Consider the following 57,671-nt stretch of genomic DNA (forward strand, 5'->3'; position numbering starts at 1 on the left):
AACTTAATTCCCACATATCTTTCGGACGCTCTCGCCAAGAAAATGCCTCCGTTATTTTATTGAATAATATTTTTTCATATATAACTTCATATTTTTCCTGTTCAGGTGCTATTACCTTTTTCATCTTCGAAGCTCCTTTTTTAATTTATCACCAATTTTATAACATCTTTTTATTTCACTATCTATCTGATTGATCTTCACCAAAATATTTGGACTGGCTATACTAATTAGTACCCGTTTTATCAGGTTATTGTTACGATAAACAAAAAAACAAAAGAAATCACCCATGACAAATCGCATTTCAAGAAGAAAAAAACGCCGTTTTACTTACCAATTAAAAAAAAACAGATGGTGATTCTATATCAACATGCTAAAAAATAAACGAATATTGTTGCTGAGTATTGCATCACTAAATCCGCATTAAATAAGTGGATAAAGCAATATCAAACCACTGCCTATTGTTTAAACTCTGCACTAAATTTTTTGATACATAATATGTTCTCCTATGATTTGTACTATTTTAGGGGGATATTTAAACCTACTTCACTACCATTTTTCTTAGGCTTTTTCATTCATTTTGTATCTACCTATTTTTTACTCATTCGCTTAGTTCAAAAATAGGCAAATACATAAATTTATTTATAGCGTCATTTTTCTCGTTGCTTAGCAAGGTCAATAAGTTTGTCTAGGCTAATTAAAGAATTCATTACATTATTTTGACAAACACTTTCATCATTTTGATAGATATCTTCATCATCTTGATATGTATCTTCTCTTGTAATCCATATTAGCCAAGCTTTAACTGCTAAATATTCTTCAATGGTTAATGTTGCCCAGCGTTTAAATAGATAGCTGTCAGACAGTATTTTTTCAAAATCCATAATCCAAAATACAACTATATTTATAAAACCTTTAATCCTTGCTTTTTTATCCCCTATCGCTCTTGCTTTAGCTAAAGCCTCAGCTCTGGCCATAGCTCTTGCTTTAGCTCTTACTTTAGCTCTGGTTCTACCTAAAGCTATATCTATAGCTTTAGCTTTAGCCTCAGCTTCAGCCTCAGCTCTAACTATAGCTTCATCTTCAGCTATAGCTATATCCATAGCTTTCGCTGAAGTAATAAGTAACCCAGGTAAATAATAAGCATAGGCTGATGGAGTAAATACATATAAAGCATCATCATAGTTTACGTATATATCAAGAGTGATATCTTGCCAATTCTTACCCAAAAATTGTTTTAGCGCTATTTCATCATCAGGCATTATTATTGTTGCAGTTTCAAAACTTAATTCCCACATATCTTTCGGACGCTCTCGCCAAGAAAATGCCTCCGTTATTTTATTGAATAATATTTTTTCATATATAACTTCATATTTTTCCTGTTCAGGTGCTATTACCTTTTTCATCTTCGAAGCTCCTTTTTTAATTTATCACCAATTTTATAACATCTTTTTATTTCACTATCTATCTGATTGATCTTCACCAAAATATTTGGACTGGCTATACTAATTAGTACCCGTTTTATCAGGTTATTGTTACGATAAACAAAAAAACAAAAGAAATCACCCATGACAAATCGCATTTCAAGAAGAAAAAAACGCCGTTTTACTTACCAATTAAAAAAAAACAGATGGTGATTCTATATCAACATGCTAAAAAATAAACGAATATTGTTGCTGAGTATTGCATCACTAAATCCGCATTAAATAAGTGGATAAAGCAATATCAAACCACTGCCTATTGTTTAAACTCTGCACTAAATTTTTTGATACATAATATGTTCTCCTATGATTTGTACTATTTTAGGGGGATATTTAAACCTACTTCACTACCATTTTTCTTAGGCTTTTTCATTCATTTTGTATCTACCTATTTTTTACTCATTCGCTTAGTTCAAAAATAGGCAAATACATAAATTTATTTATAGCGTCATTTTTCTCGTTGCTTAGCAAGGTCAATAAGTTTGTCTAGGCTAATTAAAGAATTCATTACATTATTTTGACAAACACTTTCATCATTTTGATAGATATCTTCATCATCTTGATATGTATCTTCTCTTGTAATCCATATTAGCCAAGCTTTAACTGCTAAATATTCTTCAATGGTTAATGTTGCCCAGCGTTTAAATAGATAGCTGTCAGACAGTATTTTTTCAAAATCCATAATCCAAAATACAACTATATTTATAAAACCTTTAATCCTTGCTTTTTTATCCCCTATCGCTCTTGCTTTAGCTAAAGCCTCAGCTCTGGCCATAGCTCTTGCTTTAGCTCTTACTTTAGCTCTGGTTCTACCTAAAGCTATATCTATAGCTTTAGCTTTAGCCTCAGCTTCAGCCTCAGCTCTAACTATAGCTTCATCTTCAGCTATAGCTATATCCATAGCTTTCGCTGAAGTAATAAGTAACCCAGGTAAATAATAAGCATAGGCTGATGGAGTAAATACATATAAAGCATCATCATAGTTTACGTATATATCAAGAGTGATATCTTGCCAATTCTTACCCAAAAATTGTTTTAGCGCTATTTCATCATCAGGCATTATTATTGTTGCAGTTTCAAAACTTAATTCCCACATATCTTTCGGACGCTCTCGCCAAGAAAATGCCTCCGTTATTTTATTGAATAATATTTTTTCATATATAACTTCATATTTTTCCTGTTCAGGTGCTATTACCTTTTTCATCTTCGAAGCTCCTTTTTTAATTTATCACCAATTTTATAACATCTTTTTATTTCACTATCTATCTGATTGATCTTCACCAAAATATTTGGACTGGCTATACTAATTAGTACCCGTTTTATCAGGTTATTGTTACGATAAACAAAAAAACAAAAGAAATCACCCATGACAAATCGCATTTCAAGAAGAAAAAAACGCCGTTTTACTTACCAATTAAAAAAAAACAGATGGTGATTCTATATCAACATGCTAAAAAATAAACGAATATTGTTGCTGAGTATTGCATCACTAAATCCGCATTAAATAAGTGGATAAAGCAATATCAAACCACTGCCTATTGTTTAAACTCTGCACTAAATTTTTTGATACATAATATGTTCTCCTATGATTTGTACTATTTTAGGGGGATATTTAAACTTACTTCACTACCATTTTTCTTAGGCTTTTTTCATTCATTTTGTATCTACCTATTTTTTACTCATTCGCTTAGTTCAAAAATAGGCAAATACATAAATTTATTTACAGCGCCATTTTTCTCGTTGCTTAGCAAGGTCAATAAGTTTGTCTAGGCTAATTAAAGAATTCATTACATTATTTTGACAAACACTTTCATCATTTTGATAGATATCTTCAGCATCTTGATATGTATCTTCTCTTGTAATCCATATTAGCCAAGCTTTAACTGCTAAATATTCTTCAATGGTTAATGTAGCCCAGCGTTTAAATAAATAGCTATTAGACAGTATTTTTTCAAAATCCCTAATCCAAAATACGGTTTTATTTATAATAAAACCTTTAAACCTTGCTTTTTGTTTCCCTATAGCTAAAGCATTAGCTTCAGCTCTAACTATAGCTTCATCTTCAGCTATATCCATAGCTTTAGCTGAAGTAATGAGTAACTCAGGTAAATAATATGCATATGCCTGATGGAGTAAATAAAAATAAAGCATCCTAATTCCCGCATCTCTTTCGGACGCTCTCGCCAAGAAAATGCCTCTGTTATTTTATTGAATAATATTTTTCCTGTTCAGGTGCTATTACCTTTTGAATCTTTGAATAAAATCTTCACGAAGCTCCTTTTTTAGACGTTCTTTTATTAATCTATTACGAGTGGTATAACAATTTTTTATTTCGCTATGCATCTGTTCTAATTGCCGAACATGATCTGGATCACCACCGTTATAACAAAAATCATGGTGTCTTTTTCTAGCTGCATAAGCTTTTTTCTTGATCTCTATTGCATCTTCAATTTGTTCTATTGTGTATTTTTCACCGTTGCATTCATGCTGTGCACTCAATTCTTTCAACTCATGGTAATAAGTATTTAATTCTGCATCTGGATCACAACGTGGGTCTGGATTTCTTGGGACAGTGATTTTTTTCTTGCTTTCAGTAGAGGTAGACACTGATGGACAGAAAGCATGATCATTATTTGATGAACCATAGTTATATTCCTCTAACAATTTAATGCTATTTGATACTCCATAAGCTATACTGCCTCCCACAACTGCAACACATTGTGGGTTTGCCAAACATGCCCTTATGCCACCCAAAATGGGATAGACTATTGGAAATTTCCCTAAGGGATCTCGATATAAAAGCGGATTGCCACTGGCATAACTAAAGGTATTTATTCCGCCATTTAAGCCTATCGGATCGCTTTGGATATAACGCCCTATTTTAGGATTATAGTCCCTAAAATAATTATAAGAAAGTCCCGTTTCTTGATCATAATATTGCCCAGGAAAACGTAAATTTAAAGTAATTTGGTTATTAGGATCTAATACCGCATTACCAAAAGCGTCACTGTGCATTTTCCATGTTTGCTGACCTTGATTGTTAATGGCCAGTTGTGGCGTACCTAAATGATCCGTAATGAGATAATGGTAAGACGCAGTTTGTAGCGTCTGGTTAGCTGCAGTTAAACTTGCCTGCCACAATGGGCTTGTTCCCCATTCGGTATCAGGTACCCAACCATAGGCAACCGTCATCTGACCACGATGGTCTAATTCAGCAATCAGACCTTCATTTGTATAAATAAAATAGGTGATATCACCATTAATGGTTTTACTGATACGACGACCAAAAGGATCATATTGATAAGTCGCCAGTTCAGTTGTTTCATCGTTAACGCTGATAAGGCGCTCTGCTGCATTGTAGTGATAGCTTAATTTTTTATCTGCACTAACTTCAGTGGCTAACTGACCATTAGGCGTATAAGTCAAGGTGGTTTGACTAGCGCCTTCGCCCCATTTGATTAGCTGATTAAATTTATTATATTGCCACTCGCCTAATTGTTGCGCACTACCGATGCGATTACCAATAGCATCGTAGCTATAAGACTCTACAGTGAGTCCATTCTTTTGTAGTTCAATATTAGGTTTAGCAAGAATAAGCCGATCTAATAAGTCATATTGGTAATTGTTTTCCCCGTTTTCTGTTGCGATACGAGTTATATTACCCACCTTATCATAGCTATATTGACGATTTAATAATGTTTTGCGATTCGCCGTTAACCCTATCAGTAAAGGGCGCTGTAATGAATCATACTGCTTAGTTTGCGTTGCATTAGGATAAGTCACTTTAGATGGCATAAACCAGTGGTAATCACTCCACTTAATCACTTCGCCATTAGCCAGTGTTGCCTGTTTTAGTTGGTTTTTATCATATCCATAGGTTATTTTAGTATTATCAGGATAGCTAATGGAAGCTAAATTCCCCTCTTGATCATAAGCGTATTGCAAAGTCTTAGTAATACTATCTGCACCTGTGCCATAAGTAATCGTTTCTTGAGTTACTCGACCAAGTTTATCGTGCTGATAAACAAAGTGGGAATGGGTGTCACCAGTTTGTAGTATATCAATTAATTGATTAGCCTGATTATAGCTATAAGCGACAACCTGACTTGAAGTTGTTTGACCTTTTTCAATATATCTTTGTTTTATCAGATTTCCTGCCGCATCGTATTGGTATTGAATACGGTTGCCATTTGCTTGTTTTTTCTCGATTAATAGATTTGCTTGGTTATAGCTATACTCAACCTCATTTCCTAATGCCTTGGTTTCTTTAATAAGATTATTATTTTTGTCATATTCAAATCTGTATTGGTTATCATTTGCATCGGTGACTTGCGTTATGTTGCCTAATAAATCTGACAGATAACGGGTTTCATGACCTAAAGCATCTATAGATTTTACTATTTCCCCTAGAGCATTATATTCTGTTTGTGAGACCCGATTCGCTGCATCAATAACACTGATCATTAATCCTAATTGATCATAAATACGATGATTGGTTAATGTAGTATCCTTATCTAATTGCTGATTAATCTCAGTGACTTTATCTAAAGCATTATAATTATATGTCTCAGTAAAGGTTGGATAAATAACTTTAGCTAATAAACCCGCTAAATTAGAACCTTTTTCACCATATTCATAAGTTAAGATATTCCCTGCAACATCTACTTCCTGTATGAGTTTATCATCGGTATTATACGTTTGTTGAGTGACTAACCCCGTTGGGCTAATGGTTTTGATTAGGCGATATAAGTTATCATACTGGTAAGTAGTGGTTTGATTGAGCGCATCAACGACTTTTGTTTCATAACCGTTCTGATTAAAACTGTAACTATATTGGGTTTTATTACCCAACGCATCGACGACTTTGATTAATCGCCCCATTCTATCGTTCGACAAAGATACATTATGATTAAGTGGATCAATAGATTCCGTAAGATAACCCGCTAAATTGTAGTTAAACTGCCATAGTTGTTGTAGTGGGTTTTTTACTGTTTTTACTTGTCCCTGAATATTATAAGTGTATTGTGATTGATAGCCATTACCATCAGTATATGTTGCTATATTGCCATAGCGGTCATAAGTTTGTTGCAATTTAATCGCTTTATCACCACCACTAATAGTCGTGACAATTTGTTGACCATAATTGTCATAATTAAAGCTTATAATACGTTGTTCGGGTTTACCTGCCGCATATACAACTTCGATAGGATGACCAAAAGCATCGTACTGAAAGTTAATTACATCGCCTTTAGTATTCGTGATTTTTATTGGTTTATTGGCTTTATTGTATTCATAAAGCTCTGTGGCACCATTAGGGTAAGTGATTTTTATTGGATAGTCGGATTGATTATATTGCGTGGTTATTGTTAATCCACGTTGATTAGTATACTTAACCGAATGATTAGCTTTATCGCGTTGATAGGATTCAGTAATACTATCATTTACTGTTTTGGTAATAACACGACCTTTGGCATCAAATACAGTAACTGTTTTTTTGCCTACTGGATCATTAACAGTAATGGTATATTGCTTATTAACGCGATTATATTGACTATTAAAAATTGTTATAGCACCAGTTTTGTCGGTAATTTTACCTACTTGGGCCAATTTTGTATCGCGATTATCAGAACCAGTTGTCACAACTGTTTTTTTTGAAATAACCCCTCCGTCTTTACCACTCATCATAGCGGTTATCGGTGCAGGAGTTGATACGGTGTAATCAATTTTAGTTACACCACCATCTGGATCAGTTTTTTGGTTTAGTTGTCCATTTGCATCGTACCCATAATGCCATACATGACCAAGAACATCCGTGGCCTTGACCAGTTTATTTCCAGACCATTCATAACTTACAGTTCGCCCTTCACGATCACTAACTTTGATAAGACGTTCTTGATTGTCATAAATAAAACTATATACCTGTTCATCAAAATGATCTTTGATAGCAATACGGCGTCCTTCGTTGTCTAAGATAAAACTAACTTTTACATTATTAATATCACCATATTCTAAAACTCGACCTTTATCATCAAAATTAATCCAATTTCCCTGTTGATCGAACCAATGCCACCCACTATCTGTTTTCTTAATAGATATGTGTTTATAGGTGTATAATTGTTCCTTACCAGTACGTTGATACATGGTACCTGCACGATCAATGGTTTTAACACTATCATCTAATGGATCAAGAACAAAACGTAAATTAGCCCAAGCCGGATTTATATACCAACGACCATTAATCCAAGTTCGATTAAGTTTAACTTCACCACCAAGTACTTTGACCCTTAGGTCAATCGTACTTTCAGTATATTCTGTATTTGGTAATTTAACACTAGCGTCACTTGTACCAGATATTTTTTGTATATCACCATTATAAAGTTGTGCATACGCTATTTTAGATGATGAGGCAATCATTATTGTCATCACCATAAAGATTGCTATATACTTGTTTATATTTTTAATTATCATGTTGCGATCCTTTGTGTTGTTTGACACACTAATTTTCATTTTTTAAATTACCTAGCACCGCTTGCCGTACCGGCACTCGCACAACTAGCTTCTGGAGCACAACCTGGTGCTATTGGCATGGCTAAAGGAGAGCCTAAAGCGCTACCTGAATTAGTACCTGAACCCCAGTCCCAATTAAAATCTGCTAATGAACATTGCCCTACATATTGATAAAAATAACCACCGCTATTACCTTTAGATATGTCGCCATTAGCGCATATACTGTCATGTAGCTCTAAATAAGGCGCTAAATAACAGCTACTAGCCGCATTTTTACTTTTAAATAACATTGTTTCAACCGTTGCTTCTGGTTTAACACTTTGAGTTTGGTTCGGATCAAGGGCGGTGACTCGATAAGCAATAACTCTTTTTTCCTTAGGCAGGAGACTATTAGGTATTTCTCCAAAAAATTCATACTTAAATTTATTATCAGTTTTCGGTAAATTTAATACCACATTTTTAGCCTCTATCAGACCATAGTTAGTGATAGTGAGCTCACCCACTTTTTCCTCACCAATTTGTAAGCCCGCTAAATTAATAGACATAGGTTCTATCAAAACAACAGGTGCTGGTACCAAAGTATTGAAAGTTGCATTTAACTCAATATCATAAACATCTTTAATTTCTGTTTCTGTTGTACCAAATTCAATATTGATGTTTTGGTACTCTAAAAAGATATGTTCATTAATAGTAGTATTAGGGCGAATAACAATGCGACCTGACACATCCGTATGGTTTGGTGCACTCACACGATAGCGATAAACTCCTGTAGGGAGGTTTTCTAACAAGGCGATCCCTTGTTCATTAGAGATAATGCTATATTGTTGAGTAAGCACAGCTTCATTTTGCAACTTAATCGTCGCACCTTTTACGCCTGCAATAGGATTACCTTGTTTATCCAATGTTGCTGTATAGATATCAGCAATATCAAATTGTGCAATACCTAGACCGCTTTGTGTCACTGAAATACTGACGGGAATTGATCCTAATATATTGTTATTCTCTGCTATTTTAAGATTAAAACGATAAACACCATCACTTACCTTGTTATTTGGTTGAGCAACAATTTGTAAAGGTAGTTGTTCATCAACAGCAATTGATTCAATTGTTTTATCAGTAGCAATAAATATCCAGTTTGGCGCTGGATTACCACTTTCATCAAGAAGTTCAATTTGAACATTTTCTGCTTTAGCCAATCCTTTATTGCCTAAATGAATATTGGTACTCAACATTGTTCCCTGTTGCACACCCGTTTGAATATAATTTGGAACCGCATAAAGGGTCGGCATTGCTTGTCCTAATTGATAATCAATTTTCAATTTACCTCGTATTAAATCATTTGATTCATCAGCTAAAGCGACAAGATAAATACTTCCTTTTTCGGTTGCTGTATCATCAGCAATGAAATTAATCATGGTCAATTCAGTTTCACCACTATTTATATCAATTGGTTCAGATTTTATTTGTATCCCTTTTGGCAAAATACCATCTGGCTGATTATCTGCAGTTAATACCCAACGTAAATTTTTAGCAGTAATACTCGCTTTAGCTACCATATTTATAGGCATTGCAACGTTACGTGCCGCTTTTAGATGATAATTTTGATAATTAAAGGCGATACGATTAATTTCAAAACTAGCTTGTGAAGTCATAATTAATTCATCAGGATGAATAATGGCTACTTGATATATACCTGCATCGTTTTCTTGAGGCATAAAAGTATAAGAGAAATTTCCTTTATCATCAGTTGCAATGGCAATTTTCCGCTCAAAACCATTAACTTTTAATACTAACTTAACTGGTGCATTAGCAACCACAGTATTATCCTTCCGATAAATCGCCTGTCCTGTAATTGTAATAGGCTGTAGTCCATAGCTAACTTTTGGATTGATATTGGTAACTTTCCCTGTATAAGCTGTCGGCGGTGGTGCAGGAGGTTCCATTTTAACCATTACCTCACGTTCAATTGTAACAACTTTACCACTGGTATTAATCGCTTTAACGGTTAATTTATGTTTACCATTATTTTGTTGTGTTAATGGCCAATGAACTTGATAAGGAGATTTGGTTAATGTTGAAAATAATTGGTCATCAAGGTAAACTTCAACTTTATCAATTCCTAATTCATCTGTTGCAGATATCTGGATATCCATAGGGGCAAAAATCACTTGATTATCTGCTGGTGTTATAATGGTTGCCTTTGGTGTCGGTAGTTTAAAACTAACTGAAACAGGTTTACTGTGTTCACTTATACCAAAATCATTATTAAGTACCGCCGTTAATTGATAATTCCCCTCGGCTTTAAGATCAACAACTTGATAAAAATAACCATTTTTATCAACTGTAACTGGATCATTAACCATTCTCCCATTCAAATATAGCTGCACTTTTCCAGCTTCCTCAGCTTTACCTTGAACCTTTAAATTTGATATTTTAACCGTGGAATTAGAGACTGGTTGAATTAATATTGGCGCTGTAACACCGATAGCGAAAGGCTCTGTATAACCTGATTCATTACCAGCTTTATCAGTTACATTTAAGCGCGCATATAATACTTCATTATCTTTAACTGGCAAATTCGAAATTTGGTAGCTATTTGCATCAATTTGGATATCTTGATCAATGAGAGGTGTATCAAAGCGCTGGTTAGTTGCTATTTGTAAATGTCCAGATTTAACGCCACTTAAATTATCATAAGTTGAAAAAATCACTTTCACTGTATCACTATTAATACGATTAAATTGTTTGAGCTTAACCACTGGTTTTATCGTATCAATAGTCACTAAAGTTGAAAGAGGAGACCACATTTCCCATGTTCCACCATTATTAATACTTCCTCTAATACGTGCTCGATAAGATTGACCATTTTGCAAATCATTAACAAATGTAAATTGACCTACATCGCCAACAACTTCTCTATACACTGTATTACCAGATGGATCTTGAATATCAATTTCATAACTATTGAGTGGACTAATTTTTTGCCATGACCAGCTTGGCGCTTGATGGCTATAACGGTTAACTGGTATTGGTGCATCTGACGTTAATCCTGAAATGTCAAAAAAATTATAAGATGCATTTTGATCAACAATATATTTACTAAAATCACTATTTGGTGTAAATAAAATCGCTTGTTCTGGTTTAATAACATTTGCAGTGTCACAACCTATTTGTGTATAGTTTGAAGTTGTGCCTTGGATACCTATTGTAGCACTGCTACCTTTGCTACGTTCGCCTATCAAATAACGATATTGATACTTAATTTGATTAGAGTTTTCATAAAGAATAGCCTGAAATGTTCCCATGGGAAGATTACTACCAAAGTAATACTGGTTAGTCCATTGAACAATTAACCTCCTATTAGGTGCCTCACCCTGAGTTTCATACTGAATAGTCCCTGTCGGCTGGCCTGCAACATTGGTTCTTAAATCATCCCAAAACACATACAGTGTATCATTATAAGAAGGAAGACAAGAATTAATGAAGGAGCTAGTTGGGTTAGTAAATTGAATCAAACCATTAGTTGTGACATAAAATTTATCAAAATTGCTACCATAATAGTTAAAGCTAAATCCTATTGGAAAAGGACCTGCATATTGATCGTCACCATATAATCCAGTATTTGTAGCAGCATAACTAGAATGATAAACAAATATAGACAAAACAAAGAAAAGGATTGCATATTTATTTTTTTGTTTTATTGATTGTCTTTTTGAGGGCTTTATATTTAATTTTAAAGATAGATTTTTCCATCGTTTATAAACTTTCATTTTTTGCTCCATTAGAGTTAAAATTTATTATTAAATTATAGCGTTAGCCTACAAGGCTTAGACAAACTCTTGCCTGCATTATTAATCAAGTTTGCCTGTTGCTTCACATATTGTTGATAACCAGCTAAACCGCCTTCTAACCAAACAACTTCGCTTGACTCAGGAAACGTTAATTTGCGTTTTAATAATTTAGTGATATGTTCATTAGGGGGGATTAATACATATTGTATAAAGGTATCATTGTTAATAATTTTATTTTTAAAAAAATGTTTTATAGCTAGATTAGATTCTTCTGATAAATTAAAATTTCTAATAGGTTTTTCAGGTAATGTATTAATATCTTGTGGCATTAAACCAATTGTAATGATCTGCCAGTTAATAGTTTTACTACCTAATAGAAATTCTTCAGGGGTTATTGTATTTGATAACTGTAGGTTTTGTTCTTTTAGCTTGGACCACGTTCTAATCCCCCCTAATAAAGCAAAAAGATGCTTATAACCTTTTTGCCTTAGCGTATTGATTGTTCGATTAATCGTTTGTTGTTCAAAACCTGTTCCAACTAATACTACTGTTTTATCATAAAGAAAATCCTTTTTTTCTAAATGATTAAGCGGGATAGTTAAAATACCTAATTGATTATCTGAGTTAAATAAGTTCGATCTAACATCTATCCATACTACATCATCTGATAAATTACGCGCCTGTTCAATGGTTAACCAAAACGTCTTATCTAATGATTCTTTATGTTGATTAATAGGCAAATGAGTAAAAAGATCTCTATAATTTTGGATATCTTCTTGACAATTATTAATTTCATTTGCAGAAATCTGACAACAAAAAGACAAAACAGTACAAGAAAATAATAATCTATATAGCAAATTAGAATGACAAACTGACATTTTTAAAATTCTTTTCAAGTTATTTAAATAAGTTTTAACACAATTAATTTTTATTTATTATTAAGATAGAATATAAATCTGGATATTTGTTATAAAACAAGCGACATAAGCACAACCTATATAAGTATATGTTTTACTTATATAGGTTAAGATTGATAGGGATGATCAAATAATTTTTATAATGGTGTTACATATACTTTGATATTTCCATCCTTAGTAGCAGACATATAGAAATTACCTGTAAATTCATTATTTTTTCCAAGAATACCTGATTTAAACGGAATGAATATATCGGATTTAAAGCTATAATCTCTACTTACTTCTGCTTTACAAACCTTACTTTCCAAATCAAAATTTGCCTTTCCTGGGCAATAACGACTAGTCATTGCAACGCCAGAAAACTTAACCAAATAAGACTTATCCGCTTGGAAATTATAATTTTTAGGTAATAATTCATTTAATGAATATCGAAAACCTTTTATAATTGAGGTCGTGTTGGTTAATGAATTTTCCATATCAAGAGGCACTACGATCACTTTTATCGTTTCTGTTTGTTTGGCTAGTAGATAGATATTTCCTGTGAAGTGACTATCTCCATGAAGGATACCTGACTTAGAAGGGATAAAAATATCTGTCTTAAAAGCATCTTTCTCAAAAGTATAATTCCTATTTAAATCCGTTTTGCATTTTTTAGAATTTTCATCAAAATTATTCTTTCCTGAGCAAATACGAGAAGCTATGTTACCAATAAATTCGATCATATAAGACTTATTGGCTTCAAAATAATAGTTTTCTGGTAATAATTCATTAAGTGAATATTTGGCACCTTTTGTTACTAAAAACGTGTCTACTATTGCTTTTGTTTCGTTTATATCACTCTCATATAAGGTATAACTTCCTGTACTATTAGTATCAAATAAATGAATATAATAAGACCAAGATAAATCATCGTTACGAATTTTGGATTGCCAAATATTTTCTGCAGGTAATACCTTGCCATCAGAACGAATTACCTTATTCATCTTTTGATTGCCGAAACTTGGATCAGCTATTTTTACATAAACTTGTCCTTCCGTTTTTGGAAAAACGAGTTTTGTTTCTTTACCAACTGTAGTGAGTGTGGCATTAAGTGATTGATCTGATAGATCTGTGTTGAATCCTTCGGATTCATATACACGAATTACATCACCATCTAATGCTAAAAAGTCTGTAATATTATCTCTATCGGGTAAATCTACTTTTACATTATGAATCAAAGTATGCGTATTTACTGTTTTTAATAAAGATGTTACTGAGCCACCTAACGTATCAGCATGGGTAAAAGTCGCATCAAACTCCACAAATTTACCATGCAAGCTAGTCATCATATCCCAACGCCCAACTTTAGATGAGTGCCCAGCAATATCACCAAAATCTAATAATAAACTTTTGTTGACCGCATGATCCCCCATATAGCTACCTAAAATATTGAAGTCAATCAATAAATTTTGTTTATTTTCAACAATTTTAGGTTGTGCAGAATCGATGACAGTTTTATAAGAAGTACCATGACCTTCATTCTTAACACGTACACCTAATGTAAAAGGAATAGAGGGTTCAATTTCAGGCGTAAAGGGATCATCCCCATAAACTTCGCTTGGTATAAAATAATCTAATGTTAATAACGGCTGAGGTTTAATTACAACATAATCAGGTGGAACTTCTACGCTTACTTCTTGTCCATTCAATGTATAAGTAACTTTAGCTCCAATATAATATAATGTATCATCAGATTGCGCCGCACCATATGCAGGAACAATTAACCAATGAGCTTCAGCTTTAGTCTTTGCTTTTATCTCACCATCACCATTAATACTATTAATGCCAGATAATGAGTTAATGCGATAAAAAAACTTTGCATCGTTATCATTAGCATTTTGAGTTGTCGCTACTTGTTGATTATTTCTATCAGTAAAGAGCAATTCTATACGTATATTTTTTAGTATCGAATCCTCTAGGCCATTATTAATTATCATTCGAGCATCAAATGCTTGCCGTTCAAATGATAATTTTTGTTCTATAACTATTTTTACTTCTGCACATATCGCATCTTGCGCAAATACTAACTTGCTAGAAGTAACGCTACAGAAGAAAAAAAGTATCCATATAAAGTACCAATAATATTTTTGTCTGCATTTTAAAAGTATGTTCATTTATAATTGACCTTTTATAATATTTTTATTCTGAATGAATCCATTTATAAGCGAATAAAATAACTTTTCCTATTTTTTATAGATTGATCTTTGAGAATCGTTTAATAAAGCTCAAGGCTTTATTTTTTATATCTATAAGCAATTAGTGTAGATAATTAAGTAAATTAATAAACTATTACTACTAATTAACTACTGTCTAATTCTGAATCAAAATACATTGCTAGTTCACAATTTGTTATCCCTATTATCAAATGCCAATGTTTTTTTCATTAATATAAAATTAATCATTAAGCATATAGATAATCAAGAAAGATAATCTTATTTTGGTATGAAAAATAACAATTATAATAATTAATAAGAAATGAAATTTGTAATAAGTTCTCTTGTTAGTATTTAGATGAAACATTCTTTATTTGCTTTTAAACAAAAGAATTTATAATTTTTAATGTATTATCTTTTGACACTAAAACTAATTTAGATCTAAAAAACTAAATTCAGCTTACTTCATATCGATTTAGAGGGATTTGCTTATAATAGTGAAATAATGCAACAACGCTAGTAATGTCAGAATTGGCGTAATGTCGTTTGTCAATAAAGGCATTCCAGATAATTGCACTGTTTATACACAAAAAAAACAAATACAATTACCCAGAGCGGTTAATTATTACAGTGGCTTTTCTGGCCAATTGGTGTCTGGCGCCGTATCAACATCAATGCGATTGAGTAAAGCTCGGTATTTTTTCCAATCCGCGTATAACGCCTTTTCTTCATCAGTTGCAATATCAGTATCAATTGCATCTTGTAGATAATCAATTTGCATAGTAGCTTCGCTTAATAGCTGTTTTTTCTGTGCTGTTGCAACATTTACATGGTGCTGATGCTGTTTATTTTCATCTAATATCCATGCTTCACCGTTCCAAGAATCAAACTCAGAATTTGGTTTTAACAGTGTGTAATCTGTAGGAATGTCGCCAATTTCTGTTACTGTTGATTCTACGCCTGTTGTAGTTGAGTAGATTTTTTTGCCTCGGTAATCATTAAGGTAAACCCATTTGTTGTCTTGACGAACAATCGCTTTATCTTCTTTCACCGATTTCGGTGCATCTATGCATGAGTTAGCCGGCACACCGACGCCAACTTGTAAATACTGATAACTGGCATTTTTGTATTCGCCAGTTAGCACGTCAAAATTGTAAATAACTGCATAACCTGCCTTCACTGTTAATCCATTATTATCTAAAATAGCTACTTCTGGTTGTAATTGATATTTCATTGTAAATCCTCTTATTTGTTATTCAGCTTTAACTATATACATAAATGCGATGTTTCTAGGTCTGTTTTCATTAGCAACGGGAACATAACGAGATGCGTCGAATATTATTTTTTGATGAGAGCCGCCCGACCAGCTCCCTGTTTGGTATGCCCCAGAAGAGTTCATGCTAGTAGAGAACGCGCCAGTTCCGATCCCGTCGTGCTGTGCGCCCGTGATAAAAGTTTCTAACTGTCCCCAAATATTGCGAATAGCGTCATTCTGCCAACTCAAAATACCGCGACCAGGATCAACGCCGTGACCGTTATCCCATCCGCGTATAAACTCACCCCGCAAGTCTGGTAAACGTCCGTCTGGATACGCAGCAGCTAACCTCGGAAATTGATTTACATTGAATTGAGCACCATTACATTCAAACCAACCGACCGGCGGACGATCTTGTGGCCACGGCTGTGGGATGCCGACAGGTACTGAATTCAACCGAACATAATCATCTAAACCGACCACGCGATCACAACCGATATACCCATCAACGCCTCCATCGGGTGTAATTAGCCACGCAAATTTATTTGTTAAATGATTATAAACGCCGCAAACACCGTCGTTTCTCATCACTATGTGATAGCTATGATTCGGCGAAAATACAATAGATTCGTTATTATTCGATGTAAATTTATCAGTTACATTTGATAAGTTGTTATGATTTTCAGTTGCTAAATCGTTAACTTTTTTTACAGCCAACGGTGTTGCTGCTTCTGTTTCTGATGTGCTGTTAGTTGATGAGTTAAGCTTTACGCTACCTTTTTCGACAAATTCCTTAATGGCTGTAGCGAGTTGATCGTGCTTTGATTTATCAAGCTTAATACCTGCTGACTCAATCGCATTAGCAATTTCTTCTTGAATAGCATCACAATAAAGATAGTCTAATTGCGTTGCTGGTGTGCCAGTTTGTGGGTTACCACGGGTAAAGCCATTTTTTCCTTGCCCAAATTTATCTTTTTGGGCGGTGGCTGTATCAATTCTATGCATTTGTTACTCCGTATTTAAAAATTACATAAGTGTGTGATGGGCATAATTTATTAATTATGCATTCGATTTGTTTATCACCCCACTTTCTCAAAGATGAATCACATTCATCGTTACAAGTCATTTCTGTGATTTGATAATTGTGAGGGATATTTACTATCCAGTAAAAACGCCACTCCTCATCATATAGATAATCGTCACATGTTGATTCACAAGTAAATATATCATTGTTGTAGTTTGTAATAGTGGCATCTGTATAGCCGTTGGCTTTTAAGACTTGTAGAAAAAATGCTTTACTTATGCCGCCGACCAAATTTATTTTTGAATCCAAACGGTTACGCCGAGTAGTTAACGTTTGAACCTCCGACGGGTAACAACTATCGGGTAATCCACATATTTGCTCATATCTATCTATCAGCTCTGTCGTCGTCTTGGGGTTAACCTCTTGCATTAAATCATCTAATCTAGCGTGAGTTTTTGATAATGTTAATGCCAGTGATAGCAGTATTGGCTCTGATTTATTCCACGCAGGGCCATAGGGCAATAAGTGCCCTACCATATTTCGGTATTGTTTGTCTAAATCCATTCAATCCCTCCAAAAGCAGCCACTTGATTTTTTTCTATAAAAATATCTTTGTCGGGATAAACTAATTCATGGGCATATTCACCAAATGATGCGCTTATCACTTCGCTAATACGCGACCTAAATAACGTTGTTTGTGGATTGCCTTCTCTTAATAAAAATGACTTCAATTCGGCTTCTATTTGATAGCGAATTTCTGGATTATCAGGGGTGACCATAATTTTAAAATTAATGGGTTTGGGTGCAGGAGAAAAAACGAGCAGCATGGCGCCAGCAACCGGTGCGAGTGGTTCAATATGTTTTTTTATATTTTCAATAGTTGTACTATCTAAAATTGGGTTAACCGGATCGCTATTTGCCACCATTACGCCAACGCTACCCGCCCCCGCCCAATGGCGGTAACACCAAGCTCGTGTAACACCATGAACCTCTTTTGCCCACTGTACATAATCTTGATCGGCTCCGCTTTGAGGCGTGTAATACCATCTGGCTATAACACGTTTTCTGAAAGATTCTAAATCTTCAATATCGGCACCTGATTCTATTGAATCGGCAAAACATGTTGATGATAGACCTGTAACAGGGGTAATCAGTGACATTTTAGTGCCATCATCACAATTGCCTTTTTTGCCTACCTCATCACAAATAACAGGCACTCTTAAAACGTTATTTGTAGATGTTATTGTTTCAGTAACTGTATACAGGCTCTGATCTATCTGGCGCCTGATTTTTTGACCTTTTGTGATAGTTATTCCATCAGATATTTCATCAAATCGAACATAGCCAGCTGCTGGAATTGGCTGTTTTCTATAGCAACGCTTCATATTGCCATGTCGAATTAACCAATTTTCGTCTGCTTGATCGGGTAAAATATTTTTAGCCATGTTTTCAATGTAGCCTAATAATACATGGGTAGCCCCTGCTATCACTCGTCCATAAACTTCTGGATCATTGCGCCGTAATGAAATTAATTCATCATCGACGGCTAGGCGCGCATATAAATCATTGCGTATTGTTGTGATTAAATCGGGTAAGGTTGGTCTTGAAAATCCACTAGACATTAATATCACTCCATAAGTTGTCAAACTTGAATTCTTCACTGCTGCCATCGTTTTTATAAATATTGATGGTTGCCACTAAAACGGTTAAATCGGTTCGCTTTACTGAAACATCAATACGTGATGCCAGCCCGTCATCAATCATCCACTGCACCGCCTCTTTTATATAAATTTTTGCAAAATTGGCAGTTTGATTGGTTAATTTTGAGCGAGACAATAAATAAAGGCGTGATCCAATTTTGTCATTTGCTATACTAGGGTATGAATCGCCCCACCAACCAAAGGGGTGTTTTGAATCATCACTGGTGTTTTTGCGTCGCCATGTGAATAGCGAAATGATTAAGGCTCGGTACAGTGGTTTTGTATGTGATGACATTGACATCAGTTTGTCATTAATGTTTATAAACATGTTACTAACTCACAGAATAAGGAATAAAAAATGAAAAAATTATCTTTATTAGCTTTGGTTTTATTAGCAAGTTCAGCAAGTACGGAGTAAAAAGAACTGCCATAAACCGCTAAACAGTTTGATAAAGGCATAAAAAAATACTTCAAAACATTTCCACAGTGCGCAGAAATAAAAATAGATGAGTTGCTTTTATTCAATGATGGTGCAAATGGTTATCAAGAATTTCAATTAGGTAATCTCACGTTTGCCGTCATGTTAAACATTGACGAAAAAGATAAGCTCACTAATATTCAAATAATATCATCTGGTAATGCTAAAAATGAGCAAGCACGACAAGGTATGTTATGCTCAACTTATGCAGTAATGAGGATGTTACAACCTAAACTAGCATCTAAAAACGACGCATTAAAACAGGCGGGTCACCTGTGGGTGCTAGCAAAAGGTGCCCTGTTTGAAATGGCGTATTATTTTGACAATAATAAAGGCGCAATTTGCCCTATTTGAATTAAACGTTTATACAAACTAACCCATTTTTTGATTTGGGTTGTGTGTTACGGTACTTGTTTCATTATGTGTATGTCCATTATAAATGGTTCTGATGTTTGAAATAGTGCTGGTTTTATCTGCTATTTCTCCAGATGATTTGAATAATGGCGTATTAAATTGTGTTCCTGATGATGCGCTAACAACTAAATTTTTAGTATTTAGTTCAATTGCATCATCAGCGTTAACAATAAATTTTTTAGTTTTTACGTTAATCTCGTTATTACGGTTAAAAATAATAGCGTCACCCTCGTCTGTGTAAATGGCAACCTCGCCTTTTTTGAGCGATGTAATACGATAACGTCGGTCACCTGTGGTTAAAATCACACCATGCGATTTATCACCATCTAAGAATAATGCAACAGCTTCTGCGCCATCTAATGGCCTTGATGTGAACCCATACGGCTCGATATGCTCAATATCACTTTTTTGTTCACCGCCCGACATTTTGATTTGTAACGTTTGGCATTTGCTGTTGCTATCACTAAATGTTATATAGCCACGAGAAACTAGGTTCATTATTTTATTTAAAACTTTACGCATTAGAATACCTCACCATCTGGTTACTTACCTTTTTTCTTCTTGTCAGGCAAATAGGCTTCAACTGGACCTATTTTTAATTCGCATAACGTTCCACGACTGCTTAAGCTATATTTAACTTCAGCAATAACCAGTTTTTCATTATCGTAACCCAGCAGCGGATCATTAACGACAACCATTTGATTGGGTTTCCATAACGTTCCGTCCCCCTGACGCCAACCTTGTACGGTGTAAGTGACTTCTCTGGTTTTGCTTGCTCTCAGCACTTTTTCCATTTCACAGCGTTCTTGGCAAGTACCGTTATTCGAGTCGCCAGACTGCTTTATGATTAATGGACGATAACGAACAATTTCCTCATCTTTAGATGTGGCGCTAACGGATGCTAGCGTTGCTTCACCAAAGTTTTCATCATCACCGATGCTTTGCCCTGAGACAAAATAATCGGAATATCGATCCTCGATACTATTTCCAGTATCCGCCGACAAAATATTAGCTCCTAAAACCAAGGCTGTTTTTGCCTCATCGAAACCGATATCACCAATCACTACTTGCCCTTGCTCATCATCAAATACAATAATTTGTTGCATACCCATTATTTTACTAATGACATCAAAAACAGTGTCCCCTTGATCCGCTTGAATGCTAATAGCACCAACATCATTACCTTGGTTGATAACGTTTAGCTTAAACGGTTTAACTAAATCTTGAATAACTTGAATAGTTGAACTACCGCTATATTGTTTGGGTACTGCACTACAATCAATACAATCAGCGGTTTTACTTCTGCCAACAATGCCCATTGATAGTGATCCCGCATCATATCGAATGGGCAATGCTTCAACGTACCCCGTTAAAACCACGTCATCATCAATATACACTTCAACTAAATCACCATTTTTAACATCAATTTTTGCTTCTGAAGCATCGCCTGATGATGGCCATTGTCGAGTAATAGTGACATTAAAATCACGGGCTAGTCGTTCAATACCCGCCGAAATACTTACATCAGTCCAACCGCCAAAGTATTTGTGATTAATTTTTAACAACACTTTATTATCGCTCATGGTTTGGGTACTCTCAGTTCTTTAACGGGCACAAAACCAGGATGAAGGACGTTGTTGCGAATTGATATATCATCATAACGTGTCGCATTGTTATAGAGATAGTGCGCTAAAACTAAATCGGGCAATACGTCCTTAGGCATATAAACAATGGTTTTTTCTATTTTGATTAAGCGTGCATTGATATCTTGGTTAACTGCAGCTTTTAATTTTACTAGTGCAATGTACAAACCATCATGCTCGGTTCTTGACAGTTCTTTATCAAACGATTCATTAATAGCATCTTTGATATCCAGCAAATCATCAAATGAAATGGTATTACTTTTTTCAACTGTTGATGATGTTGATATGGTTGAGATTGTTATGTTAGCCTGTGAATTGTTTATGTTCCCATTTGGCAAAGTATCCCCTCTGCTGAAATAATTCTCTTTTTTCCCTTTTGTTGATTCTAACGCCACAGGCGCAAAAGCTTGTTTTCTTTTATCTTCAACTTGCTTCGGCAATGACGCAATTATTCGTGATGCTTCTGTCAGTGCGGTTACGCGAATCGCGGTATTGATTAAATTTTGATTTTTCTTTCTTTTTTGGGTCGATTTGCTATCTGTTGACCAAATGGCGCTAGGCAAAACGCTTTTTATAAATAATACGCCGTTAAACACCTTTACTCTGGCTACCAAATCATTTACAGAATTGGAAAATGTTGTTGCGCTTTGCCAAACATTTTTGATTGAATTAATAATGGATGAACCCCTAGCACCAAGAATGGGTGATAAATCACCATTTAGGATTTTAATCACATCATTAACATAGGGAGTTATCGCATTATAAGCATCAGCTATGTCATTTAAAATTGACACGGTTTCATCAAGAATATTACTCAAGACAAAATCGGGCGCGTCGATTAAATCAAAATCTTCAAATGCATCTAGTAGTGCTTGATCTACATTATCTGCATTTTCATCAACCACATCATCTGTTGCGATAGATGAATCGGGGAAGATTAATTCCCCCGCCTCAACAAAAGAGAATGAAATAACACTCATTCGACCGTTTTCAACCGAGTTACTAACGGTTGCCGTGCCGGTAATGTTAACATTCAATTCACCAAATATGGGGTGCATGAGTGTACCTGCACCTTCTTTCTCGATGGCTTCTACCAGTTTTTCAGCTTGTTCTTTGTGGTCGTCACCAATAACAAACGCATCAATTTTATTTTTACGCGCAGAACGACCTAGATCTTCCGTATAAGGAACATCTCGGAACGGATATTCATGGGTTTCATTACGCCGACCAAATTCAGCTGATGTGCCACTCACTTGGAATGGCACTCCTCGAAAACTTGCTGGTAATAAATCATTTAGCCAATTCATGAAGTTCATCAATAGACTCCTAATGCATATGGATTCCAACCCACATCGGCTTTAGTATCAAAACCCGATGCCTGTTTAGTTTGTTTTACGATAGTCCCTTGCGGGGCATTTTCAAACTTCACAACCAATTCACCATTACTATTTCGATTTGCATTATTATTTGAAAAGTTATTAATTGGCATTTGAGGCGTTTGATAATTGGAGCATGTAACCATTGGTTTGGTCATTTCTTTCGGTAAACTCGCTGTATCAGCCGTAACTTTTACTTTCTTTTCATTGTCACCGAAAAGAAAGCCCCAAGCATCTAGTAGCGGTTGGATGCCAGACTTAACGTTATCCCATAGGTTTTTAAAGAAATTCTGAACACTTTCCCATGCCGTTGGTATAACTTCACCCGCATTTTTAAAGGGTTCAATGAATATATCAAAAATCAGCATTACATATGGCTCAATAGACGCCCACAATCCGCTAAAAAACTCATTCACCCTCTGCCAGCCATTTATGATGCTTTCACCACCTGCTTTAAATTCTGCTATAAAATAATCAATAATAGGCATAACGTAAGGTTTTATCACCCCCCATAGCCATTGAAAGAACTTAACTATATCATCCCAGTATGTGATGATTAATGTTGCAGCAATAGCTATACCTGTCATGATTAGCCCAATTGGATTCATGGCCATGACCGTGAAAAGCGCAATTGAAGTAACTCGAACAATTTTAAATGCATTGGATAATGCTATCTGTGCGAAAGCAAATAATTTCGTCGCTAAAGTAATGCTTTTTAAAATTCCTGTATAAGCCACCGTCACTATTTTAAGCGCTATTGAGGAATTTCGAACCGTTTTAAATGCATTAGATAATGCTACCTGCGCGAAAGTAAATAATTTTGTCGCTAAAGTAATGCTTTTTAAAACGCCTGTATGAGCCAATGTCACTATTCTAAGTGCTATTGAGGAATTTCGAACCTTTTTAAATGCATTAGATAATGCTATCTTCGAGAAAGTAAATAATTTTGTTGCTAAAGTAATGCTTTTTAAAACACCTGTATGAGCCAATGTCACTATTTTAAGTGCTATTGAGGAATTTCGAACCTTTTTAAATGCATTAGATAATTTTAATTGAATAGCCGCATGAGACTTTGTTACCCATTTATTAGCTTTAAGTACACCGTTGTAAATATCGATCCCGGTTGTTAGCACACCAACAATAGTATTCACACCTGCACATGCAACACGAAGACCAATTAACCCCACAATCGCCATCGCAGCCATTTTCACGAGTTCAGGATTTTCTTGAATAAAATGCCCGAATGAAACGATTAACGGTTGCATTTGGTTTAATAGTTCGATAAATGTTGGTAATAATGCCTCACCAATTGATAAACTGATATTATTAAGACCATTATTAAAAATTTGTAATTTTTGGGCTACGTTATTTAATCTTAATTCATACTGTTCCTGCATCAAACCAGCGTATTGCGATGCATCCTCAACACGCTTAAAATTAGTTTTTAATAGTTCCAGATTATCAACTAATGGTGAAATTGCAGCAATACTTTCTTTACCAAACAAATCTGCTAGTAACGCAGATTGCCTATCTTTTGGTACTTTACCTAGCGATTCAAGTACTGATGTAATCGCTCCTTCGGCATCTTTCTGCATGATGTTAGCTATTTCAGTTGATGTGAAGCCTAACTGTTGTAATGCCTCTTGTTGTTTCTCAGTCGCAGCCTCACCTGATGCCAGCATCGACATAAAGTTTTTTATACCCGTAGCTGCTTGATCGGTATTTGTACCAACGGAAATAATTGTTGAACTTAATGCAACTAACTTGTCAGTACTGCTACCAGAAATATTATCCAGCGAGCCAATTTCTGTAACTACATTTGTAACTACATCTGAAATATCTTTGGCTTTTGCATTTTGCGGGTTGCTCAACAATTTAATTTTATCAGATAATTCAACAACCTCGTTTTGAGTTAGCTTTAAAGCTGTTCGCCATGTTGCCATTGTGCTACTCGCTTCTTCCGCAGAGCTATCAAATGCTATACCCATTTTTACAGCATCTTCGGCAAATTGCTTTAAATCTTCTTTTGGGATACCTGCTTGTCCGCCTGCTGCAACAATTGCGCCGATATCTTTAGCTGCCATTGGTAACGTTAGTGACATTTCACGAATATCTTGCCCCATTTGTTTGAATTGCTCAGGCGTATCAAAGTCAACAACCTTTTTGATGTCAGCCATAACTTCTTCATACGCTATTGCATCTTTCACACCTTTAACAAACGGCGCAGAAATATTAAGGCCAGTTACAGCACCTTTTAGATCAAATTTGGCAAACTTTGAGTTTTGCACACTTTTTTGAAATTTTTCAAGTTTGCCTTTTATATTATTTAATTTTGGCGGTAGCTTATCGATATATTCCTTTGCAGCTTTTAAATTAAAGCTAGTCATAATGTTGATTCCTTGCTATTTTCTATGCGGTTTGCTTGTTCACAGAGTTCAAAGACTTCGGATAGTGAACGTTCTTCAATGATGTAGAAAGGAGAAAGTTGCCAGTACTTGGCAACTTCAAAACAAAGGTTTACAAGATATTCAATGGTGATGATTGGGCTTGCTCCGCTTCCAATGGCGTCTCTGCCTCCTTTACTTGATCCTTTGGGCCAAAGAACATCATAATTTCTCCCGTAATCATTAGAAAATCATAGGGTGTAAGTTGTTCCACCGAGCTTGGTGTAACATTACCTAATGCCACGATGTAATCAGCCACTTTTTTAGGATCGCCAATCATTTGGCTATCAAATGGGAATCCCAATTTTTTGATATCTTTGACGGTAGGCTCTTTTAATTCCAGCACATGTAATTCATTGCCATGTGCCATGATCGGCTGTGATAGTTTAATTTCTTTCATTATTGATAAAATCCTTCTTCACCGTGAAATTCGATTTCTGCTGTACCGTCTTCGGCATTGTGATTAACTTCACCTTCTACCCAAGCATTAGATAAAACGTAAACCTTACCGTTGGCAAGTTCTGCGGTAACTGTCATTGAATCGCTAGACATTAACTTGTCGATTGGAAAATCACTCGGTACTTTAAATGTCCCTTTAATGTACGGAGCTCGGAATGTTTCTTTATAGTGAACGCTATTATCTAATCCCAAAATACTTTCTTTTACATTAGTATTCATTGGGACTTCAATACCGCCTGTTAATGATAGTTGGTTGGCATCAACTTTAATATAAGTTGTTCCTGCAATACGTCGTTGTGTCATTAGTTTTTCTCCTCTGGATATTGCAATCTAAACTGTGCTAACACAGCAAAAACGCGTAATTGATTAACGAGATCAGGTGGGAATAACACATCTAATCGATTAGGATCGTTGACATTTCGTTCAACAATTAAGTTCTTTTTGAACACATCAAAGTTTTCAACTAAACCTAATAATTCTAATTGTCGATATGTTGCATTAATTTCCGCTTTAGCGACGGAAGGGGTGATAATTGCCTGCCCTGCACCAAATCGCGTGCCGTCATTTGCTAGTTTATGCCGTGGGTATTTAGATGTGATCACACTGCGTAATTTACGTAATACATACGCTAGCGTATGCAAGGTTTCACTATCTAAATAGCTATTATCAGCAATGCCGTAGCTATTACGTTGATAGGTTGTGATATCACGTTGTATTAATAAATTTCCGCTAGAAACATAAGCTGTAGCAATACCATGGCTTAGCAAAGATTGTTGTTCTGTTAGTGTAAACTGATCACTATCTGGTGCGGGTAACGCGCCGTTTAATAAGCCCGTTTGTGTTGGTCGAGCAGGATCGTTACGAATAAAAATTGCATTCCGCGCTGTTCGCATTGCAATTAATTCATCAATACCTGTCTGAATGTTTTTTTCATAGCCTGCAACGGTAATATGTTGGTAATTTAATTTATCACCAAATTCGACAAGCTCGGATAAATCACCTTTTTTAGCAGTATAAGCATGTCCATACAATTGGCGCGCATAACTCCAACGCCCTACTGTGTCATCCATTTCTTGGTTGAATGTTGCGAGTGATGCTAAGTCATTAAATGGAAAGGCGATAAAATCAAGGAGTTTGTCCCCCATCGCGGCAATAACCGGCGTTAAATCTGGAGTACCTGTTCCGCCATGCATTTGCGTGATGGCAATATTTAATCCGTCAGGTGTTTCTTCTCCGCCGATTGTGCCGTAATAGTTAAAGCATAGCGGGATATCATTGCCATTCAATCCTTTGTTTTTGGCTGTTAACGTGATAGTGCTATTGCTAATAGTTGCTGTAACAGGTAAATTGGAATTGGTATTAATTGCATTATTTAGTGCATTGGCAATATTGTCCGCAGTATCCGAAATCGTTACGCGCGATTGAATTTTGCAGTTACCAATATATAAACTTAATGTCCCTGTTTCTTCTGCGGTGCCTGATATTTGAATAGTACCTGTTGCGTTTGAGCCAGATGCAGGTTCGTCAACAGCAATCACCCATAACTCACCAAAATTATCGGTGTTTCGATAGGATTCAACCATTCTAGATAATTGGCTACCTTGTCCTGCGAGTTTTTTAGCTTGATCTGCAGACGGCATAATAATGAGCTTATTACGTTCAATACTGCTATCAGCTAATGGATAAGCAATAATTAATGAAGCACCGCTATCTTGAATTGTATTAGCCGCAGACGAATCCACTTCCGCATAAAATAATGGAACTTTTATATTGTTAGGAATATTGTTAAAACTAATTGTCATTTTTAGTTACCCTTTTTTTGTTTTAATTTGATGTTGGTTGTTTCTTCAACATCATTATTTGCCAGTCGTCTAGCCCAGTATTGGTTAAACTCAACATGACGACCGCCTTTAGGTAAATAATCCCCGTTATCTGGGTCATATACCTGTTTGTTATTGATAGGTTTAATTATCATTATTGCCCTCATAGATATTATTATTTTGAAAATTCACCGTTACCCCCGAATCTAGTTCATTAATCGTTCCTGATAGAGTATCGAAGTTGCCAATGTTTAACGGGTTATACTGCGGAGGTTTGATGGCATTTGGGTCGTTTGGATCGAATTGCCAATCAGGATCGGGAATTGGATTATCAATAGCATTTAAATCAAAGTGTTGACGAGTATTATCAAAACCAACTTCGCGCACTGCACTAAAATTGAATTGATAAAAAAGTCTTCCCTGATCTAAATCCAGTAAACCGCCACCATCATATTGAATTGGATTATGCGATGAAGAAGGTTCAAGACCGAGTAAAGCTCGCCAAAGTTCGGTTTTTATGTTTTCGACAATGTCATATGCTTCGTGTTGACCTTGTTCATCTAATGGTTTTAATACAACAATAACCCCAAAACTTTCTGTCACATTTTGCCAATAATCTGTTTGTGACTTGTTGTCTTGTGCTCTATCATCAAGCGGAACAACATAAGCGGCAGGTAATTTTAAAAGTGCCGTATCTTTAATAGCTGAAAACGCAGCAGCACCGCCAACCCGACCTGCAAAGCTAGGGCTAAAATGGCGTAATGTGTGAACGATATGTGATAATTTCATTGTTTAACCTGCTTCATTGAGTTGACTAGATCTGTAGTTAACGTGTTTTTACGCCATGATGATTCTTTCTTTAATGTACCAATCATGAAATTTTTAAACGGAGTAATCCTTTATGGAAGCCTGATTTGCTATAACAATAACTAGCAATATCAAGCATTACGATGTCGAGACAAATGGTGGAGATAATTTTTCGCTCGGTTAATTGCAGCTTTTAGCTATCTATATTGAATAAATTGTTTTATCAGCATTATCTAGCTGTAGGTAGTTCATATCTTTTTATATAAAACGCATAACACAAAAAATTTCGTTTTAGATATGTTAAGCATGCTTTATGCCAATGTGTATAGTTGCATCCGTTTATCATATCTACTGTTTATTTGCACATAAACTCTGTATTATTCTTGGGTGCAATCTCTTTACAATAGTATTCTCGCCAACCATCAATCATGGCTTTGTTGTAGCTGATTGCGCTAGTGAGATGGTAATAATCTTGTTGAGAAGCTCTTGCAAGTCGTAAGGCTTTGCTAGCAGTACTGCTGGCGGTGACACTATCTCGTTTGACGGATTCGACTTTGACGCGCAACTCGATAAAACCATTATCGATATCATGACGTAAAACCGCTGTTTTAGCTTGTCCATTTTTTATCGCCTCAATAATGTTTGATTCTATTTTGTTACTTCATTGTTATCTTGTAGCTATTTTTCGTACTTTTCTTCAACTTTATTTGCTCTCACCACTGCAAGCTTTTCATCTTGCCGACATTTGCAGGCGAAATAACAAACAAATAGCAACATACTAATCAATGATATATTTACTTTTGATATTTTTAACATGATGAACCACTCAACAATAACGAGACAAATAAAAACCAACCCTCAGCCGTTGACACCTTTGATAGCCATTATCGATGCGATGATAAAACATAAGATAGACATAACGCCTTCTCCTTTTCTCGCCTGATTACTAAGCCTTTTAGAGCCTTACCACCTGCTTTATTCCACCTTGGGAATTCATTACAAGCCGCCTTATAATCACCGTTGTTCAGATGCTTATACATTGTTGATGTTCGCATTTTTGTACATCCAACGTTAAAGGTAATTGAGGTCACAGCGTCAAAAACAGACTGGGGAAGATGAAAGCCTTTAGCATAGCGATTAACACATTGTTCAGCCGTTTTTATGTCATCGACCCAACGCTTTGCTATCTCATCATCAGTATAAATTTTTTGCTCAATATGATTACCCGTTGAACCAATGCCCACCGTTAATATGTTAGCCGGACAATAATAAGGCTCTCGTACGCAGGATTCAGCGTTACCGATTATTTCAAGACCCGATTGACTTGTTCTTATGTCATCTGAGTAGTTGGTAATAACAATACCGATTATTACCGAAACACTACAAATCGCACTCTTCGCTATTTTTGTGGTATTTCGCATAGTATTGCTCTCTCAAGTTTTTTTTATGATAAAAATCTCGGCGCTTATACAACCAATTAATAATAAATGTCGCTATTGATAAGATAATACCTACAATAATGGCAATATCATTTAAGCTAAGTGCGCCTAAAAGCGTGCATATAGCGCCCCAGAAATAAGATATCGGTGATGAGTATCTTTCCATGTTAAAATATCTTTATGTGAGTTAATAAGGTGACAGCGTACTAGCTATATTGAGTTGTGTGCGTGTCTAGCTTTGCTGTCGATTCTTTGAAAGCCCCCGAGCGTATCTATAAATCAATTTGTTGTCTTGAATTATAGAAAGTGGCGTAGGGGTAACTTTGGATATAAAAAACCGTAATTAAGCGGTGAATGTAAAATATCTCGTGGGCTAATCAGTTGCACAATATAACTCGAATTCTTGTTCTTGATATTTTTCAGCCAATTGACAAAATAAATTTAATATTCTTCTTTCTTTACTTTTCTTATGAGCATGTGGTCTTAATATTGCTAACAGCGCAAATCTCTTAGGATTAAAATCTGAAATAACATAAACAAGAAAAATATCCTTATTAGGCTCTTTAGTGGCGTTGCATCTATAATATTGAGGCTGGTTCTTTGGGAATCGGTTTGGAGGCAACTTTAAATGAATATGTTGAACATTTAGCTCATAGAGCCTGTTTGGTTGCCTATACGGAACATCACGTCCAAAAATATCAGGCACTTTTGTTCGATTACTTTCTATATATTCTTTAAAAACACTAATTAATTGATTTTCAAAATTAGGGAATTCTATAAATGTATCAGCAAATAAATATCTGGCTTCCTCTAAAATTATAACATCAACCATGATTACTAAGCCTTGTTTTTGATTTCGCTTAATAATTTATTAGTTGTATTGTTTGCTAACGATAAAATATGAGTTGTATTTATTCCACTATTATAATAAGTTGGAACCACATCAAGTGAATCCCTTATTTGCATTATTCTTGTAATTTTATTTTTCAAAGACAATATTAAGCGAAGTGAATCTTTAATATCCATCTTTGTAATTAAATTATTATTTATAAATGTAAAAGCTGAGGACTCCACAGAAACTAAATTTTTTAGCATTGCAGAAAAGTCATAATTTTTTATAAAATCACAGGAAAAATCATCAGTTATTTCATATAAAATATTTTCTGAATCTTTCAATGCTTTAACCAAGTCAATATTAAAATAATTGATTACTTTATTTTTTAAATTTATCATTTTAATATCTTCGTGGTTAATTTCACTTTTTGTTTGATACTGAGAGGACAAAGCCATAGCTCCAGACGCAGCTGAATTCAAAGAGACTAAACTCGTAGATAACAATACCGCAACTGCTACTTTACTCTTCATTATTATATTGCCACAATTAGAATTGATGAAAAAATCCTTAGGAATAACGGAAAAATTATATTCAACTTAAAGTAGCAATACAACAACTATTTATCTTTTGACAGATAAACCACAAAAATACATATAAGACTTCATTAATTTTATTCGGTAATAAATCTATAAAAAATTAAAATTAGTTAGATAAAGATTGTTGACCTTTAGTGTAAGTTAACTTACAACAATAAACATCAAGTAAAGGACTTGATAAGGTAAACCCCCGACCTAAGACAAGGGCTTAAGGAGAAGAAAAATGAAAAAGAAAATATTCATTTTAATTCTGCTACTTTTGATAAGCTCGCCAGCATTCTGAAGTAGTTCAAAGGAGAAGGAAACCTCTCCGATAACCTTAAATATAACAATTTAATTTTAAAAAAATCAAGGCGGATAACATGGCATTAACAAGAGTTGAAATTAATCAAAAAAGTGACCAAAAACGAGGAATTAAAGTGAAAGGCTTCAAACTACACGTTGATGATATCGCATTAATTGAACAAGCAAGTAAAAGCTTAGATATTCCTCAAGCCAAGCTTATTGTTGATGCTGTGAAATTTTACCTTGATAACAAAAAAGCCTCTAATTGAGGCTTTTTTTATTACATTGCTCTGTAATAAATTTATTATCATGACCCTGAATTTGTTTAATTTGTTGATTGCGCTTGCATTCCCATTGTTCAGGCGGATACATTTTATTCCACGCTGTCATTAATTTGCGCTCAGAATCCGATAAGTTAATGTTGTATTTATCTGACATATAAAAATGAGTGCGTGCAATTATGCCTCGAATCTCGTCACGTGGTTGAAATTGACGAGCTTTAAAGTCAACTGCAGATTGACATTGTCCATACTGATTAAATTGATTAGTGAATTGCGAGTATCGGTAGTTAGAACGATCACCGTTAACTTCGCCAATTGCAGGTTGTAGATTATGCATGTCACCTTCCATCAGATTAAACGTAGCATCTTTTTTACACGCCTTACGTCCACCATCTCGCCAACATTGTAAATGGCGCCCAAAATTTTCGGCTGGCATGACATGTTCCCATTCTATGCGAGAGGCTCGAGCTTCATTTTTTCTGGGTTTGTAACCACATTTACCAAAATCAACAACGCCCTTTTTATCGTTAAAGCTAAATTCACAAGCGCAATAAAACTCAGTTTGTTTTGGGTTTGATTTATACAATTTAGTTAATTGGTTTTTTGCTGTATTAAAGTTTTGTGTTGAATTAGCAAAAAAAGAAACAAGCACAAGCGATATGATAAACTTTTTCATAAATCCGTTTAAAAAACAACTCCAAAATAAATAAAAATATCGAGCGTTCTAATTAAAAATCATCGCACTCAATTAACTATAAGTACCAAGCAAGAAACTTGAGAAAGTAAACCCTCGATCTAAGTTGGGATAAGGAGAAGAAAAATGAAAATACTAATCATTGTTCTTCTACTCCTTTTAAGTTTTCCAGCTTTTTAGTAGTATCAAAGGCGAGAAGAGCCTCGCTTTTGATCTTAACTATAACAATAAAATCTTAAAAAATCAAGGTAGTTAAGATTGCATTAATTAATGTAAACAAGTGAAAACTTAGATAGTTTGCAAGTTTAATTTATGGTTGATACTGTAAAGCTTTGTCTATGAGGTTTTATCTATAAAGTTTTGTTTAAATAGTAAAAAAGCCTCTAGATGAGGCTTTCTTTTAAATTCAATAATGAGCGATGCTCTTGTAAAGTTAATGATTTATGATATTTTCTTGGATTACCACACATCCAACAAGAACAGGCTACCGGTGTTATTACATGCTTTTTAAGCGATTTTCTAGTATTGCCAGAATGAAAATCATGCTTTCTGTTATCTAAACATCGCTTAGCCTGATGTCGTCTATATGCTCGTGCTCTCATAAAATGACTTACATATGGAAACAAAAAAAGCCCAACTATTTTAGTGGGCTTAAATTCTGCGCGCTCAAAACCGCATCATGTGCATATCATATATTTAAACGTTTAAACAGTCAAGTGTTTTATTGTATATTTCACGCTTTTTTTATTACTATAATTTGTAGCTCCATTTCTAGTGTATGAATAATTTTAGGCATAGAATTAAACTAAGGTAGTTTTGTGGTAAAAACATTAATGTCACCTTTCACCACCACTTAAAAACTTCAATAAAATCAATAGGTTTTCTGAATGACTTTTATCATGCCCGATTTGCCGTTTTTCTGTTATATCATAGCCTTTGTTCCTGATATCGTACACTAAGCTACACCTAAACGTACTTTATATCGCTAATCAGATGTTTTGATATAACTAAATAGCCCGTTTAATTTGGGTCCACGTTTGGTAATAACCTGACATACTTATATTTAACTGGCATGGCATTTGTCCATTTTGGGACGAAGTTCACTCATTACACCTAAAAGCACGGGTATATCCTTGTGTATATAGGGATATGCCAACAAGTAAAAAAACACATTAAAAATTAAATATATTTAATCCTTATTTACACGGGGAACACACTTTCTCCTGAAGATGAACTTGATTCTTGACCAGTTTATCCTTGTGTGTACAGGGAACACGCTCTTTTAATCGCCATTCATATTCTGCAGCTTCGAACGCTTTTTTTGATTTTTCTGTATTGAGCATAGCAGACTCTAAATCTGCAATCGTTTTAGAATGTTTAGTCATTAGTCATCTCCTGGTTTATCCCTGTGTATACAGGGAACACCGCGATATAAAGTTAGTTCCGGCGAAAATCAGCGGTTTATCCCTGTGTATACAGGGAACACGCGCTGCTCTTTCATAATCTGCGCACGGATAGCGGTTTATCCCTGTGTATACAGGGAACACTCTAATTATAACTATTTGTTTTATAAATAAAATAATTAACTAAAATTTTCCACCAATTTTTAAGCGCTTTTGCTAAACCACTTATGCGATGGCCAATTAGATTATATCAGACATAACATTTTGTTTTAAATAAATTTTAATTAACAATCAAAAATACCTCTTTTTATAATCATGGTTATCTACGCCACTTTTGGGAATAATTCAATAATGTGCCCCCGTATAAAACATTCTGCTGCTAATAATATTTTTGTCATTTCTGTTGTTTGCTTACCTAATATTTTTGCTTGCTTACTGCATGAAATGTCACGTAGATAAAAAGAGGTTAATACCGCCCAATATTCAATATTATCCGCTTTGAGCCTTAAAACAGCATTATCAACAATCTGCGCTTCATCTTCTGTTAAATACTGACGGTAATTAAAATCCATTGGTGCGCCGTCAATACCTGCTGACTTAGAGGGGTATTCGGTTCCTATGCGCTTTAAAATGCGTGTGTTTTTCCAGGCGGTTAAAATATCTTTCGTATCTCTCATCATTTTCTCCTTCATTTTTTAATCTTGCTTTATACTCAGCTTTTATCTGTTTGGTTTGTTCTGTCGTGTGTTTTGGGATTCACGATACTCTTTTATTCATCCAATCTTTTTAATACCTATTTTTTTAATCAATTCATCCTCTATTCAATGATATTTCCTGATTTGTGGTTATTATGCGCTAAGCCTTGTTTGTGGACATTTAGCGCATAAAATCGTAGCGATATTTGCTACCGTTTTTTCAAATCTACCGCTTGTTTCAGGTCTACAACATAGTCATACGCTATGTTATCTAACATGTGATAGAACCTAACTTACAGTGATTAATGCTTTGTAGCACAAGCTTTAGCTGTTTTTAGCATCTGTTTAATGTTAGCAATATGCATCAGACTTTTACTTGATGCCCCCTGCTCGGTTTTACATTCAAGCATTGCGAACGTATTTTCTGGTTTTGGTAGATAATAATTAGCGCGATCTTGCGTTAATAGCCCTGTAAAAACCGCATGATTTATAGCGTCAACTCTTTTTTCTTTATCACTGCCTAATGAGACAAAGACTTCAGCAGTACGGCCATGCATCATTGATTTATCAACAAGCCGTTCATAGGTATCAATAAACGTTCTTCTTGCGCCAATTTTGTCGCCATTTTGATAGACAATTTTCGCTTGTGCCCATGCCTTTGCTATTTCACCCGTCCATACAACGGTGTTAGTTTCATCACTAGCCAGTATTGCAATTGCCCATGCTTCATCTGGTGACAGATGATTGCTTGCACCACCCATTAGTTTGATTAAATCCGCAGGCTTCGGCATAAATTGACTTTTTCTTACCCACGCGTTTGCCGCTGCTTTTAATGAATTAATCGGATATTGTCCAAGCGTTGACCAGTAAATATTGACTTTAGTTGTGCTTGCTTGTTGCCCGTAAAGCTCAAGTAATCCGCCAATAACTGCTAAAAAATCATCTGTGATCTTTGCCATTACTAACTCCTCATGCTCTCTAGAACGGCTCTATTTCGTTCAGCAAGGGTCATGAATTTAGGTTTGTTAGATTGGCTAAATTTTTGATATTTACCTGCATTGCGTAACCAGTTATTAAACGCCGCATTCCAATCAATGTATTTTTTGCCGTTAGCCAAACAGTAATCCCTAAATTTCACAAACTCATTATCCAGATTGACGTTTTCATTTATCGCTATATCTCGATGATGTTCGTTCGGTTTAAATTCATCAGGCAACTGACATGCCCGTTTAGGGTTTTGCGGTTTATCCGCAATAATATCTGTAGTATTCTCTGTAGTAGTTTCTGCAGTAATCTTTGTAGTATTCTCTTGATATAACGAACTTGATTTTGTAGTCATCTCGACATCTACATTGTAGAGATCGGGATGACGACTTTTTATTTGTCGTGATGATTGAATTATAGCGTTGGCGAAATCACTCAAAACTTGATTAACTTTTTCGTTATCAATTTTGTAAAACGTTTTGTGCTCTAATCTTTTTTCGGTAACAATTAACACACCTTTTTCACATAGCTTTTTTATTGCCGTTCGTTGCTCGTTATGTGTTAAGCCTGTTTCATCCTCAAGTTCATCACGTGTTTTATACACACCTAAATTGGACGTTGCCTTATCTTGCCAATAAAATAATTGTGAGAATAAAACAGCAGGGCCAACTCCCCCGAGAGGTTTCGCTAAGCGAGGATAATAAGCGTTAGGACGTCCTATTAATTTTAATGTTTCAACAGCATTCATTAATTGACCCTCATTGAGTATTCAGCGTATTTCTTACCGTTTTTCGCTGTAATCATTCGTTTATCAATGCTAAATCCGATTTGTTTTAAATCGTAAATTGGCGCGCCAAGCCTAAAGCAATCATATTTATTTAGCGCTGGTAACGGATTAATCGTTTTGCCACTTTGCAAGTGGTTGAACATTTTTGCGCATTGGCTATGTGTGTTTTCGTTATTTAATGTGTTCATTATCGCCTCTGTCGTCATTGTTCTGTCTAGGTGGAAAAATTTTTGATATATCTGGTTTGATATCACAAGCGGTAACGGCTCCATTAGTTACTTTCTCGATTAAAAGTGCGTTCTCAAGGCTAATTTCAGATAAGCCATGTAACCATTTCCAAACTGAGGTTTGCGTTTTACCACATGCATCAGCTAATTTTTTTTGACTTCCAGTAAGCAAAATAGCTTTCTCAATTGCTTTGTTTTTCATAAACCCTCTTGTTAACAACTTATGTTGTAAAATATTAGCTTGTGTTTTTGCCAGTGTCAACAACTTAAGATGTTTTACTTTATACAACTTTGGTTGTATTTTGTTTTAATAAAAAGGAGATTGAAAAATGACATTAGCAGATCGATTAACCAAAATAATGAAAGAAAAAAAGATTTCTCAAGCAAAGCTTGGAGAAGCGATTGGAATGTCTCAGACCACAATATGGAAGTTGATGACAGGTAAAACCAAATCAAATAGAAATTTATTGAAGATCGCTGATTATTTAGGTGTTTCGGTGGAATGGTTAGCTAAAGGAGAAGGCGCTCCGCTTAAACAACAAAAAGATGGAACGCCGATGAGCGAATTATCAACAAGAGAAGTGGATGAATGGGATGATAAAACTCCGTTGAATGAAGATGAAGTTGAAGTCCCATATTTTAAATCAATCGAACTTGCAGCTGGACATGGCTGTTCAAGCATGGAAGATCACAACGGCTATAAGCTCAGATTTAGCAAATCTTTCTTTAGAAGAAAAAATGCACAAAAAGAGTTTGTTGTTTGTTTTCCTGCTAAAGGAAATAGCATGGAGCCCGTTATTCCAGATGGAGCAACAGTTGCTGTAAACACACTACAAAAAGATATTCGTGATGGCGATGTTTATGCAATATGCCAAGATGGATTGTGTCGGTTAAAAAGATTGTATTTATTACCAGCAGGAAAAATTAGAATTGTTTCGTACAACTCGGAGGAATACCCAGATGAAGTCGATGATGCGAAGAATATACAAATAATCGGACGAGTATTTCATTGTTCATTTGAAATGTGATTGATGTTATTAAGGAAACATGACTCACTGCTTTGGCGATTTTTAAATAGTTTAAATCAATAATGTAAGGAATGATGTTTGATGACAGACAATATGGTAAAAGTAGGAAGAATTATTAGTGATTCGGAACCTATCGAAGATGGCATAAATAGTTCTTTCAGATGTATCGCTTGTTGTGATAATGAAGAATATCCTGTTGTAGCGAAGTATATAAAAGGCATTGAGATATTAAAAGAATTAATTTGCGCAATATTAGGTAGACTAATAAATTTACCAATTCCTGAGCCCATATTACTATTAGACCAAAATGATGTTTTCTGCTTCGGTTCTCTTGATGTTGGGTATCCAAATCTCTATCATAAATTAAATATTCAAGATCCATATTAGATAGTAATAAATTATTATTCACAATGCCAAAAACGCCAACCTATAAAGCTATTTGGGCTCCAATTTATTTTGAGCCAATCATTGGCTCTGGAGAAAAACTGACTATCGCTGTGGTAGCTGTTAGTGAAGGGGGTGAATTTAAAATTAGACAATCTATTAGACAGTGCGTGGTTAAAGCTATGTATGGTAACAAATCAGATCAGTTTAACGCTCTGATTGAATTAATTATTTCTAGCCTTACTTCACATCTAAGCAAAACAAAAATTCTAGAAAACTGGAACGTTCCTATGCAAGGTGTTGTTTTGGGTAAAATAAAAAGCACCTCATCCAGTGATATTATCGGAGTTCTTAGGCAAGCGGTGATGCTAACATCAAGCCTATCGTCCCTTGATTTTTATGCTAACGATCAAGAGAATGACCAATATTCATCAGATAACACTTGGTCAAAATTATTAAAAGATATAACTATAAATAATCATCCAAGCTTCGATCGTTATTTTGATAGAGAATTTAAGGTTGTATCAGAAGCTAGAGCTGCTAAGATATTTTTCCTGAGTGATCGCTCGGCAATTAATACCGAAAGATTAAGACCAAATAACATAGGGACAGATTTAGATAAAAACAAAGCAAGATTGTTAGATTTATTTGCTATCAAGGATCATGATAATTTCTTTACACGAAGTACACATGAGCTTATTGTCTATAGACCGACTGAAGATGATATCACATTTAGCAAGCGACAAATGAAGCGATTAAATGATGCTTTATTAACGCTAGAAGAAGTTGGAGATAGGCACTCAATCATAGTTACCCCTGTAAACACTCCGCAGCAAGCATTAAAAAGAATTGAGCGGGCTGAACTCAATCTTATAGCTTAAATCCCTCACCCGCTCCATGCGTTTTTTCACGCCTAAAATTCCTTACCTACAACTTCAAAACACTTTATCACTCAAAAAACAAGCAATCAAACAACAATTAATTGCACAGAAACAACAATTTAACAACTCCATTCAAAACAATAACAACTTTAGATGTTGATATCAATAACAACTTATGTTGTAATTGTCACATCAAAACAAATCACCTTAACAAAACAATTAAGCAATAGAGCGGTTTTGATAGATAGTCGAACGGCACGGCGTTAAACCTGCCTCGGGTGCTTGGCGGGTTCATGAAGAACGGCAATAAGGCACAACAAATAATTTGATAACAAAGGAGTAAAACATGGCTAAAAAAGAAATTGAATTAACGCTAATTGTCGAAATTGACGATAACGGAGATTTATTCGCAAAAACACGGGTAAATTTTGATTCAAAAAGTTTGAAAACGATAACAGAGAAAGCTTTCATTATATATCTCAAGGAAATAGTGTCACAACACGCACAGCCGATCGTCGCATCAGCTCTTGCGCTTGCTGAATTGAGAGATAAATTATCTTTATACGAAAATGATTTAGACGATTAAATCAGTGCTCAAATCAAAGCACTCATTCATAGAGTGCGCTTGAGTTTGAAATATAAGAATGCGAGGTAGCCTATGCAATTACATAAATCTGTAGAGAACGCTTACGAAAATGCCTATTGTAAAATGATGAACAATACCGAAATGCAAGACGCTAAAGATGAATGGATTGAAACCAGAGCTGAAGAATTAATCAAGAATTTTGACAATGATAATGATTGGCAAATTATAGAATTACTAAAAATAAAACTAGAAAGTAAAAGCATTGACGCAGACCTTTACAACCAATTTATAACTGATATTTGCTACTCACAAGCCACACTTGAGTATAGCCAAACATTCTGACAGCTGGAAAAACAGCACATTCTACATCCGTTTGCCTTTTTTGAGGGCTTTTAGGGAGCTGATTATGACAAATAAAGATTTTGTAAATTCAAAACAAACCGATAAGTTCAACAAAGATTACAAACTAAACAAAAGCGAGCAAATATACGCCTTTTTTTGTACCTTGATTTTATCATTTGGCGGGCTATTTATGCTGTTTCACTGGATGTTACATATTGCAACTGATTAAAAGATAGAAAATGGCAGAGAAAACATATTTTAAAAAGGCATTCAAATCACCTTATAAATGGTAATGTTTGAATATTTTTCGCAGTTATGATACGTAGTAACCTTTATTTAATCTGACATTTAGTGTAGCCTATCCACTACTACAATTTACTAGGGTTTATAATCTTCATACTCCCAAGCAAAATGCCTTAAAAGTTTTGCCGCTTATTTCCTGAAGAGCTAATTTTCCGACCTATTCATAGCGTTTTTTGAATAGCTGTTGCGACTATACCCCAAGGTTTTACGATCTTGATGAAATTTAGCTAACTATTTATATATTTTCACCTATTTTTAATTCACCTATATGTGTTGCTATAGGTAAATTTTTATTTTCTTCTCTTTTTTGCGCCTTTCTTCCCTATTTCACTTCTTTGCTGTGTAGTTAAAGCTTTAGCCCTTGCCAAACTACCATTACGTTTATTATTCATATTAATAACTCATTAAATGCAAATTAAAGTTATTATTATATTGCATTATATATGTAAAAATTAACCATTATGACTTAAAGCAAACTTTAACTTGAAATTTAATATTAGCTTGATCAGTCAATTTTATATAATAAAAAAACCCTCTAAGAGGGTTTGATGAGTGTGTTTGTCAACAAATATGAGCACTAATGAAACATTAGTTGCCTAAACAATTTTCGACTTTTTGCTTTTCGATATTCAAGGTATTTAATATAATAGACGGGTTGGCTCCATTCCAGTTACCGACAGGGTTAAACCCATTATTAGGTATTGAGCCTGTCGTGGACTGAGCCTGAGTAATATTATTGAAAAAATATTGAGTATTATTTTTGTCTTTATCTTGTTTTATCGATAAAGTGTAACGAACATAGTTTATTATTGGGATAAAAGATTGTGGATTGTTATACTGCGTTAAGCCGTCAACAACAATAATATCATCATCAAAATATTGTCTTGCTCCGCTACTAGATGATACCGTTACAGAGGGTATACTGTAATAACGGCCGCTAGCACCAACAAAGTCATTAGAATTATCAGACAAAACAACATTCCTATCCCTTATGTTTTGTAACACACAAACCTTAATGTCTTTCATACTTTTATCTATGTGACTAGTTAAAGTATATGTATCGATCAGTTTATATTCATTACTATAATCTTTATATGTCACACCACTAAATGAACTTAAGTTACTATCTACTTGAGCACATCCAGCCACCAAAAAAGCCACCATACTGGCAATCATTAACTTTTTCATACCATTCTCCTTAAATAATTATTTTGGTAATGGTATGAAATTTTGCCCATTAAATCAACGATGATTTAGCAAAGCCTCCTTTTTTAAAACGTCTGGTGGTGAACGGATGTATAATGGTCAAGTATTTAAACACCCATTTAGGTTGTTCTGCAATAGTCAGTGGTAAACCGGCGTTAAAACTATGTGGTCGTCTTTGGTTATAATAACCGAATAAGTAACAGAACATGTCTGACTTGGTTTCAACTAAACGACGATAACCGGCCTTGGGGATCTATTCACTTTTCAAACTACGGAACAAGCGTTCAGTAGGCGCATTGTCCCAACAATTACCACGATGGCTAACCCTTTGTATTATTCCATAACGACTAAGGCGATGCCTGAATGCAACTAATAAATACTGGCAACCTTGGTCAGAATGGAACACTAAAGCTTTTGGTTTACCTCGTAAAGACCAAGCCATGTCTAATGCACTAATCTAATCACTAAATGACTATCTGCTTTATCTGATACGCTATAACTCACTACCCGCCGAGCGTGCAAATCGGCTACTATCGCCAAATAACCCCATCTTCCTCCCGCCCAAATATAAGTGATATCCCCTGTCCATACCTGATGTAGGCTAGTCGGGTTAAAGTTCCGTGATAGCTTATTGAGTAGTTCAAATTGCTCCTCGGTTGCACGATTAAAATGCCTTGCTTTGGGTTACTTACTGAATAATTTAACTTCTTTCATTAATTTTCTCACTTTATAATGACCAATCTTAATACCTTGCTGGTTCAGTTTTGTGGTTATCGTTCGACTGCCTGCTGAGCCTCTACTTTGTTTGAAGAGGATTTCACCTGTTGCCGGCGTTATTGCCTGATTTTGTTTTCCGGAAGCAAACGAGGGTTATAAAATGCTGCTTGAGATACTGCAAATAATGCGCAAAATCTATTTATTGGGTATTGCTCGCTTAACTGATAGCTTAACGCATATTTTTGTCTTCGTTCGACATTAAAAGAACGGTAGCCTTTTTAGTATTTCTTCCTCCAATTTAAGTCGTTTTATCTTTTTCTCTATGGTTTGAATTATTTGTTGCTCTCGGGTTAGCGCTTTTGATTTGGGCGTATAGCCATCAAGCACTAACTTTAACTAAGCAACCCAACGGCCCATTGCTGTTTACTTATCCCCATTGTGCTGTAGGCTTCCTGTACCAATTACCCGTGTCGCTGCACCTCGTTTAAATTTTACTGTAAATTTTTGTCGATTTATTGTCATTATTCACCTCATTTTGATAATTCTTGCGCTTTCTGACTTGTTACGACTGGTTGGCATCGATGGCATGCCACTGGAACTAATGCCAGCACTGCTGCTACTGACTTTATAGTCCGCTTTGTTTTCGATATCACTAAAGCTTATTGTACCCGTATCAAGGCGGTTTTTGCTCGGGTCTTCGGCTTCCGAGGAGATGACTGCCCCTTTTAGGTCGGTGTTGTTGTAAAAGAGTTCATGTTATTCTTAGCTATCATTCTTAAAATAAAAAATTAAATAAAATCAATACCTTTTCTGACCGATTTTTGTGAGTAAAACGGTGGGTTATTTTGTATTTTGAATAGGGAAAAACAAGTGCACTACGTGTAAAAATCAATTTAAAACTATTATTCTTCAGTTATTATTAGAGGACTTGGTGACAGTGTTAACTGCCACCAAATAAAAGCTTTATAAGCTATGTCAGGTTAAGTTTGAGCTACTACATTCAATTTCTTGTTTTAATGAATCCATAACTTACCTCTTAAAAGAATTGGAACCACTACGTATAAACTGATTATTTATATCTATCTGGAATAAAATCTTTATGCTCTATACTTTTTATAAGTACTAATAAATCATCTCTTCTCCACGATAATTCTTCTTTATCCATGCATGCTATATATTGATTGATTGATTGATTTATTTGTTCATCAGAACAATATTCCAACATAAAATTAATGCAATCTAGATATATAGTAATTTCACTTTCGGAAAGCCTTAAATCAAATAAAGTCACTGCATTAGCAACATATTCTTGTTTTAATAAATCCATAACTTACCTCTTAAAATAATTGGAGCTGCTACGTATAAACTGATTATTTATATCTATCTGGAATAAAATCTTTATGCTCTATACTTTTTATAAGCGCTAATAAATCATCTCTTACCCACGATAATTCTTCTTTATCCATGAATTCTGTATGTTGGTTTATTTGCTCATTGGTACAGTATTCCAACATGAAATTAACACAATCTAAATATATAGTAATTTCACTTTCGGAAAGTCTTAGATCAAATAACGTTACTGCATTAGCTACATATTCTTGTTTTAATAACTCCATCATTCACCCCTTAAAATAATTGGAAAACTTATCCCTGAACTCTTGCAGTTTTTCACTACTTGGTCGTGCCCAACGGCCTTTTTGAATTCGATCAAGAGTATTGCCTCTCTTGTTCACAATAGATGTAACTATTTCACCATCTGGTTCAATAATATGAGCTCTACCATTAGGGCCTAAAACAACCCATCGACCATCATCCTGAACAAGAATATCAGATGGCCTTGAGTTTTCAATATCGTTAATCACTTGACCTACTGGGCGTCCTTGTTTATTTCTAATTTCCGCACGCTCTCCTCGAGTTATTTCTGCGTTTATAGCATAATCTCGCCAATCTTTATCAGGGATCTGATTTCCACCAGTATCATGGCGAATATCAATATCATCTAAACCACCATCATGCCCAGTGTGATTTGGGCCTAATTTATCTGGATCTATAGGCGTGTACCCTGGGAAAGGAGGAGTCAGCTCTGGAATTGGATACCCTTCTAATTTGGGTTGATCATTAGGATCTATGGCTATTGTGTTTTTATAATCATTATAATAACGCTCATAAGTTTTTCGTACTGCGTCTTCAAGGAATTCATCTCCCATTGGATCGACTAATGCTAGATCAATTAGTCGCCGTTGTTGCAAAGTTAGGCTTTCTAAAAACGCTTGTGATTCTGCTGCTGTAAGACCTTTAGCCATTAATAGATCTACGGCATTAACACTAACTTGAGAGCCAATTTCACTTGGGCGTACTAGATACCACGTAGCTTTAGCTAAATTATTATTCTCAACCGCATTTTTCCCCGCAGCAATCCCCGTATTCACATCTTGGATATCTCCACCAGATGCTGCGATGGCAAGGCCTGTAGCTAGTTGGGATAGTGCGCTGATTTTTTGTCGCTCTTCTTGCGATAACTCTGTTACTGCTTTATCCGGATATAAAATGCCCGCTATGACTTCAGCACTACGTTCACTCGCTGCTGCCCCTAAACCTCCCGCTAAGGCTGAGTTGCCTTGTAGCTCGGCTAGCTATAGCATGCGCCTGCTAAGCTACCCGTGATATCACTTGTTTAGTAAAAAAATCCCAGCATTTAAACAAGAATATGTTATTTACCAAAAATATTAACTCCATAACGCCGGCATTCTAAATACCAGCAGGCAATTCCAGTAGGAAAGCCAAAGCAAGCCAATTTACAAGCTAGATATAGATCATTAATGTCATATTCAAAATCTATACTATACATAATAAAAAGTACTATTAAGACAGTTAACTCCATTATAATTCCCATGAAAAAAAACATGAAAGGAATTACGATCAAGCAAAATAATAATGCTAAATATTTCCTATTTTTTTTCATTTTTTTCTCCTTAAATTGTTTTTGAATCCAATTTCCTGTCGCATTACCGAATACACAATCGAATATATTACCACCAATAGCAAGAACAGAACTTTCAGTATAATGCTCTGTTATTCCCAAAAAGCCTTTATTTGCCTCATGAATATATTTATTTGTAGCTGGGTTAAAAATTGGTTGAAACCACTTTTCTACAAGTTTTCCTGTTCCATAACCTATAGCTGATGAACTTGCGCTTATTGCTACTCCTATAAAAGGGTTTTCACCATTTAACTCGCTTGATAATACACCACCTGCTGCATTCCAACCTATTGTTCCCCAAAGTCCAGAGCCAAGACCTCCAGTAATAGTGCCCGTTGCTGTTGAGATACCCGCATCCACCCAGTTAATACTACCATCTTCGTTAAAATAGTATTGGCTACCAATGCTAGCTATACCACTAAGAGAACCGCCAATTAAAGCTTCTTCAGGCAATAGAGGTAATATAATCGGTCAAAATATTAGTCCGATGGCGATTTTTCCCGCCATTTGACATCCCTCTCTATCATTTTCACAATTAGTTTGGGCGTAAATCATTTTTCTAATTTCTTCATCTGTTTTTCCTACAAATTGACCAGAAATTGCATTATTCTCAACCGCATTTTTCCCCGTAGCAATTCCCGTATTCATATCTTGGATATCTCCACCAGATGCTGCGATGGCAAGACCTGTAGCTAGTTGGGATAGTGCGCTGATTTTTTGTCGCTCTTCTTGCGATAACTCTGTTATTGCTTTATCCGGATATAAAATGCCCGCTATGACTTCAGCACTACGTTCACTCGCTGCTGCCCCTAAACCTCCCACTAAGGCAAGATTGCCTTGTAATAATAACTAAGGCTCATGCTAAGAAAAAATTAGTACTTGGAAAATTAATTATAGGGTTTGGTGACAGAATCAACCGTCACCTTTAACTGGTAAACACAAAAAATTTAAAATAAGGTCTATGTAAAAATCAAATATCATCTGTAGAGATAACATCAATTGCACCACAAGCCTTAAATAACCATTTTAAGGCACTTGATGAAAAAGGATCATCTAACGCTGTAACTTCGATTAGAAAATGAGTATTTTCAATTTCACCATCAAATTTATGTGCATTCCACCAAAACCACTCTCTAGCATCAGGTTCTAACCATCCAAGCCAATCAGATAAAGTCCATGCTTGATCTTTCTTAGCTTCTTCTAACCTCTGCTCATAAGTTAGATTATCCCATTGTATTTTTTGTTCTTTTAATTCTTCTTTCGTTAATTCTTTTGCACAATTATCAATAAACTTATCTGGTAATATTTTTAACCATTCTTCGAAAGATGGCCAAACAGGTTCTGAATTATAGTTTACTATTACTAATATTCTTTTAGCTAAGTTCAGTACTTCATCTACATCATTATTGCAATGAATAACAAATCTTGCTATTCCTACACCAGTTGTCTTTACTGTATAATCAGGGGGATTATCAAATCGCTCCCTTTCTAATAACAATTGTCTCATATATTCACTATTTATTACCATTTTACCGCTTCCTTAAATAATAGAGTTTTTTCAATTCATCAAATTGATGAGGTCTAATTCCATATTGTTTTTTTGCTTTAGTTGGATCTGCTATTACTGGTTTATCCTTATTAAACTTCACCTCTGATTCATATACCGCATTTTTCCGCGTAGCTATTGAAGTCCCCCAACATCACCCGCATTCCCCATACTGATAGCAGCAAGTCCAGCTGCCAGTTGCAATAATACGCTGATGTTTTGTTTTTTTGTTTGGTTGGATTTGATTTTGGGTTATTGTTGAGCTTGTTTTAGATTGTTTCTTGCCTTTTTATGAGATGTTGGTTTCAGCTCAGCGATATCTTGCCAAAGCTGAAAACCAATAAATCAAAAAAACATTCGCTATTTAGGAATTTTTCCTGTCCACCAAATCGGCTTTTCATCTGCTCCTAAGTTATCAAAAACAGATAAAGGTATATATCTATAATCAACAACATAAGGCACTTGAGCCATGCATACCATTACTGGCTCATACTTATAATCGGGTTCTGATTTAAACCATTCATGATTCATCTTGGCGGATTCAACACACTGATGAAATGCATAAAAGTAACGCTCAAAAATATCATATAAAGTTGATTTTGTTCTGTCTAAATCACTTTTGGCTTTACCTGATAAAATAGGCCCCCAATCAATGGCATCTCTATCTAACTGTTTAAACTCTTCCTCGACCAATTTCATTAAAGATTCAGCCGTATCTAGCTCTTCTAATTTTAAATATCGACGATATAAACGGTCTGTTAAAATAGACCAATCTTCTTTAGGATATTTCGGCAGCAGATAATATGAAATACAATCAAAAAATAATTTCATATCACTGTCTGTACCTAGAGGAAATACAGAGCTCCCTCCAAAAAAACCGGTATCTTCTGACATTATTCATTTACTCCTTATTTTCTTTTAAACCTAATTTGTTCTCGCTTAATGATCCCGTTAGATTTTTGAACGATTCCTTGTCTAATTTTGAACTCTAACGCTGGCGTTAAATGCTGCCCTCTAACATCTATCACAACATCTTGTCGCATACCATTTGGTAAATGTCTTTGTCGTTCAATTGCTTGTTTAGAAATATTATTAATCAGATTATCAGAATATTTTTCTATATCATAATTTTTTACTTCTATTGAGCAAGTTGTGCCATTACAAAAATCGGTTTTAGCATGTGGTTCGCATTCTCGGTATCTTGGCTTAATGCGTTGATATCCTGTTGTTGTTTGTCCTGATTGCGGATGATGAGTTGACCTTGCTCTATCGCTAAATGGGTAATGCTTGAGTCTTTTTCACTGTTATGGCACGCCATTTGAGCGCTCGCGCCACCTGTGCCTCCACTGACCAAGATATGGCTGACGTTAAATTCGGCTTTGTTTTTGATATCACTAAAGCTGATTGTGCCCATATCAAGGCGGTTTTTGTTCGGGTCTTCGGCTTCTGATGCTATCACGCCACTACCGGCGCAACAAACAATCAAAAAAATTAAATAAAATCAATGTGTTTTCTGACTGATTTTTAGTCGGTTATGCCGAATAATTGGCAATAATCTATTCCTGCTTGTAGTAAGATGATTTGTAATTATATACATCGTATTTCTTTTAACAATCAATCGCGCTGGTTCAATTAACTGTATTTTTTCTCTCATATAATTAGCAACAAAATAATAGTCGAGTTAATTTATACCAATCTTCATCAGATAAACCACTTGATGTCTTTCACCTGATCGATAAATCCTTTCATTTACCGTTTGCTGGATTTACTGTTGTTCTGGTGGAATAGTATTAGGAAATCGCTGTGCTACTTTCGGGTTTTACTCGACTGGTTTCACTGCCAAATAGCCAACTGTTGATCATTGAAATGGGTAAGCATAAAGACTATTACATAATAAGCGACATTAATAAAAATAACAGTATAAGCGTTTTAGCCTAACTTAAGCAGTGAGATTTCCTTTAGATTTTAAAGTATAGCGTAATTTATTGATTTTTTTTAATAATTAAATGGCGTCCCCTACAGGATTCGAACCTGTGACCTACGGCTTAGAAGGCCGTTGCTCTATCCAGCTGAGCTAAGGAGACTTAGATAGGATTTGTTGATTAGACGATGTGTATTATATAAAGCTATTTCTATCCGTCAATGATTTTTAATTATTTATTATATTAGATTAACAAAATATCACCAATTGAGTTTTTATTATTTTGATCATGGTAACGAATATCATTACTTAGGATTAATTTTTTATATTCCAAAACATATCGTATCTTTAAAAATTATTTATCCTATTATTCATTAATAACCTTTTGTTTTAATTATCTAATTTAGATAAATATTGTTCTCATTTCGCGGGGTTATTTGGCATAATGTTTCACATTGGTTCTTTTTCATTACTTCGATAATATGTGATAACTGTGATTTAAATTGATGTTGTTTGGTCATCAAATTTTCAGCAGATTTTGCTAGCATGGTGACGATTTTCAGTTTAGATTGGTCGGTTAAACAATCTGGTAAGTCCATCCACATTAATCCGCCTGCATAATATTTTAGCATTTCAGATTGCATCGCGTTAACGCTAAGTAGTGTTAGCGCACTTTTTTCCGAATCTGGCAATTCTTCATAAAATTGATTAACATATGGCGATATTGCAGCAAAATATTCTATATTAAAATTACTTAATAAAATAACTTCGGGTTGGAATCGTTTTAGATTATTAGTGAAATCTTGCTCCGTTATCGTGTTTAATTCATTGAGTGAAAAAGTTAAATAGGTTTCAACTAACCAATTAATATAATTGGTGATATTCAGTTGTTCTTCTAGCTTATCTTTTGACAAATCCGCAATAAGTTTAGGATCAGTAAATTGACTGAGTATTTCTTTCCCTGTTACTGTATCAAGCCTTGGTAAGTTTTTTTCGGCTTGAAATTTTTTAAGCAAGGTAAAAAATCGCAGGTTATAAGTTTTAGACTTTAACTCTGTCGCATTGGCAAAGCAGCAGGTAAAAATAAAAATAGCTGTAATGATAAACTTTATCGTTTATTGTTCCTTAGATAACAATGATTTTTAATTATTTAGTTATTTAATTTTAATTATTGACCGTTGATTATTTCGCTTTGGCTATTTGCGCCTTTAACATCGCTAACCGACTTTGGCCTTGTTGCATTTTTTTTTCGGGTGATAATGCATTACGCTGATCTTGCCAGGCTAAGTCGTCTTGTGGTAGCTCTAATAAAAATCGGCTCGGTTCAACTTGCAGTGTTTCGCCAAATTGTTTTCGTTGCCGACTAAATGAGAAGGTGAGTTCACGTTGTGCTCGAGTAATACCGACATAGGCTAAACGGCGTTCTTCTTCGATATTATCTTCATCAATACTGGTTTGGTGGGGTAATAAGCCTTCAGACATGCCGATCAAATAAACATAAGGAAATTCCAATCCTTTAGAGGCATGCAATGTCATGAGTTGAACCTGATCGAGCTCTTCTTCAGTCTCGTTACGTTCTAACATATCACGCAGGGTAAATCTGGCAACTGCTTGCTCAAGCGTCATTGCTTCATCAATATCATCACCTTGTAACATATCATTTAACCAACTAATCAACTGTTCAACATTGCGCATGCGCATTTGCCCTGCTGCTGGTGATGCGGATGTCTCGTAAATCCAACTTTCATAATGAATGCCATGCAGTAGTTCATAAATAGCATTCATGGGTTCTGTATGTGTTTTTTGAATAAGTGTATCGAACCAGTGAATGAAAACTTGTAATGATTCCATGCGTTTGCCAGATAAAAACTCGGTCAAGCCCATATCATGGCTTGCTTGGTATAAACTCACTCCTCGCTGATTAGCCCATTCGCCCAGTTTTTGAATGGTTGCAGGACCTATTTCTCGTTTGGGTGTGTTAATGATGCGAATAAAGGCATTATCATCATCAGGATTAGTTAATAAACGCAAATAGGCCATCAAGTCCTTAATTTCAATTCGCGAAAAAAACGATGTACCACCAGAGATTCGATATGGTACTCGGTATTGCATTAACATTTTTTCAATCAGTCTTGCCTGATGATTGCCACGATATAATATGGCATATTGGCCATATTGGCTGTTATTAGCAAAGCGATGACCAATAAGGTCATTAATCACTTTTTCGGCTTCATGCTCTTCACTATCGGCAGAAATAACTTTTAATACGTCACCATAACCCAGTTCGGAAAACAGTTTTTTTTCAAAAATATGTGGGTTATTTTCGATTAAAATATTTGCTACTTTTAAAATTCGACCTGATGATCGGTAATTTTGTTCTAGTTTAATCACTTCTAAATGGGGGAAGTCTTGTTTGAGTAATACTAAATTTTTGGGTCTTGCGCCACGCCAAGAATAAATAGATTGATCGTCATCACCCACAACGGTAAATTTAGCTCGGTTACCAACTAGCAATTTGATAAATTCATATTGGCTTGTATTGGTATCTTGATATTCATCAACTAATAAATAACGCACTTTATTTTGCCACTTTTCCCGCACTTGTTCGTTATTTTTTAATAGCAGTGTGGGCATTAAAATCAGATCATCAAAGTCTAAAATACTGCATGCTTTTAGCTGTTTTTCATAAAGCTGGTAACAATGGGCAAATAGTTTTTCTTTGTTGGTTTGCGCTCGGGCCATAGCAAGAGTTGAGTCAACAATATCATTTTTCCAATTTGAGATTGTTGCACGTAACTGATTTATCAGATCCTTATCACCCTCTAACCATTGATGAGTCAGCTCTTTAAGTAGCGCTATTTGATCATGATCATCAAATAATGAAAAGTTAGATTTTATACCTAAATGCTTGTACTCTCGGCGAATAATATCTAATCCTAGAGTATGAAATGTGGAAATTTTCAGCCCTCTGGCCTCTTGTTTACTAAGCGATTGGGCAATACGTTCTTTCATTTCACGTGCTGCTTTATTAGTAAAAGTTACAGCGACAATATGACGGGGTAAATATTCTTTCACCCGAATTAAATAGGCAATTTTATTGATGATAACCCGCGTCTTTCCTGATCCTGCCCCCGCTAAAACAAGGCAAGGACCTGAAACATATTCGACCGCTTTTTGTTGACTTGAATTTAAACGCACTAGATAAAAACCATTAGAAAAATTGTGGGCTAGTATATAACGATACACTAACTGCGTGCAATTGTTGTCATTATAAGCGAATATAATGACAATTTTAGGAAAACTATTCGATAAAAACTATTCTATAAACATTAAAGCTTGTTCTACCACATCGACTCCAGCTCCTTTTTTGTGCGCATTTTCGCTAAGATAACGTCGCCATTGTCTTGCACCTTTACACCCATTAAAGAGGCCTAAAGTGTGACGCATAATGTGGTTAAGCTGAGCACCTTGTGCTAACTGCTGTTCAATGTAAGGATAAAGAGCACGAATAGCCGATATCGGGTCGATGACAGAGGGCTTTTCACCAAAAATTTTCGAATCGATTTCAGTCAATAACCAAGGGTTTTGATATGCTTCTCGCCCTACCATTACGCCATCAACATATTGTAAGTGGTGTTTTATTTCATCCATTGTTTTTATACCACCGTTGATAGCTATGGTTAAATGAGGATAATCTTGTTTGAGCTTATAAACACGGTCGTAGTCAAGCGGTGGCACTTCACGATTCTCTTTAGGACTTAATCCCGATAACCAGGCTTTACGCGCATGTACAATGAATGTATTAGTATAAGGCATCACCTTTTCAATAAACTGGCATAAAAAAGCATAGCTATCAAAATCATCAATGCCAATTCGGGTTTTTACTGTGACTGGAATATCAACTTGATCTTGCATTTGTGCAACACAGTCTGCAACTAAATCAGCTTTTCCCATTAAACAAGCACCAAACATGCCATTTTGTACACGATCGGATGGACAACCCACATTTAAATTGATTTCGTCATAACCACGCTCTTGTGCTAATTTCGCACATTGCGCTAACGCTTTTGGATCACTCCCGCCTAATTGTAAGCAGACTGGATGCTCTTCATGATTAAACGCTAAATAATCGCCTTTACCGAATAAAATTGCCCCTGTTGTTACCATTTCGGTATACAGTAATGTTTGCTTAGTTAAAATTCGATGAAAATAACGGCAATGTTTATCGGTCCAATCCAGCATAGGGGCAATGGAAAATTTGTTAAGGGTTGAATTCATTGATACACCAATATTTATAGCTGTTTTTACTGATTATTTCAGAAATATTATTTTTGCTTATTTTTACCTATTTTGATATATTTTTTCATTATTAAACTTCCACGCCGATAGGAAGAATAATTTAAGGCAAATAATTTATGGCTTATTGTATCATAGATAAACCTGTCCGTGCAGACGAAACACTTCGCTATCGTTGCACCGTTGAAATAAAAAAACCAAGATAATTAATCATCAGCCAAAAGTATTTAGCAAGCAACAATATTTAGTAAGTAACAATATTTAGTAAGCAACAAATAGTAAAAGTATGAGTTATAAACCAATTATCGGAAATAGAACAATTCTGGACATGATTAAAAACAATATGTTATGTAAATCTTGATCAATAGTGATATTGCAAGTATGCAATTATCTGCCCTAAATGCCCATCACATCATTGAATATTGTAGAATGTCTAGCGGTATCAAGAACTAAACCTGTTGCTATCAACCCCCAAAAAGATGATAGAAAATGACTAAACACAGCATAAGAAAAATAAAAAAAGAAATTGTCAATTCTCTGGAAGCGAAGAAAGCATATAAAGATGCTGATAAAGCTTGGAAACTACGGAAAATTTTAATTGGGCTAGTGAACATGCAAACCATTTTTAGTTATCTTGGCGCATATAAGGTATAGGAACTTGATATATAGCAAATATTTATCTAACCAGCTAACAAATGCCAAGGTTACTTTTTTATCAAAATTAGTAAAATTTTTTAGTGAGTGGTAACTAATCAACCTCTATTACGTGTATTTAACTCAATTATGAAAATTGTTATTGAGCCCGCGTTTTATATAAACGTAACATAATGAGAATATCGAGCTCTTTAAAATCAGGAACAACACAAAAAAAAAGAATCATCTACCAAGATAATGTCTCATTGTCGGCTTGATTATTTTCTTCATACATCATTTGTATATTGATATAGCTACACATATCTAAACCACTAGTACAATAATCGCGGATCACTCGATCCATTATTTTTCTATTTTTTGCTTGAGTCGCTTTTTTAAATGCATTTAAATTTTCTCGTTCCATCATTCTTAAATTTGATGCTTGGCACATATCTAATTTACCACAATAGTCTTTTTTAACATTATCCTTAATATATTCCATAACTTCTTCCTTTTGAGCTTCTGAACCATCAAAGTCCATTGGATGAATAAATTTAGCGTGTGCAGCAGTAGAGAATAACATTGCGGTTAATATTAATTTTTTCAACATAAGGATTTCCTGTCTCGGTTATTGATTTTTATTAATAATACACTTTTTATGTTGTTTATGAAAGTTTAAAAATTTAAAGTGGAGTATTAGAATAAACACCGTGTTTTTATTAATCGGTAAATTTAACACACCAACAATACCTTTATTTAAATAGCAGAACAAAACCTCGGTATGAAAACTAGATCAACGGCAAACAAACTGAGAATGGGACATGTCAAAGATCTAGTAGATTAAATCGACATGCAGAGAGAAAAAGCAGAAAAGAGCTAGAAAAAGCGGATAATTAATAGGTTGGGGTCTTTGCTCTTGAAAATCTTTATGGCTATTGGAAATATTTTCTAATTACATTTATCACTTCAATTATTATCACTATTCTTTCTTTATTTAAGTAATGGCTAGTATTAATAATTAAAATTGTCATTTTTTTATGTATAAATAGTATAAATCAAAAAACCTCGTTATTTAACGAGGCTTTTATTTTTTAAGATTCAGGAGTAGCATTATCATCATCAGATTTGACATCAATTGGATCTGATATACCTTGTTTGTTCATCTCTTCTAATGATTTAGAACCGGCTAATTCGGTGGTTTTGATATCTTTTACTATGCCCATTTCATCAAAATAGATAGCAAAATTTCTTTGGCTAACGCCACCATGTTGTGGTTGCTGGCGGAAAATATAATACCAAATGTTATCACCAAAAACAGAAGTTAACATTGGTGAGCCCATAATAAAGACAACCTGTTCTTTGCTTTGACCAACTTGTAATAGCTCAATAGCATCTGGTGTTACATAATTGCCTTGGTTGATATCTGGTCTATATACCCAACGTTCAACAACTGAACATCCCGTTAATAAAACACTTGCTACAATTGCAAAGGCGGTAAATTTACGAAACAGCATCTAACATTATCCATAAAAAAATTATAATTTATATTATCGCTGATATTTTATCTAAGTGCTAGCCAAATTGATAAATTCTTTCACAATTAGCTAATAAGCTAAGCTATCATCAAACCATCATGCGAATTATTGCTTGACTTTTGTCGTGGTATCAACCAATTTAATAGCGTTACAATAAACATTATTTTAAATAATAAAAGGTAAAAAATGAAATTAGAGACAACAGAGCAAAAAGCAAGTTATGCTATTGGATTACAAATTGGTCAACAATTAAAAGACTCAGGATTAAACAATTTAGAGCTTAATGCATTAAAACTTGCAATGGAAGATGTTTTAGCGGGTAACCCTCCTGCCCTGCCTTTACAAGAACTACATGATGCATTACGCCATATACATGAACAAGCAACAAAAGAAAAAGCCAAACAAGCCGAAAAAATTGCTCAAGCAGGTAAAGATTTTCTTGCCAAAAACATTGAAAAAGATGGCATTAAATCAACTGAATCTGGTCTACAGTATGAAATCATTAAACAAGGCGACGGCGCTTTACCTAAAGCGACCGATCGCGTTCAAGTTCATTATACTGGGCAATTAATTGATGGCACGGTATTTGATAGCTCTGTAGAGCGTGGCCAACCTGCTGAGTTCCCAGTTAACGGTGTAATTAAAGGATGGGTAGAAGCACTACAACTTATGCCTGAAGGGTCGAAATGGCGTTTATATATTCCTCAAGAATTAGCCTATGGTGCTCAAGGTGCTGGCGCATCAATTCCACCATACAGCGCATTAATTTTTGATGTTGAACTATTAAAAGTTTTATAAAAAGTTATCTAAAAATTTTATAGATAGGTATGGACGCAATTTGGCGTCCATTTGTTTTAAACTATTATTTTGCGTGTTTTGCGACAAGCGGTAATTGTTTAGGAAGGAAATAAGCAGTCACAGCCGCCATCAACAATAAGATGCTAGCCGTACCAAAGGCAACTAAGTGGGTATGTAAATTATCATAAGCCCATCCACCAAGCCATGAGCCAATCATTGCGCCCACTTGATGAAAAAAATAGGTTAATCCAGAAAGTAATCCGACAAGCTTTACTCCATAAATATCAGCGGTAATTATGCCCGATAATGACAATGCACCCGCCCAAACCAGCCCTCCTACTGCTGCTATAGTAAAAAGCTGCCATTTGCTTGATGCTAAAACAAGAGCAATAAAACCTAATCCTCGGATTAAATAGACCATCATTAAAATATTTTTTCGTTGCACTATATCAGAAAGATACCCTAACACTAGAGTGCTAAAAATAGCGACTAAACCAATTAAACCAATAACGTTAGAACTGGTGATTGAATCAAAGCCGTGATCAACGAGCATTGGAACTCCATGTGTTCCTAATAAATTCATACTAAAACCACAGGTAAAAAGCCCAAAGCTTAGCTGCCAAAATGGACGTGTTTTTAATACGTCCATAAGTTTGATGCTATCATCTGTTTTTTGATTGATAACAGGATCTATATTCGGTGTTGCAATTTCAGATTGATTATCTTTCATAATAAAAAAGGCAATAGGCAATGCCATAATCATGAAGATCACCGCAAACGCAACTAGTGTGGTTTGTCAACCATAAATTGGAATGAAGAAAGCAAAAACAGGTAACATCACCGCCATGCCAGCCATACTGCCTGTTGATAGAATAAATAATGCTAACCCTCTTCGTTTGATAAACCAACGCGCCACAATAGGCGTAAAGCTGACAGAACCGACAAAAGAAGTACCAAAAGATAACGCAATACCAAAAGACAAGAAAAAGTTCCAATAATCATGAGAGTTCGCAGACCAAACCGTTGAGGCAATAATAATGATTGATCCTAATATGAGCACAAAGCGAGTGCCATATTTACTCTCTAAATATCCCGCTATTGGCGTGGCGATACCCGAAAAAAGCATACCAATAGCAATAATGCCAGAAAGTACGCTGCGACTAAAACCAAGATCGTTTGCAATAGGAAGAAAAAATACGCCCATGCTCATCCTTAATCCGCTAGAAAGCAACGTTAAAAGCGAGGCTGCAATAACAATATTCCAACCAAAATACCAAGGAGATCGCATCATAATTTTCACCTCTTTTTAAATAAAAAGCGCTCGAAATTTGTAGTATTTCAATTTGACATTATGTATAAGTTGCTTATTTTCCGCTATAATATTTATTTATCTATAGCCATAAAAAGTTAAGGAAAGTTATATGTCAACAAATATGATTCGTATCGCAATTGCGGGTGCCGGCGGAAAAATGGGACGACAGCTCATCCAAGCCGTTGCACAAATCGAAGGCGTGACTTTAGGTGCAGCATTTGAGCGCGAAGGCTCATCGTTGCTTGGTAGTGATGCAGGTGAACTGGCTGGAATCGGTATTTGTGGCATTAAAGTTACTGATAATTTACAACAAGCAAAAGAGCAGTTTGATGTATTGATTGATTTCACCCGCCCAGAAGGCACGCTGACTCACTTAGCATTTTGTGTCGAAAATAAAAAAATGATGATTATTGGCACCACCGGTTTTGATGAGGCAGGTAAACAAGCGATTGCCGATGCAGCAAAAAAAATTGCTATTGTTTTTGCTGCAAACTTTAGTGTTGGCGTTAACCTAGTGCTAAAACTATTAGAAAAAGCAACCAAGATCATGGGTAATTATACTGATATTGAAATCATTGAAGCCCATCACCGCCATAAAGTCGATGCACCATCAGGCACCGCATTAGCCATGGGCGAAGCGATTGCCGATGCACTTAATTGCAATTTAAACGA

At 35.1% G+C, this 57,671-nt stretch carries 61 protein-coding genes, 1 tRNA gene and 2 pseudogenes (1 of these 64 running past the window's edge); 12 read left to right on the plus strand and 52 right to left on the minus strand.

All coding sequences use genetic code 11. The features are described 5' to 3' along the window. Positions 1 to 647: 647 nt before the first annotated feature. The 12 genes from A9G47_RS14025 to A9G47_RS11485 all read right to left on the minus strand — a co-directional run bounded on the left by A9G47_RS14025 (position 648) and on the right by A9G47_RS11485 (position 19,159). On the minus strand, positions 648 to 1,403 hold the full coding sequence (locus A9G47_RS14025) for a hypothetical protein (protein ID WP_065642932.1): 756 nt from the start codon (positions 1,401 to 1,403) through the stop codon (positions 648 to 650). 523 nt (positions 1,404 to 1,926) lie between these two features. Then, positions 1,927 to 2,682, minus strand: a complete 756-nt coding sequence (locus A9G47_RS14030; RefSeq protein ID WP_065642932.1) for a hypothetical protein — start codon at positions 2,680 to 2,682, stop codon at positions 1,927 to 1,929. 512 nt (positions 2,683 to 3,194) lie between these two features. After that, positions 3,195 to 3,665: a hypothetical protein gene (locus tag A9G47_RS11440; RefSeq protein ID WP_141674855.1), complete on the minus strand. Its 471-nt coding sequence runs from the start codon at positions 3,663 to 3,665 to the stop codon at positions 3,195 to 3,197. 51 nt (positions 3,666 to 3,716) lie between these two features. After that, positions 3,717 to 7,907, minus strand: coding sequence for an RHS repeat domain-containing protein (locus tag A9G47_RS11445; RefSeq protein ID WP_176700706.1), 4,191 nt, complete (start codon positions 7,905 to 7,907; stop codon positions 3,717 to 3,719). Between the two features lie 86 nt (positions 7,908 to 7,993). Then, positions 7,994 to 11,755, minus strand: coding sequence for an Ig-like domain-containing protein (locus tag A9G47_RS11450; RefSeq protein WP_065642935.1), 3,762 nt, complete (start codon positions 11,753 to 11,755; stop codon positions 7,994 to 7,996). Between the two features lie 35 nt (positions 11,756 to 11,790). Beyond that, positions 11,791 to 12,654 (minus strand): rhodanese-like domain-containing protein, encoded by an 864-nt coding sequence (locus A9G47_RS11455; protein ID WP_065642936.1) that lies wholly within the window; start codon positions 12,652 to 12,654, stop codon positions 11,791 to 11,793. A gap of 176 nt (positions 12,655 to 12,830) precedes the next feature. Beyond that, positions 12,831 to 14,846: a hypothetical protein gene (locus tag A9G47_RS11460; RefSeq protein WP_065642937.1), complete on the minus strand. Its 2,016-nt coding sequence runs from the start codon at positions 14,844 to 14,846 to the stop codon at positions 12,831 to 12,833. A 664-nt stretch (positions 14,847 to 15,510) separates the two neighbouring features. Beyond that, positions 15,511 to 16,119: a tail fiber assembly protein gene (locus tag A9G47_RS11465; RefSeq protein ID WP_065642938.1), complete on the minus strand. Its 609-nt coding sequence runs from the start codon at positions 16,117 to 16,119 to the stop codon at positions 15,511 to 15,513. Positions 16,120 to 16,137: 18 nt separating this feature from the next. Then, positions 16,138 to 17,145: a phage tail protein gene (locus tag A9G47_RS14525; RefSeq protein WP_081303650.1), complete on the minus strand. Its 1,008-nt coding sequence runs from the start codon at positions 17,143 to 17,145 to the stop codon at positions 16,138 to 16,140. After that, positions 17,138 to 17,728: a YmfQ family protein gene (locus A9G47_RS11475; protein WP_065642939.1), complete on the minus strand. Its 591-nt coding sequence runs from the start codon at positions 17,726 to 17,728 to the stop codon at positions 17,138 to 17,140. Before A9G47_RS11475 ends, A9G47_RS14525 begins: the two co-directional genes overlap by 8 nt. Beyond that, entirely contained in the window at positions 17,719 to 18,786 is a 1,068-nt protein-coding gene (locus tag A9G47_RS11480; protein WP_065642940.1) for a baseplate J/gp47 family protein, read from the minus strand. The genes A9G47_RS11475 and A9G47_RS11480 overlap by 10 nt, the downstream gene beginning before the upstream one ends. Then, a complete protein-coding gene (locus tag A9G47_RS11485) occupies positions 18,779 to 19,159 on the minus strand; it encodes a phage GP46 family protein (protein WP_218057102.1) in 381 nt (126 codons plus the stop codon). The genes A9G47_RS11480 and A9G47_RS11485 overlap by 8 nt, the downstream gene beginning before the upstream one ends. Before the next feature lie 216 nt (positions 19,160 to 19,375). On the opposite strand from A9G47_RS11485, the gene A9G47_RS11490 reads away from it, so the two are divergent. After that, entirely contained in the window at positions 19,376 to 19,696 is a 321-nt protein-coding gene (locus A9G47_RS11490) for a hypothetical protein (protein WP_065568043.1), read from the plus strand. Positions 19,697 to 19,714: 18 nt separating this feature from the next. Here A9G47_RS11490 and A9G47_RS11495 read toward each other — a convergent pair whose 3' ends face one another. The 14 genes from A9G47_RS11495 to A9G47_RS11550 all read right to left on the minus strand — a co-directional run bounded on the left by A9G47_RS11495 (position 19,715) and on the right by A9G47_RS11550 (position 31,109). Beyond that, positions 19,715 to 20,278 carry a phage baseplate assembly protein V gene (locus A9G47_RS11495; RefSeq protein ID WP_065568044.1) on the minus strand — a complete coding sequence of 188 codons (564 nt, stop codon included), beginning with the start codon at positions 20,276 to 20,278 and terminating at the stop codon, positions 19,715 to 19,717. 20 nt (positions 20,279 to 20,298) lie between these two features. Beyond that, positions 20,299 to 21,339 carry a phage baseplate assembly protein gene (locus tag A9G47_RS11500; protein WP_065568045.1) on the minus strand — a complete coding sequence of 347 codons (1,041 nt, stop codon included), beginning with the start codon at positions 21,337 to 21,339 and terminating at the stop codon, positions 20,299 to 20,301. Next, positions 21,336 to 22,715, minus strand: a complete 1,380-nt coding sequence (locus A9G47_RS11505) for a DNA circularization protein (protein ID WP_065642941.1) — start codon at positions 22,713 to 22,715, stop codon at positions 21,336 to 21,338. Before A9G47_RS11505 ends, A9G47_RS11500 begins: the two co-directional genes overlap by 4 nt. Beyond that, positions 22,715 to 25,162, minus strand: coding sequence for a phage tail tape measure protein (locus A9G47_RS11510; RefSeq protein WP_065642942.1), 2,448 nt, complete (start codon positions 25,160 to 25,162; stop codon positions 22,715 to 22,717). The genes A9G47_RS11505 and A9G47_RS11510 overlap by 1 nt, the downstream gene beginning before the upstream one ends. 130 nt (positions 25,163 to 25,292) lie before the next feature. Further along, a complete protein-coding gene (locus tag A9G47_RS11515; protein ID WP_081295695.1) occupies positions 25,293 to 25,619 on the minus strand; it encodes a phage tail assembly protein in 327 nt (108 codons plus the stop codon). Then, positions 25,619 to 25,981: a phage tail tube protein gene (locus tag A9G47_RS11520; RefSeq protein WP_065580757.1), complete on the minus strand. Its 363-nt coding sequence runs from the start codon at positions 25,979 to 25,981 to the stop codon at positions 25,619 to 25,621. Before A9G47_RS11520 ends, A9G47_RS11515 begins: the two co-directional genes overlap by 1 nt. After that, on the minus strand, positions 25,981 to 27,480 hold the full coding sequence (locus tag A9G47_RS11525) for a phage tail sheath subtilisin-like domain-containing protein (RefSeq protein WP_065580756.1): 1,500 nt from the start codon (positions 27,478 to 27,480) through the stop codon (positions 25,981 to 25,983). The genes A9G47_RS11520 and A9G47_RS11525 overlap by 1 nt, the downstream gene beginning before the upstream one ends. A 2-nt stretch (positions 27,481 to 27,482) precedes the next feature. Next, entirely contained in the window at positions 27,483 to 27,653 is a 171-nt protein-coding gene (locus A9G47_RS13675) for a DUF2635 domain-containing protein (RefSeq protein ID WP_081297895.1), read from the minus strand. After that, positions 27,643 to 28,287, minus strand: coding sequence for a phage tail terminator protein (locus A9G47_RS11530; RefSeq protein ID WP_065642943.1), 645 nt, complete (start codon positions 28,285 to 28,287; stop codon positions 27,643 to 27,645). The genes A9G47_RS13675 and A9G47_RS11530 overlap by 11 nt, the downstream gene beginning before the upstream one ends. A 373-nt stretch (positions 28,288 to 28,660) precedes the next feature. Beyond that, entirely contained in the window at positions 28,661 to 28,957 is a 297-nt protein-coding gene (locus tag A9G47_RS11535) for a lysis system i-spanin subunit Rz (protein ID WP_141674857.1), read from the minus strand. 232 nt (positions 28,958 to 29,189) lie between these two features. Beyond that, positions 29,190 to 29,726: a lysozyme gene (locus A9G47_RS11540; protein ID WP_065642945.1), complete on the minus strand. Its 537-nt coding sequence runs from the start codon at positions 29,724 to 29,726 to the stop codon at positions 29,190 to 29,192. Next, complete coding sequence (locus A9G47_RS15075; RefSeq protein WP_081303651.1) at positions 29,686 to 29,910, minus strand: phage holin family protein; 225 nt, start codon at positions 29,908 to 29,910, stop codon at positions 29,686 to 29,688. Before A9G47_RS15075 ends, A9G47_RS11540 begins: the two co-directional genes overlap by 41 nt. A 207-nt stretch (positions 29,911 to 30,117) precedes the next feature. After that, the gene (locus A9G47_RS11545; RefSeq protein WP_065568055.1) at positions 30,118 to 30,576 is read right to left on the minus strand and encodes a type II toxin-antitoxin system YafO family toxin; all 459 of its coding nucleotides are present in this window, start codon (positions 30,574 to 30,576) and stop codon (positions 30,118 to 30,120) included. Between the two features lie 5 nt (positions 30,577 to 30,581). Continuing rightward, complete coding sequence (locus A9G47_RS11550; RefSeq protein ID WP_065642946.1) at positions 30,582 to 31,109, minus strand: hypothetical protein; 528 nt, start codon at positions 31,107 to 31,109, stop codon at positions 30,582 to 30,584. Positions 31,110 to 31,537: 428 nt separating this feature from the next. Here A9G47_RS11550 and A9G47_RS11555 point away from each other — a divergent pair, with 428 nt between their 5' ends. Further along, positions 31,538 to 31,729, plus strand: a complete 192-nt coding sequence (locus A9G47_RS11555; protein WP_065568057.1) for a hypothetical protein — start codon at positions 31,538 to 31,540, stop codon at positions 31,727 to 31,729. Here the strand turns inward: A9G47_RS11555 and A9G47_RS11560 are convergent. The 7 genes from A9G47_RS11560 to A9G47_RS11590 all read right to left on the minus strand — a co-directional run bounded on the left by A9G47_RS11560 (position 31,722) and on the right by A9G47_RS11590 (position 36,733). Continuing rightward, positions 31,722 to 32,417 (minus strand): endonuclease, encoded by a 696-nt coding sequence (locus A9G47_RS11560; protein WP_065642947.1) that lies wholly within the window; start codon positions 32,415 to 32,417, stop codon positions 31,722 to 31,724. The genes A9G47_RS11555 and A9G47_RS11560 overlap by 8 nt on opposite strands. Positions 32,418 to 33,631: 1,214 nt before the next feature. Further along, positions 33,632 to 33,820 carry a hypothetical protein gene (locus tag A9G47_RS11565; protein WP_065568059.1) on the minus strand — a complete coding sequence of 63 codons (189 nt, stop codon included), beginning with the start codon at positions 33,818 to 33,820 and terminating at the stop codon, positions 33,632 to 33,634. Positions 33,821 to 34,161: 341 nt separating this feature from the next. Continuing rightward, complete coding sequence (locus A9G47_RS11570; protein WP_141673666.1) at positions 34,162 to 34,518, minus strand: antiterminator Q family protein; 357 nt, start codon at positions 34,516 to 34,518, stop codon at positions 34,162 to 34,164. 317 nt (positions 34,519 to 34,835) lie between these two features. After that, positions 34,836 to 35,492 carry a hypothetical protein gene (locus tag A9G47_RS11575; RefSeq protein ID WP_065568061.1) on the minus strand — a complete coding sequence of 219 codons (657 nt, stop codon included), beginning with the start codon at positions 35,490 to 35,492 and terminating at the stop codon, positions 34,836 to 34,838. 2 nt (positions 35,493 to 35,494) lie between these two features. Next, a complete protein-coding gene (locus tag A9G47_RS11580; RefSeq protein ID WP_065642948.1) occupies positions 35,495 to 36,265 on the minus strand; it encodes a hypothetical protein in 771 nt (256 codons plus the stop codon). Next, a complete protein-coding gene (locus A9G47_RS11585; RefSeq protein WP_141674858.1) occupies positions 36,265 to 36,492 on the minus strand; it encodes a helix-turn-helix domain-containing protein in 228 nt (75 codons plus the stop codon). Before A9G47_RS11585 ends, A9G47_RS11580 begins: the two co-directional genes overlap by 1 nt. Beyond that, entirely contained in the window at positions 36,476 to 36,733 is a 258-nt protein-coding gene (locus A9G47_RS11590; RefSeq protein WP_065568063.1) for a transcriptional regulator, read from the minus strand. The genes A9G47_RS11585 and A9G47_RS11590 overlap by 17 nt, the downstream gene beginning before the upstream one ends. Positions 36,734 to 36,860: 127 nt before the next feature. Here A9G47_RS11590 and A9G47_RS11595 point away from each other — a divergent pair, with 127 nt between their 5' ends. From A9G47_RS11595 to A9G47_RS14355, 6 genes are all read left to right on the plus strand, one after another. Beyond that, the gene (locus tag A9G47_RS11595) at positions 36,861 to 37,559 is read left to right on the plus strand and encodes an XRE family transcriptional regulator (RefSeq protein ID WP_141673667.1); all 699 of its coding nucleotides are present in this window, start codon (positions 36,861 to 36,863) and stop codon (positions 37,557 to 37,559) included. 81 nt (positions 37,560 to 37,640) lie between these two features. Next, positions 37,641 to 37,946, plus strand: a complete 306-nt coding sequence (locus tag A9G47_RS11600) for a hypothetical protein (protein ID WP_065580748.1) — start codon at positions 37,641 to 37,643, stop codon at positions 37,944 to 37,946. A 23-nt stretch (positions 37,947 to 37,969) separates the two neighbouring features. Next, complete coding sequence (locus tag A9G47_RS11605) at positions 37,970 to 38,824, plus strand: hypothetical protein (RefSeq protein ID WP_065642949.1); 855 nt, start codon at positions 37,970 to 37,972, stop codon at positions 38,822 to 38,824. Between the two features lie 346 nt (positions 38,825 to 39,170). Beyond that, positions 39,171 to 39,410 (plus strand): hypothetical protein, encoded by a 240-nt coding sequence (locus tag A9G47_RS11610; protein WP_065580103.1) that lies wholly within the window; start codon positions 39,171 to 39,173, stop codon positions 39,408 to 39,410. Positions 39,411 to 39,482: 72 nt separating this feature from the next. Beyond that, positions 39,483 to 39,752: a hypothetical protein gene (locus tag A9G47_RS11615; protein ID WP_065642950.1), complete on the plus strand. Its 270-nt coding sequence runs from the start codon at positions 39,483 to 39,485 to the stop codon at positions 39,750 to 39,752. A gap of 64 nt (positions 39,753 to 39,816) precedes the next feature. After that, entirely contained in the window at positions 39,817 to 39,981 is a 165-nt protein-coding gene (locus tag A9G47_RS14355; RefSeq protein ID WP_176700707.1) for a hypothetical protein, read from the plus strand. A 662-nt stretch (positions 39,982 to 40,643) separates the two neighbouring features. Here A9G47_RS14355 and A9G47_RS11620 read toward each other — a convergent pair. The 7 genes and pseudogenes from A9G47_RS11620 to A9G47_RS14530 form a co-directional block, all read right to left on the minus strand. Next, positions 40,644 to 41,243, minus strand: coding sequence for a hypothetical protein (locus A9G47_RS11620; protein WP_065642951.1), 600 nt, complete (start codon positions 41,241 to 41,243; stop codon positions 40,644 to 40,646). Between the two features lie 271 nt (positions 41,244 to 41,514). After that, complete coding sequence (locus tag A9G47_RS13685; RefSeq protein ID WP_081303656.1) at positions 41,515 to 41,703, minus strand: DDE-type integrase/transposase/recombinase; 189 nt, start codon at positions 41,701 to 41,703, stop codon at positions 41,515 to 41,517. Positions 41,704 to 41,705: 2 nt separating this feature from the next. Continuing rightward, a pseudogene (locus A9G47_RS15080) lies at positions 41,706 to 41,846 on the minus strand (IS3 family transposase); the annotation flags it as partial. A gap of 99 nt (positions 41,847 to 41,945) precedes the next feature. After that, on the minus strand, positions 41,946 to 42,098 hold the full coding sequence (locus A9G47_RS15085) for an IS3 family transposase (RefSeq protein ID WP_081303669.1): 153 nt from the start codon (positions 42,096 to 42,098) through the stop codon (positions 41,946 to 41,948). Between the two features lie 949 nt (positions 42,099 to 43,047). Beyond that, positions 43,048 to 43,305 carry a hypothetical protein gene (locus A9G47_RS11625; protein ID WP_065642952.1) on the minus strand — a complete coding sequence of 86 codons (258 nt, stop codon included), beginning with the start codon at positions 43,303 to 43,305 and terminating at the stop codon, positions 43,048 to 43,050. 43 nt (positions 43,306 to 43,348) lie between these two features. After that, on the minus strand, positions 43,349 to 43,594 hold the full coding sequence (locus A9G47_RS11630; RefSeq protein ID WP_065643013.1) for a hypothetical protein: 246 nt from the start codon (positions 43,592 to 43,594) through the stop codon (positions 43,349 to 43,351). A gap of 3 nt (positions 43,595 to 43,597) precedes the next feature. Beyond that, positions 43,598 to 44,536, minus strand: coding sequence for a VENN motif pre-toxin domain-containing protein (locus A9G47_RS14530; protein ID WP_218057478.1), 939 nt, complete (start codon positions 44,534 to 44,536; stop codon positions 43,598 to 43,600). Here A9G47_RS14530 and A9G47_RS14535 point away from each other — a divergent pair. Continuing rightward, positions 44,436 to 44,642 carry a hypothetical protein gene (locus tag A9G47_RS14535; RefSeq protein ID WP_065642953.1) on the plus strand — a complete coding sequence of 69 codons (207 nt, stop codon included), beginning with the start codon at positions 44,436 to 44,438 and terminating at the stop codon, positions 44,640 to 44,642. The genes A9G47_RS14530 and A9G47_RS14535 overlap by 101 nt on opposite strands. 46 nt (positions 44,643 to 44,688) lie before the next feature. On the opposite strand, the gene A9G47_RS11645 is transcribed toward A9G47_RS14535, so the two are convergent. From A9G47_RS11645 to dusA, 9 genes are all read right to left on the minus strand, one after another. Further along, on the minus strand, positions 44,689 to 45,411 hold the full coding sequence (locus tag A9G47_RS11645; protein ID WP_065642954.1) for a hypothetical protein: 723 nt from the start codon (positions 45,409 to 45,411) through the stop codon (positions 44,689 to 44,691). Positions 45,412 to 45,429: 18 nt separating this feature from the next. After that, positions 45,430 to 45,780, minus strand: a complete 351-nt coding sequence (locus tag A9G47_RS11650) for a VENN motif pre-toxin domain-containing protein (protein ID WP_065642955.1) — start codon at positions 45,778 to 45,780, stop codon at positions 45,430 to 45,432. 148 nt (positions 45,781 to 45,928) lie between these two features. After that, positions 45,929 to 46,486, minus strand: coding sequence for a hypothetical protein (locus A9G47_RS11655; RefSeq protein ID WP_065642956.1), 558 nt, complete (start codon positions 46,484 to 46,486; stop codon positions 45,929 to 45,931). Positions 46,487 to 46,864: 378 nt separating this feature from the next. Continuing rightward, positions 46,865 to 47,398 carry a hypothetical protein gene (locus tag A9G47_RS11660; RefSeq protein WP_065642957.1) on the minus strand — a complete coding sequence of 178 codons (534 nt, stop codon included), beginning with the start codon at positions 47,396 to 47,398 and terminating at the stop codon, positions 46,865 to 46,867. A 244-nt stretch (positions 47,399 to 47,642) separates the two neighbouring features. Then, complete coding sequence (locus A9G47_RS11665; protein ID WP_065642958.1) at positions 47,643 to 47,963, minus strand: hypothetical protein; 321 nt, start codon at positions 47,961 to 47,963, stop codon at positions 47,643 to 47,645. A 548-nt stretch (positions 47,964 to 48,511) separates the two neighbouring features. Continuing rightward, positions 48,512 to 48,588 (minus strand) — tRNA-Arg (locus tag A9G47_RS11670). Between the two features lie 235 nt (positions 48,589 to 48,823). Continuing rightward, the gene (locus A9G47_RS11675; protein ID WP_065642959.1) at positions 48,824 to 49,441 is read right to left on the minus strand and encodes a hypothetical protein; all 618 of its coding nucleotides are present in this window, start codon (positions 49,439 to 49,441) and stop codon (positions 48,824 to 48,826) included. Between the two features lie 166 nt (positions 49,442 to 49,607). Continuing rightward, positions 49,608 to 51,623, minus strand: coding sequence for a DNA helicase Rep (gene rep, locus A9G47_RS11680; RefSeq protein WP_065580091.1), 2,016 nt, complete (start codon positions 51,621 to 51,623; stop codon positions 49,608 to 49,610). 117 nt (positions 51,624 to 51,740) lie between these two features. Continuing rightward, the gene (gene dusA, locus A9G47_RS11685; RefSeq protein WP_065567275.1) at positions 51,741 to 52,703 is read right to left on the minus strand and encodes a tRNA dihydrouridine(20/20a) synthase DusA; all 963 of its coding nucleotides are present in this window, start codon (positions 52,701 to 52,703) and stop codon (positions 51,741 to 51,743) included. 507 nt (positions 52,704 to 53,210) lie between these two features. Between dusA and A9G47_RS14370 the strand changes: the two genes are divergently transcribed. After that, positions 53,211 to 53,375: a hypothetical protein gene (locus tag A9G47_RS14370; RefSeq protein ID WP_176700708.1), complete on the plus strand. Its 165-nt coding sequence runs from the start codon at positions 53,211 to 53,213 to the stop codon at positions 53,373 to 53,375. Positions 53,376 to 53,601: 226 nt separating this feature from the next. On the opposite strand, the gene A9G47_RS11690 is transcribed toward A9G47_RS14370, so the two are convergent. Both A9G47_RS11690 and bamE read right to left on the minus strand, forming a co-directional pair. After that, positions 53,602 to 53,964, minus strand: coding sequence for a hypothetical protein (locus tag A9G47_RS11690; protein ID WP_065588704.1), 363 nt, complete (start codon positions 53,962 to 53,964; stop codon positions 53,602 to 53,604). 481 nt (positions 53,965 to 54,445) lie between these two features. Next, on the minus strand, positions 54,446 to 54,868 hold the full coding sequence (gene bamE / locus A9G47_RS11695; protein ID WP_065567273.1) for an outer membrane protein assembly factor BamE: 423 nt from the start codon (positions 54,866 to 54,868) through the stop codon (positions 54,446 to 54,448). 207 nt (positions 54,869 to 55,075) lie between these two features. Here bamE and A9G47_RS11700 point away from each other — a divergent pair, with 207 nt between their 5' ends. Further along, on the plus strand, positions 55,076 to 55,687 hold the full coding sequence (locus tag A9G47_RS11700) for an FKBP-type peptidyl-prolyl cis-trans isomerase (protein ID WP_065642960.1): 612 nt from the start codon (positions 55,076 to 55,078) through the stop codon (positions 55,685 to 55,687). Between the two features lie 64 nt (positions 55,688 to 55,751). Here A9G47_RS11700 and A9G47_RS14695 read toward each other — a convergent pair. Then, positions 55,752 to 56,978 (minus strand): annotated as a pseudogene (locus A9G47_RS14695) (MFS transporter). A gap of 130 nt (positions 56,979 to 57,108) precedes the next feature. Here A9G47_RS14695 and dapB point away from each other — a divergent pair. Then, on the plus strand, positions 57,109 to 57,671 hold the 5' portion of the coding sequence (gene dapB / locus A9G47_RS11710; protein ID WP_065580087.1) for a 4-hydroxy-tetrahydrodipicolinate reductase. 259 nt of this gene lie beyond the right edge of the window; only the first 563 of its 822 coding nucleotides appear in the window; it begins with the start codon at positions 57,109 to 57,111; its stop codon lies beyond the right edge, outside the window.

This window comes from Gilliamella sp. WF3-4, from assembly GCF_001690275.1.
In the GTDB taxonomy this organism is placed as follows: Bacteria; Pseudomonadota; Gammaproteobacteria; order Enterobacterales; family Orbaceae; genus Gilliamella; species Gilliamella apicola_C.

Bases quoted from the DNA above. Each gene is read 5' to 3' on its own strand.
- A9G47_RS14535 (WP_065642953.1), top strand. From the start codon at position 44,436: ATGGCAAGGCCTGTAGCTAGTTGGGATAGTGCGCTGATTTTTTGTCGC.
- A9G47_RS11520 (WP_065580757.1), bottom strand. From the start codon at position 25,981: ATGACACAACGACGTATTGCAGGAACAACTTATATTAAAGTTGATGCC.
- A9G47_RS11620 (WP_065642951.1), bottom strand. From the start codon at position 41,243: ATGAAAAAGTTAATGATTGCCAGTATGGTGGCTTTTTTGGTGGCTGGA.
- A9G47_RS11480 (WP_065642940.1), bottom strand. From the start codon at position 18,786: ATGTCTAGTGGATTTTCAAGACCAACCTTACCCGATTTAATCACAACA.
- A9G47_RS11655 (WP_065642956.1), bottom strand. From the start codon at position 46,486: ATGGTAATAAATAGTGAATATATGAGACAATTGTTATTAGAAAGGGAG.
- A9G47_RS11625 (WP_065642952.1), bottom strand. From the start codon at position 43,305: ATGGATTTATTAAAACAAGAATATGTTGCTAATGCAGTGACTTTATTT.
- A9G47_RS11475 (WP_065642939.1), bottom strand. From the start codon at position 17,728: ATGGATTTAGACAAACAATACCGAAATATGGTAGGGCACTTATTGCCC.
- A9G47_RS11495 (WP_065568044.1), bottom strand. From the start codon at position 20,278: ATGCGTAAAGTTTTAAATAAAATAATGAACCTAGTTTCTCGTGGCTAT.
- A9G47_RS11530 (WP_065642943.1), bottom strand. From the start codon at position 28,287: ATGAAATTATCACATATCGTTCACACATTACGCCATTTTAGCCCTAGC.
- A9G47_RS11450 (WP_065642935.1), bottom strand. From the start codon at position 11,755: ATGAAAGTTTATAAACGATGGAAAAATCTATCTTTAAAATTAAATATA.
- A9G47_RS11585 (WP_141674858.1), bottom strand. From the start codon at position 36,492: ATGAACACATTAAATAACGAAAACACACATAGCCAATGCGCAAAAATG.
- A9G47_RS11630 (WP_065643013.1), bottom strand. From the start codon at position 43,594: ATGGAGTTATTAAAACAAGAATATGTAGCTAATGCAGTAACGTTATTT.
- A9G47_RS14025 (WP_065642932.1), bottom strand. From the start codon at position 1,403: ATGAAAAAGGTAATAGCACCTGAACAGGAAAAATATGAAGTTATATAT.
- A9G47_RS11455 (WP_065642936.1), bottom strand. From the start codon at position 12,654: ATGTCAGTTTGTCATTCTAATTTGCTATATAGATTATTATTTTCTTGT.
- A9G47_RS11525 (WP_065580756.1), bottom strand. From the start codon at position 27,480: ATGACAATTAGTTTTAACAATATTCCTAACAATATAAAAGTTCCATTA.
- A9G47_RS14525 (WP_081303650.1), bottom strand. From the start codon at position 17,145: ATGCATAGAATTGATACAGCCACCGCCCAAAAAGATAAATTTGGGCAA.
- A9G47_RS11510 (WP_065642942.1), bottom strand. From the start codon at position 25,162: ATGACTAGCTTTAATTTAAAAGCTGCAAAGGAATATATCGATAAGCTA.
- A9G47_RS11660 (WP_065642957.1), bottom strand. From the start codon at position 47,398: ATGTCAGAAGATACCGGTTTTTTTGGAGGGAGCTCTGTATTTCCTCTA.
- A9G47_RS11615 (WP_065642950.1), top strand. From the start codon at position 39,483: ATGCAATTACATAAATCTGTAGAGAACGCTTACGAAAATGCCTATTGT.
- A9G47_RS11550 (WP_065642946.1), bottom strand. From the start codon at position 31,109: ATGAAGAGTAAAGTAGCAGTTGCGGTATTGTTATCTACGAGTTTAGTC.
- A9G47_RS15075 (WP_081303651.1), bottom strand. From the start codon at position 29,910: ATGGAAAGATACTCATCACCGATATCTTATTTCTGGGGCGCTATATGC.
- A9G47_RS11565 (WP_065568059.1), bottom strand. From the start codon at position 33,820: ATGACTAAACATTCTAAAACGATTGCAGATTTAGAGTCTGCTATGCTC.
- dusA (WP_065567275.1), bottom strand. From the start codon at position 52,703: ATGAATTCAACCCTTAACAAATTTTCCATTGCCCCTATGCTGGATTGG.
- A9G47_RS11465 (WP_065642938.1), bottom strand. From the start codon at position 16,119: ATGAAATATCAATTACAACCAGAAGTAGCTATTTTAGATAATAATGGA.
- A9G47_RS11600 (WP_065580748.1), top strand. From the start codon at position 37,641: ATGACAGACAATATGGTAAAAGTAGGAAGAATTATTAGTGATTCGGAA.
- A9G47_RS11515 (WP_081295695.1), bottom strand. From the start codon at position 25,619: ATGAAAGAAATTAAACTATCACAGCCGATCATGGCACATGGCAATGAA.
- A9G47_RS11500 (WP_065568045.1), bottom strand. From the start codon at position 21,339: ATGAGCGATAATAAAGTGTTGTTAAAAATTAATCACAAATACTTTGGC.
- A9G47_RS13675 (WP_081297895.1), bottom strand. From the start codon at position 27,653: ATGATAATTAAACCTATCAATAACAAACAGGTATATGACCCAGATAAC.
- A9G47_RS11560 (WP_065642947.1), bottom strand. From the start codon at position 32,417: ATGAAAAAGTTTATCATATCGCTTGTGCTTGTTTCTTTTTTTGCTAAT.
- A9G47_RS11610 (WP_065580103.1), top strand. From the start codon at position 39,171: ATGGCTAAAAAAGAAATTGAATTAACGCTAATTGTCGAAATTGACGAT.
- A9G47_RS11555 (WP_065568057.1), top strand. From the start codon at position 31,538: ATGGCATTAACAAGAGTTGAAATTAATCAAAAAAGTGACCAAAAACGA.
- A9G47_RS11595 (WP_141673667.1), top strand. From the start codon at position 36,861: ATGACATTAGCAGATCGATTAACCAAAATAATGAAAGAAAAAAAGATT.
- A9G47_RS14370 (WP_176700708.1), top strand. From the start codon at position 53,211: ATGACTAAACACAGCATAAGAAAAATAAAAAAAGAAATTGTCAATTCT.
- A9G47_RS14355 (WP_176700707.1), top strand. From the start codon at position 39,817: ATGACAAATAAAGATTTTGTAAATTCAAAACAAACCGATAAGTTCAAC.
- A9G47_RS11570 (WP_141673666.1), bottom strand. From the start codon at position 34,518: ATGATGAGAGATACGAAAGATATTTTAACCGCCTGGAAAAACACACGC.
- A9G47_RS11445 (WP_176700706.1), bottom strand. From the start codon at position 7,907: ATGGTGATGACAATAATGATTGCCTCATCATCTAAAATAGCGTATGCA.
- A9G47_RS14030 (WP_065642932.1), bottom strand. From the start codon at position 2,682: ATGAAAAAGGTAATAGCACCTGAACAGGAAAAATATGAAGTTATATAT.
- A9G47_RS11545 (WP_065568055.1), bottom strand. From the start codon at position 30,576: ATGGTTGATGTTATAATTTTAGAGGAAGCCAGATATTTATTTGCTGAT.
- A9G47_RS11460 (WP_065642937.1), bottom strand. From the start codon at position 14,846: ATGAACATACTTTTAAAATGCAGACAAAAATATTATTGGTACTTTATA.
- A9G47_RS13685 (WP_081303656.1), bottom strand. From the start codon at position 41,703: ATGGCTTGGTCTTTACGAGGTAAACCAAAAGCTTTAGTGTTCCATTCT.
- A9G47_RS11505 (WP_065642941.1), bottom strand. From the start codon at position 22,715: ATGAACTTCATGAATTGGCTAAATGATTTATTACCAGCAAGTTTTCGA.
- A9G47_RS11485 (WP_218057102.1), bottom strand. From the start codon at position 19,159: ATGTCATCACATACAAAACCACTGTACCGAGCCTTAATCATTTCGCTA.
- A9G47_RS11580 (WP_065642948.1), bottom strand. From the start codon at position 36,265: ATGAATGCTGTTGAAACATTAAAATTAATAGGACGTCCTAACGCTTAT.
- A9G47_RS11575 (WP_065568061.1), bottom strand. From the start codon at position 35,492: ATGGCAAAGATCACAGATGATTTTTTAGCAGTTATTGGCGGATTACTT.
- A9G47_RS11540 (WP_065642945.1), bottom strand. From the start codon at position 29,726: ATGCGAAATACCACAAAAATAGCGAAGAGTGCGATTTGTAGTGTTTCG.
- A9G47_RS11690 (WP_065588704.1), bottom strand. From the start codon at position 53,964: ATGTTGAAAAAATTAATATTAACCGCAATGTTATTCTCTACTGCTGCA.
- bamE (WP_065567273.1), bottom strand. From the start codon at position 54,868: ATGCTGTTTCGTAAATTTACCGCCTTTGCAATTGTAGCAAGTGTTTTA.
- A9G47_RS11590 (WP_065568063.1), bottom strand. From the start codon at position 36,733: ATGAAAAACAAAGCAATTGAGAAAGCTATTTTGCTTACTGGAAGTCAA.
- A9G47_RS11700 (WP_065642960.1), top strand. From the start codon at position 55,076: ATGAAATTAGAGACAACAGAGCAAAAAGCAAGTTATGCTATTGGATTA.
- A9G47_RS11605 (WP_065642949.1), top strand. From the start codon at position 37,970: ATGCCAAAAACGCCAACCTATAAAGCTATTTGGGCTCCAATTTATTTT.